This is a genomic window from Geodermatophilus sp. SYSU D01186 (assembly GCF_054050215.1).
Window position 1 is genome coordinate 1 of sequence record NZ_JBJGYW010000037.1, and the last position, 43,201, is coordinate 43,201.

General features: G+C 76.3%; 41 protein-coding genes. 23 read left to right on the forward strand and 18 right to left on the reverse strand.

Annotation, left to right across the window (positions count from 1 at the left end; translation table 11 throughout):
* Window positions 1–157 precede the first annotated feature (157 nt).
* The 12 genes from glgA to lepB all read left to right on the forward strand — a co-directional run bounded on the left by glgA (window position 158) and on the right by lepB (window position 12,667).
* The gene (gene glgA, locus ACI784_RS21425) at window positions 158–1,342 is read left to right on the forward strand and encodes a glycogen synthase (RefSeq protein WP_456923281.1); all 1,185 of its coding nucleotides are present in this window, start codon (window positions 158–160) and stop codon (window positions 1,340–1,342) included.
* A gap of 219 nt (window positions 1,343–1,561) precedes the next feature.
* Window positions 1,562–2,503, forward strand: coding sequence for an ABC transporter substrate-binding protein (locus tag ACI784_RS21430; RefSeq protein WP_457014825.1), 942 nt, complete (start codon window positions 1,562–1,564; stop codon window positions 2,501–2,503).
* A gap of 9 nt (window positions 2,504–2,512) precedes the next feature.
* A complete protein-coding gene (locus ACI784_RS21435; RefSeq protein ID WP_456923279.1) occupies window positions 2,513–3,601 on the forward strand; it encodes a FecCD family ABC transporter permease in 1,089 nt (362 codons plus the stop codon).
* Window positions 3,598–4,407 carry an ABC transporter ATP-binding protein gene (locus ACI784_RS21440; protein ID WP_456923278.1) on the forward strand — a complete coding sequence of 270 codons (810 nt, stop codon included), beginning with the start codon at window positions 3,598–3,600 and terminating at the stop codon, window positions 4,405–4,407. Before ACI784_RS21435 ends, ACI784_RS21440 begins: the two co-directional genes overlap by 4 nt.
* Before the next feature lie 79 nt (window positions 4,408–4,486).
* Window positions 4,487–5,602 (forward strand): hypothetical protein, encoded by a 1,116-nt coding sequence (locus tag ACI784_RS21445; protein WP_457014826.1) that lies wholly within the window; start codon window positions 4,487–4,489, stop codon window positions 5,600–5,602.
* Between the two features lie 7 nt (window positions 5,603–5,609).
* On the forward strand, window positions 5,610–6,353 hold the full coding sequence (locus ACI784_RS21450) for an ANTAR domain-containing protein (RefSeq protein WP_456923276.1): 744 nt from the start codon (window positions 5,610–5,612) through the stop codon (window positions 6,351–6,353).
* Between the two features lie 189 nt (window positions 6,354–6,542).
* Window positions 6,543–6,968, forward strand: coding sequence for a response regulator (locus ACI784_RS21455; RefSeq protein ID WP_456923275.1), 426 nt, complete (start codon window positions 6,543–6,545; stop codon window positions 6,966–6,968).
* A gap of 187 nt (window positions 6,969–7,155) precedes the next feature.
* Window positions 7,156–7,842: a response regulator transcription factor gene (locus ACI784_RS21460; protein WP_457014827.1), complete on the forward strand. Its 687-nt coding sequence runs from the start codon at window positions 7,156–7,158 to the stop codon at window positions 7,840–7,842.
* Between the two features lie 58 nt (window positions 7,843–7,900).
* Window positions 7,901–9,169 carry a sensor histidine kinase gene (locus ACI784_RS21465; RefSeq protein ID WP_457014828.1) on the forward strand — a complete coding sequence of 423 codons (1,269 nt, stop codon included), beginning with the start codon at window positions 7,901–7,903 and terminating at the stop codon, window positions 9,167–9,169.
* Window positions 9,170–9,309: 140 nt separating this feature from the next.
* Entirely contained in the window at window positions 9,310–11,262 is a 1,953-nt protein-coding gene (locus tag ACI784_RS21470; RefSeq protein WP_457014829.1) for a multicopper oxidase family protein, read from the forward strand.
* Entirely contained in the window at window positions 11,259–11,915 is a 657-nt protein-coding gene (locus ACI784_RS21475) for a hypothetical protein (protein ID WP_457014830.1), read from the forward strand. The genes ACI784_RS21470 and ACI784_RS21475 overlap by 4 nt, the downstream gene beginning before the upstream one ends.
* A gap of 110 nt (window positions 11,916–12,025) precedes the next feature.
* Window positions 12,026–12,667, forward strand: a complete 642-nt coding sequence (gene lepB / locus ACI784_RS21480; protein WP_457014831.1) for a signal peptidase I — start codon at window positions 12,026–12,028, stop codon at window positions 12,665–12,667.
* A 103-nt stretch (window positions 12,668–12,770) separates the two neighbouring features.
* On the opposite strand, the gene ACI784_RS21485 is transcribed toward lepB, so the two are convergent.
* The 4 genes from ACI784_RS21485 to ACI784_RS21500 are packed head-to-tail and all read right to left on the reverse strand — an operon-like array spanning window position 12,771 to window position 18,139.
* Window positions 12,771–14,309, reverse strand: a complete 1,539-nt coding sequence (locus tag ACI784_RS21485) for a hypothetical protein (RefSeq protein WP_457014832.1) — start codon at window positions 14,307–14,309, stop codon at window positions 12,771–12,773.
* On the reverse strand, window positions 14,306–15,838 hold the full coding sequence (locus ACI784_RS21490) for an SCO6880 family protein (protein WP_456923268.1): 1,533 nt from the start codon (window positions 15,836–15,838) through the stop codon (window positions 14,306–14,308). The genes ACI784_RS21485 and ACI784_RS21490 overlap by 4 nt, the downstream gene beginning before the upstream one ends.
* Window positions 15,835–17,808 carry a hypothetical protein gene (locus ACI784_RS21495; protein ID WP_457014833.1) on the reverse strand — a complete coding sequence of 658 codons (1,974 nt, stop codon included), beginning with the start codon at window positions 17,806–17,808 and terminating at the stop codon, window positions 15,835–15,837. Before ACI784_RS21495 ends, ACI784_RS21490 begins: the two co-directional genes overlap by 4 nt.
* Before the next feature lie 58 nt (window positions 17,809–17,866).
* Window positions 17,867–18,139, reverse strand: coding sequence for a hypothetical protein (locus ACI784_RS21500; protein WP_456923266.1), 273 nt, complete (start codon window positions 18,137–18,139; stop codon window positions 17,867–17,869).
* Window positions 18,140–18,342: 203 nt separating this feature from the next.
* Here ACI784_RS21500 and ACI784_RS21505 point away from each other — a divergent pair, with 203 nt between their 5' ends.
* The 3 genes from ACI784_RS21505 to ACI784_RS21515 all read left to right on the forward strand — a co-directional run bounded on the left by ACI784_RS21505 (window position 18,343) and on the right by ACI784_RS21515 (window position 21,075).
* Window positions 18,343–18,888 carry a hypothetical protein gene (locus ACI784_RS21505; RefSeq protein WP_457014835.1) on the forward strand — a complete coding sequence of 182 codons (546 nt, stop codon included), beginning with the start codon at window positions 18,343–18,345 and terminating at the stop codon, window positions 18,886–18,888.
* Window positions 18,885–19,916: a M23 family metallopeptidase gene (locus tag ACI784_RS21510; RefSeq protein ID WP_457014837.1), complete on the forward strand. Its 1,032-nt coding sequence runs from the start codon at window positions 18,885–18,887 to the stop codon at window positions 19,914–19,916. Before ACI784_RS21505 ends, ACI784_RS21510 begins: the two co-directional genes overlap by 4 nt.
* Window positions 19,917–19,977: 61 nt before the next feature.
* The gene (locus ACI784_RS21515; protein ID WP_457014838.1) at window positions 19,978–21,075 is read left to right on the forward strand and encodes a spore photoproduct lyase family protein; all 1,098 of its coding nucleotides are present in this window, start codon (window positions 19,978–19,980) and stop codon (window positions 21,073–21,075) included.
* A 79-nt stretch (window positions 21,076–21,154) separates the two neighbouring features.
* Here ACI784_RS21515 and ACI784_RS21520 read toward each other — a convergent pair whose 3' ends face one another.
* Window positions 21,155–21,835: a DUF6766 family protein gene (locus ACI784_RS21520; RefSeq protein WP_456923262.1), complete on the reverse strand. Its 681-nt coding sequence runs from the start codon at window positions 21,833–21,835 to the stop codon at window positions 21,155–21,157.
* Window positions 21,836–21,920: 85 nt separating this feature from the next.
* Window positions 21,921–22,319 (reverse strand): hypothetical protein, encoded by a 399-nt coding sequence (locus ACI784_RS21525; protein WP_456923261.1) that lies wholly within the window; start codon window positions 22,317–22,319, stop codon window positions 21,921–21,923.
* Between the two features lie 141 nt (window positions 22,320–22,460).
* Here ACI784_RS21525 and ACI784_RS21530 point away from each other — a divergent pair, with 141 nt between their 5' ends.
* Window positions 22,461–23,963, forward strand: a complete 1,503-nt coding sequence (locus tag ACI784_RS21530) for a phytoene desaturase family protein (protein ID WP_457014841.1) — start codon at window positions 22,461–22,463, stop codon at window positions 23,961–23,963.
* 40 nt (window positions 23,964–24,003) lie between these two features.
* Here ACI784_RS21530 and ACI784_RS21535 read toward each other — a convergent pair whose 3' ends face one another.
* The 5 genes from ACI784_RS21535 to ACI784_RS21555 form a co-directional block, all read right to left on the reverse strand.
* The gene (locus ACI784_RS21535; protein ID WP_457014842.1) at window positions 24,004–24,786 is read right to left on the reverse strand and encodes a DUF899 family protein; all 783 of its coding nucleotides are present in this window, start codon (window positions 24,784–24,786) and stop codon (window positions 24,004–24,006) included.
* Window positions 24,787–25,107: 321 nt separating this feature from the next.
* Window positions 25,108–26,622, reverse strand: a complete 1,515-nt coding sequence (locus ACI784_RS21540; RefSeq protein ID WP_456923258.1) for a hypothetical protein — start codon at window positions 26,620–26,622, stop codon at window positions 25,108–25,110.
* Complete coding sequence (locus tag ACI784_RS21545) at window positions 26,622–28,133, reverse strand: leucyl aminopeptidase family protein (protein WP_457014843.1); 1,512 nt, start codon at window positions 28,131–28,133, stop codon at window positions 26,622–26,624. Before ACI784_RS21545 ends, ACI784_RS21540 begins: the two co-directional genes overlap by 1 nt.
* 89 nt (window positions 28,134–28,222) lie before the next feature.
* Window positions 28,223–28,390, reverse strand: coding sequence for a DUF3117 domain-containing protein (locus tag ACI784_RS21550; protein ID WP_012947303.1), 168 nt, complete (start codon window positions 28,388–28,390; stop codon window positions 28,223–28,225).
* A gap of 152 nt (window positions 28,391–28,542) precedes the next feature.
* Window positions 28,543–29,091 (reverse strand): DNA-3-methyladenine glycosylase I, encoded by a 549-nt coding sequence (locus ACI784_RS21555; RefSeq protein ID WP_456923255.1) that lies wholly within the window; start codon window positions 29,089–29,091, stop codon window positions 28,543–28,545.
* A gap of 46 nt (window positions 29,092–29,137) precedes the next feature.
* Here ACI784_RS21555 and ACI784_RS21560 point away from each other — a divergent pair, with 46 nt between their 5' ends.
* Complete coding sequence (locus ACI784_RS21560; RefSeq protein WP_457014844.1) at window positions 29,138–30,643, forward strand: glycosyltransferase family 39 protein; 1,506 nt, start codon at window positions 29,138–29,140, stop codon at window positions 30,641–30,643.
* A gap of 14 nt (window positions 30,644–30,657) precedes the next feature.
* Here the strand turns inward: ACI784_RS21560 and ACI784_RS21565 are convergent, their stop codons facing one another.
* Together ACI784_RS21565 and ACI784_RS21570 are read right to left on the reverse strand one after the other, a co-directional pair.
* Entirely contained in the window at window positions 30,658–32,181 is a 1,524-nt protein-coding gene (locus tag ACI784_RS21565; RefSeq protein ID WP_457014845.1) for a carboxylesterase/lipase family protein, read from the reverse strand.
* 16 nt (window positions 32,182–32,197) lie between these two features.
* A complete protein-coding gene (locus ACI784_RS21570) occupies window positions 32,198–33,103 on the reverse strand; it encodes a DMT family transporter (protein WP_457014846.1) in 906 nt (301 codons plus the stop codon).
* 157 nt (window positions 33,104–33,260) lie between these two features.
* On the opposite strand from ACI784_RS21570, the gene ACI784_RS21575 reads away from it, so the two are divergent.
* The 4 genes from ACI784_RS21575 to ACI784_RS21590 are packed head-to-tail and all read left to right on the forward strand — an operon-like array spanning window position 33,261 to window position 36,943.
* Window positions 33,261–35,393, forward strand: a complete 2,133-nt coding sequence (locus ACI784_RS21575; protein ID WP_457014847.1) for a hypothetical protein — start codon at window positions 33,261–33,263, stop codon at window positions 35,391–35,393.
* Window positions 35,394–35,433: 40 nt separating this feature from the next.
* Window positions 35,434–35,883: a DUF2243 domain-containing protein gene (locus ACI784_RS21580; RefSeq protein ID WP_456923250.1), complete on the forward strand. Its 450-nt coding sequence runs from the start codon at window positions 35,434–35,436 to the stop codon at window positions 35,881–35,883.
* On the forward strand, window positions 35,880–36,671 hold the full coding sequence (locus ACI784_RS21585) for a cytochrome c oxidase assembly protein (protein WP_457014848.1): 792 nt from the start codon (window positions 35,880–35,882) through the stop codon (window positions 36,669–36,671). Before ACI784_RS21580 ends, ACI784_RS21585 begins: the two co-directional genes overlap by 4 nt.
* The gene (locus ACI784_RS21590) at window positions 36,611–36,943 is read left to right on the forward strand and encodes a hypothetical protein (RefSeq protein ID WP_457014849.1); all 333 of its coding nucleotides are present in this window, start codon (window positions 36,611–36,613) and stop codon (window positions 36,941–36,943) included. Before ACI784_RS21585 ends, ACI784_RS21590 begins: the two co-directional genes overlap by 61 nt.
* A gap of 6 nt (window positions 36,944–36,949) precedes the next feature.
* Here ACI784_RS21590 and ACI784_RS21595 read toward each other — a convergent pair whose 3' ends face one another.
* From ACI784_RS21595 to dapE, 5 genes are read right to left on the reverse strand one after another with little or no spacing between them, the layout of a single operon-like run.
* A complete protein-coding gene (locus ACI784_RS21595) occupies window positions 36,950–37,645 on the reverse strand; it encodes a DNA alkylation repair protein (protein ID WP_457014850.1) in 696 nt (231 codons plus the stop codon).
* Window positions 37,642–38,103, reverse strand: a complete 462-nt coding sequence (locus ACI784_RS21600) for an SRPBCC family protein (protein ID WP_456923246.1) — start codon at window positions 38,101–38,103, stop codon at window positions 37,642–37,644. The genes ACI784_RS21595 and ACI784_RS21600 overlap by 4 nt, the downstream gene beginning before the upstream one ends.
* Window positions 38,096–38,458: a DivIVA domain-containing protein gene (locus ACI784_RS21605; RefSeq protein ID WP_456923245.1), complete on the reverse strand. Its 363-nt coding sequence runs from the start codon at window positions 38,456–38,458 to the stop codon at window positions 38,096–38,098. Before ACI784_RS21605 ends, ACI784_RS21600 begins: the two co-directional genes overlap by 8 nt.
* A 9-nt stretch (window positions 38,459–38,467) precedes the next feature.
* The gene (locus ACI784_RS21610; protein ID WP_457014851.1) at window positions 38,468–39,307 is read right to left on the reverse strand and encodes an LOG family protein; all 840 of its coding nucleotides are present in this window, start codon (window positions 39,305–39,307) and stop codon (window positions 38,468–38,470) included.
* Window positions 39,308–39,317: 10 nt separating this feature from the next.
* Window positions 39,318–40,424, reverse strand: coding sequence for a succinyl-diaminopimelate desuccinylase (gene dapE / locus ACI784_RS21615; protein ID WP_456923243.1), 1,107 nt, complete (start codon window positions 40,422–40,424; stop codon window positions 39,318–39,320).
* Window positions 40,425–40,560: 136 nt separating this feature from the next.
* Here dapE and dapD point away from each other — a divergent pair, with 136 nt between their 5' ends.
* Together dapD and ACI784_RS21625 are read left to right on the forward strand one after the other, a co-directional pair.
* A complete protein-coding gene (gene dapD / locus ACI784_RS21620; protein WP_456923242.1) occupies window positions 40,561–41,535 on the forward strand; it encodes a 2,3,4,5-tetrahydropyridine-2,6-dicarboxylate N-succinyltransferase in 975 nt (324 codons plus the stop codon).
* A 159-nt stretch (window positions 41,536–41,694) separates the two neighbouring features.
* Window positions 41,695–43,068: a TrpB-like pyridoxal phosphate-dependent enzyme gene (locus ACI784_RS21625; RefSeq protein WP_457014852.1), complete on the forward strand. Its 1,374-nt coding sequence runs from the start codon at window positions 41,695–41,697 to the stop codon at window positions 43,066–43,068.
* Window positions 43,069–43,201 lie beyond the last annotated feature (133 nt).

Genomic DNA, 43,201 nt, shown 5'->3' on the forward strand with positions numbered 1-43,201 from the left:
GGGTCACCCCTCGGCTCCTGGCCCCCTGCAGCTCCCCGCCGCGAGCGTGCGAGCGGCGGGGAACAGCGGGGTCACCCCTCGGCTCCTGGCCCCCTGCAGCTCCCCGCCGCGAGCGTGCGAGCGGTGGGGAGCAGGGGGTCCTTCTAGGGTGAGGCGCGTGCGCATCGGTGTGGTGACCCGTGAGTGGCCGCCGGACGTCTACGGCGGCGCGGGGGTGCACGTCGAGCACCTCGCGGCGGCCCTGCGGACGCTCCCGGCCGGCCCCCAGCTCGACGTCCACTGCTTCGGCGAGCCGCGGGCCGACGCGACCGGGCACGCCGTCCCCGCCGGGCTGGCCGGCGCCAACGGCGCGCTGCAGGCCCTGGGGGTCGACGTGGAGATCGCCGGGGCGCTGGCCGACGTGGACCTGGTGCACAGCCACACCTGGTACGCCAACGCCGCGGGCCTGTTCGCCTCGCTGGTGCACGGCGTGCCGCACGTGGTCACCGCGCACTCCCTCGAGCCGCGGCGGCCGTGGAAGGCCGACCAGCTCGGCGGCGGCTACCGGCTGTCCTCCTGGGTGGAGCGCACCGCCTACCTCGCCGCGGACGCCGTCATCGCGGTCAGCGGCGGGATGAAGGCCGACGTGCTCGCCGTCTACCCCGAGCTCGACCCCGACCGGGTGCACGTGGTCGGCAACGGCGTGGACGCCGAGGCCTACCGGCCGGTGCACGACCCCGACGCGGTGCGCGCCCTCGGCGTGGACCCGGACCGGCCGTACGCGCTGTTCGTCGGGCGGATCACCCGGCAGAAGGGCGTCATGCACCTGCTGGCCGCCGCCGAGCAGCTGCCGCCCGAGGCGGGGCTGGTGCTCTGTGCCGGGGCCGCCGACACCCCCGCGGAGCGACAGCAGGTGGCCGACGCCGTCGCCGAGCTGCAGGCGCGGCGGGACGGCGTGGTGTGGATCGAGGCGATGCTGCCCCGCGAGCAGCTGGTCCCCCTGATCACCGGCGCCACCGTGTTCGTCGTCCCCTCGGTGTACGAGCCGCTGGGCATCGTGAACCTGGAGGCCGCCGCCTGCGGCACCGCCGTCGTGGCCAGCGCCGTGGGCGGGATCCCCGAGGTCGTCGCCGACGGCCGCACCGGGCTGCTGGTGCCCTACGACCCGGACGACACCGCAGCCTTCGAGTCGGGCCTGGCGGCGCGGATCGCCGAGCTGCTCGCCGACCCGGACCGGGCCGCGCGCATGGGAGCGGCCGGCCGGGAGCGGGTGCTGGCCGAGTTCGGCTGGCCGGCGATCGCCCAGCAGACCGTGCAGGTCTACTCCGCCGTCCTGGACGGGCGGGCGCAGCGGCAGGGCTGACCCGCGGCGCTGGGGTACCGTCGCTGCGCCGGCCCGTGCCGGCGGCGCACGTGCAGCGAAGTCCGGTGCGACCCCGGCGCTGTCCCGCAACTGTGATGGCCGTTCCCGGCCGAGCCAGATCGCCTGCCGCGCGTCGTGTACCGACCCGCGCGGCAAGGGTCGCGCACCGGGCGCCCGGCGCTCGTGGGCGGCGCGCGCCGCATCGCAGAGAGACCTCCGTTGCCCCGTACCGCTCCGCGCCGGCGCCCCCCGGCCGCGCTCCTGCTCCCCCTCCTCCTCGCACTGTCGGCGTGCGCCGGCGACGACCCCGCCGCGGGGGACGCCGCCGCCTCCCCCACCGCCGCCGGGGACTTCCCCGTGACCGTGACCGGGGACGCCGGCGAGCTCACCCTCGACCAGCGCCCGGAGAACATCGTCTCGATGTCGGCCTCGGCCACCGAGATGCTCTTCGCGATCGGCGCCGGCGAGCAGGTGGAGGCGGTGGACAGCACGTCGGACTTCCCGGCCGAGGCGCCGACCACCGACCTGTCGTCCTTCACGCCCAGCGCCGAGGCGATCGCCGCGTACTCCCCCGACCTCGTCGTCCTCAGCGACGACCTCAACGGCATCGTCGACGCGCTCGACGCGCTGGCGGTGCCGACCCTCCTGCTCGGCGCCCCCGCCACCCTCGAGGAGAGCTACGAGCAGGTGCAGACCCTCGGCGCGGCCACCGGCCACCCCGACGAGGCCGCCGACGTCGTGGCCGACGTCCAGGACCGGATCGCCGCCGCCGTCGACTCCGTCCCGGCCGGCGTGGAGGGCATGCGCGTCTACCACGAGCTCGACCCGAGCTTCTACTCCGCGACCAGCGAGACCTTCATCGGCAGCGTCTACCGCGCGTTCGGTCTGGAGAACATCGCCGACGGGGCAGCCGACACCGCGGGCGGCTACCCGCAGCTGTCGGCGGAGTACGTCGTCGGCCAGGCGCCGGGCCTCGTGGTGCTCGCCGACACCGTCTGCTGCGGGCAGACCGCCGCCGCCCTCGCCGAGCGGCCCGCCTTCGACACCGTGCCCGCCGTGCAGGAGGGCCGCGTGCTCGAGGCCGGGGACGACGTCGCCTCCCGGTGGGGACCGCGGGTGGCCGACTTCGCCGAGTCGCTGGCCGGCGTCCTGCAGGGCTGAGCGGAGCCCATGACGGCCACCGCGGGCGGCACCCGCAGCCCCGCCGCAGCCCGGCCGGCACGCACCCGGCGCCGGGCGGCGCTGGTGCCGTGGGCGGCCGGGCTGGCGCTGGTGCTGTCGATGCTGGCCGGGGTCTGGGTCGGCGCGCTGCCGCTGCCGCCCGGCGCGGTCGTCGCCACCCTCGCCGACCGGGCGCTGGCGCCCCTGGGCGTCGACGTGGGCGGCGGCCTGGAGGGGACGGGGGCGGCGGTGCTGCTGCAGCTGCGGCTGCCGCGCGTGGTGCTCGCCGCCCTCGTCGGCGCCGGGCTGGCCGTCGCGGGCGCGGCCTACCAGGGGGTCTTCCGCAACCCGCTGGCCGACCCCTACCTGCTCGGGGCGGCCGCCGGGGCCGGGCTCGGCGCCACCCTCGTCATCGCCTACGCGCCGGGCACCTCGCTCGGACCGGTCGGCGTCGTCCCCCTCGCGGCGTTCGCCGGTGCCCTGCTCGGGGTGGGCGCCGCCCTGGCCCTCGGCACCGCGGCCGGCGGCTCGCACGGTCCGACCCTGCTGCTGGCCGGCGTCGCCGTCGCCTCGTTCCTCGCCGCGGCCCAGACGCTGGTCCAGCAGCAGAACACCGACGACCTGCGCGAGGTGTACGGCTGGCTGCTCGGGCAGCTGGGGCGGGCCCAGTGGTCCGACGTCGTCCTCGTGCTCCCCTACCTCGGCCTCGCCTGCCTGGTGCTCCTGCTGTGCGGGCGCGCCCTGGACGTGCTGGCCGTCGGGGACGACGAGGCGCGCTCCCTGGGTGTGCACCCGGGCCGGATGCGGCTGCTGGTCATCGTCGCGGCGTCCCTGGCCACCGCGTCGGCGGTCGCGGTCAGCGGGCTGATCGGTTTCGTCGGGCTCGTGGTCCCGCACATCGCCCGCCGGCTGGTCGGTGGCTCCAACGCCCGCGTGCTGCCCGCGGCGCTGCTGACCGGGGGCGCCTTCCTCGTGGTCGCCGACCTGGTGGCCCGGGTGGTGCTCGCGCCGGCCGAGCTGCCGATCGGCGTGGTCACCGCCTTCGTCGGCGCCCCCTTCTTCGCCGCCCTGCTGTGGCTGGGGGCGAGGCGGCGGTGAGCACCCCGGTTCCCGGCGGGGCCCGCGTGGAGGTCGTCGGGCTGAGCGCCGCGTTCGGCCGCACGCCGGTGCTCGAGGACGTCCGGCTGGCCGTGGCGCCCGGCGGGTGGACGGCGGTCATCGGCCCCAACGGGGCGGGCAAGTCCACCCTGCTGCGGTCGGTGCTCGGGTTCCACCCGCACACCGGCCTGGTCCGCGTCGACGGCGTCCCGACCACGGGCATGCCGCGGCGGGAGCGCGCCCGCCAACTGGCCTACGCGCCGCAGCGGCCCGTCGTCCCGGAGGGGGTGAGCACCGCCGACTACGTGGCGCTGGGCCGCACCCCGCACCGGTCGCTGCTGGCCGCGCCCCGTCCGGGCGACCGCCGGGTGGTGGCCGAGGTGATGGCGCGCCTGGGCCTCTCGGGGCTGGCCGACCGGCCGGTGTCCACGCTCTCCGGGGGCGAGCAGCAGCGCGCCGTCCTCGCCCGGGCCCTGGCCCAGCAGCCGCGGGTGCTGCTGCTCGACGAGCCCACGGCGGCACTGGACCTCGGCCACGCGCAGCAGGTGCTCGACCTCGTCGACCGGCTGCGCCGACAGGACGGCCTCACCGTGCTCAGCACCCTGCACGACCTCAGCCTGGCCGGGCAGTACGCCGACCGGCTGGCGCTGCTGTCGGCCGGCCGGGTGGTGGCCGAGGGGCCGCCGGCCGACGTCCTGACCACCGAGGCGCTGGCCGGCCACTACGGGGCCCGCGCCGAGGTGGTCGCGGGCCCGCACGGCCCCGCCGTCCTGCCGCTGCGCGCGCCCGACGGCGCCCGGGGATGATCGTCGGCCGGACCGCTGCGCGGAACCGGCCCCGGGCGGCGGGCCGGCCGGGCGGTCGCGACCCTCGAGGAGGAACCGCGTGTCGCAGGCTGCCGCGCCGGTGCTGCAGGTCGGCCTGCTCGCCGCCCCCGGTGCACCGGCCGAGCTGGCCGGCTGGCTGGCCGGCGAGCTCGCCACCGAGCTGACGGCGGCGCACCCCGAGGTCCGCTGGGAGCTGCGGGCCGTCGAGGACGGGCTGGTGCAGCCCCCGGCCGACGACGACGAGATCGTCGCCGCCACCCGCCGCCGGCTGCTCGCCGAGGACTGGGACCTCGCCCTCGCCCTCACCGACGTCCCCCTGGAGGTGGGCCGCCGCCCGGTGGTCGGGCACGCCAGCCCGGTGCACGGCGTCGCCCTGCTGTCCCTGCCTGCGCTCGGGGCGGTCGGCCGGCGGCGGCGCGCGCTGCAGGCCGCCGCCGGGCTGGTGCGCACCCTGCTGGGCACGGGGGACGGCGACGAGGACGACCGCGCCGCGATGGGACGACGGCTGCGGGAGCTGGCCACCGATCCGGCCGACGCCACCGCCGGGGTGGCCTTCACCGCGCGGGTCCTGTCGGGCAACCTGCGGCTGCTGCTCGGCATGGTGCGGGCCAACCGGCCGTGGCGGCTGGCGGTGCAGCTGTCGCGGGCCCTGACCGCGGCGATCGCGGCCGGCGTCTTCGCCCTCATCACCGCCGACATCTGGCGGCTGGCCGACGCCTTCGGCTGGCCCCGGCTGACGGTGGTCGCCGTCGGCTCGGTGGTCGCCGTCGTCGTCACGCTGGTCGTCGGCGCGCAGCTGTGGGAGCGGCCGCGGCACCGGCGGGAGCGCAAGCAGGTGCTGCTGTTCAACGTCGCCACCACCGCGACCGTGGTGCTCGGGGTGCTCACCCTCTACGCCGTGCTCTACGTGCTGGCCCTGGCGGGGGCGCTGCTGCTCGTGGTCGGCCCGCTGTTCGCCGAGGGGCTGGGCCACCCGGTCCACTTCTCGAACTACCTGGAGCTGGCCTGGCTGACCTGCTCGCTGGCCACCGTCGGTGGCGCGCTCGGTGCGGGGCTGGAGTCCGACGAGGCCGTGCGGGAGGCCGCGTACACCTACCGTACGGGGTCGCCGCTCGAGGAAGCCGAACCGGCCGGATCCGTTTCGCCAGGTGCCGTCGCCGTCGATGGCGCATGATCTGCCCGTGTCGATCGCCGAGCGCTTCTCCGCCGCGCTGGGCCGCGTCTCCGACGACGACCTCGCCGGGCCGGAGCTGCTCCCTGTCCGGCTGGCCTGCGCCTGCGCCCGGATGCTGGGCGTGGACGGCGCCGGACTGAGCGTCCTGGACGCCGCCGGCCGCCGGCTCCCGCTCGGGGCCAGCTCGGAGGAGGCGGCCCTCGCCGAGCGGCTGCAGTTCACCGCCGGCAGCGGCCCGTGCCACACCGCGCAGGAGCACCGGGAGCCGGTCTTCGCCGCCTTCGCCGACCTGCACCGCCGCTGGCCGACCTTCGCCGAGCTCCTCGCGGAGCGCACGCCGTTCCGCGCCGTGGTCGCCCTGCCCCTCGGCGAGACCCTCGCCGGGCCGGGCGCCGTGGACCTGTTCTTCGTCGACGAGACGACGGTGACCGGCCTCGACGTGTTCGAGGCCGTGGCCGTGGGCGACCTCGTCACCTCCGCGCTGGAGGAGGCGACGGTGTGGTCGCCGTGGTCGGAGGAGGGCGGGCCGTCCTGGCTGCACGGCCCGGCCGCCCGGCGCCGGGCGGTGGTGTGGCAGGCGATCGGCCTCCTCGGCATGGACCTGGACACCGGGAGCGCGGTGGCGCTGGACCTGCTCCGCGCCGCGGCCTGGTCGGAGGGGCGGTCGGTCGACGACCTGGCCGCCGACGTGGTGGCCGGCCGGCTCCACCCGGCCACCCTGCGCCCGGGGGCCGTCGACCCGCCGTCCTGAGTGTCGGGCTCCGCCCGGTCCGGTCACTCCCCCGCGATTGGGGGTCGGCAACCCCCGCCGTTCGGCCCTCGCCGCTCAGCGGAGACGGGGCGACACTGTCCGTACACGGATGCAGTGCCCGTGCGACTGACCGCACCGGGACACGGGTACGGTCCCCGCTCGGCGCAGGGACGAATGGGGAGGTGGCGCGTGATCAAGGTGTTGCTGGCCGACGACCACGCGTTCGTCCGTGACTCGCTGACCGAGCTCCTGTCGGCCAGCGGTGACGTCAGCGTCGTCGCCCAGTGCGAGGACGGCGAGCAGGTGCTCGACGCCGCCCGGCGCACCCAGCCCGACGTCGTCCTGCTCGACCTCGCCATGCCGCGGGTGACGGGGCTCGAGGCCGCCCGCGAGCTGCTGGCGGCGAACCCCGACACGCGGGTCGTGGTGCTCACCGGCTCCCTCACCCCTGCGCTGGTGGCCGAGGCCCAGGAGATCGGCGTCGTGGGGTACCTGCTGAAGGACGACGACCCCGGCGCGCTGCCCGCACACGTCCGCGCCGTGGCCGCCGGCGGGACCGCCTGGAGCGACGCTGCGGCGTCGGCCGCCCCCCGAAAGAGTGACCAGGGGCTGTGAGCGCAGCAACTGAACGGCAGAGTCTCGTGCACGGTGAGTATCGACCCGCTCATGGCGTGTGCGGACCTCCGGGGACTTAGGTCCTGACCTGGGCACAACCCCTGGCCAGAACCCCCCGGCTCCGGTGCTATGTGCGGGCCTCCCCCGCACAGCGGGTGGGAGACTGGCACGACAACGGGGGTACACCATGACGCTCGCACAGCTCGACCGGCGGACCGGCATCGACCAGATCAGGGTCCTGGTCGTCGACGACCACCGCACGTTCGCCGAGCTGCTGTCCGGGGCGTTGGCCTCCGCCGGCATGCAGGCGGTCGGGACGGCGCACTCCGCCGCCCAGGCCGTGGCGATGGCCCAGGACCTCCAGCCCGACGTCGTGGTCATGGACATCGAGATGCCCCGCCAGGACGGTCTGGCCGCGACCCGCCGCGTCCGCGAGGTCGCCCCGCGCGCCGTCGTCGCCGTGGTCACCGCCCACCGCGACCCCGACTGGGTGGTCCGCGCGGCCCAGGCCGGCGCCTCGGCGTTCATCCCGAAGGACGGCTCGCTGGCGGAGATGATCGACGTGCTCTCCCGGGTGCAGGCCGGGCAGATGCTGGTCGCGCCCTCCACCTTCGCCGGCGGTCCGACGTGCGCCCCCGCGGCCTCCCCCGACCGCGTGGCCCCGCCCCAGCTGACCCGCCGCGAGCAGGAGGTGCTCGACTGCCTCGGGCGCGGCATGCAGGTGAAGGCGATCGCCCGGGTCCTCGGCATCACGCTGGAGACCTGCCGCGGCTACGTGAAGTCGCTGCACGCGAAGCTCGGTGTCCGTTCCCAGCTGGAGGCAGTCGTCAAGGCGCAGCAGTTGGGGCTCCTCGGCTCGATGAATGAGCACTGAGGCTCCCCCCTCCGCTCCCCCTCGCACGTCCGGCCAGGTGCGCCGCCGCGGTACGGGCGTGCGGCGTGAGCTGGCCGCCTTCTGCGCCACGGCACTGCTGGCCCTGCTGGTCGTCTCGGCGGGCACCGTCTGGCTGAGTGAGCGCATCGCCCGCACCAACGCGCTGGCCGAGGCCGAGCGTGGCGCCGAACGGCTCGGCAGCCTGCTGGTGGCGCCGGTCCTGACCGACGCGCTCGCGGGTGTGCCCGGCCGGTGGTCGGAGCTGGACCGCGACGTCCGGAACCGGATGAGCGACGGTTCGGTCACCAAGATGGTCGTCTGGCGCGCCGACGGCGAGATCCTCTACGCCAGCGACCCCACGCTGATCGGCAGGGACATCGAGCCCTCCGGCGAGCTGCGCGCGGCCCTCGACGGCGAGACCGTCTCCGACGTCGACGAGTCCCCGGAGACCGGCGGCGAGGGTGCGCTGCTCGAGGTCTACACCCCCCTGCAGGTGCCCGGTGAGCACCTCGCCTTCGAGGCGTACTTCGCCTACGAGGGCATCGACCGGCAGGCCGCCCTGCTGCGCGGGGAGATCATCCCGATGGCGATCGGAGCACTGGTCCTCCTGCAGGTGGTGCAGATCCCCATCGCCGTCTCCCTGGCCCGGCGGGTGCGCCGCCAGCAGGCCGAGCGCGCCGCCCTCATGCAGCGCTCGGTCGAGGCCTCGGACCGCGAGCGCCGGGCGATCGCCGCTGACGTGCACGACGGGCCGGTGCAGGACCTCGCAGGCGTCAGCTACGCCCTCTCCGCGCTGCGCAGCAGCCTGCCCGAGGACCGGCAGCCGACGGTCGACAAGCTGGTGGGCGCCGTCCGGCACGCCGTCCAGTCGCTGCGCCGGCTGATGGTCGACATCTACCCGCCCGACCTCAGCGGCTCCGGGCTGGGCGCGGCGATCTCCGATGCCGCCGAGCCGCTGCGCGCGGAGGGCGTCACGGTCCTGATGGACGCCGCCCCGCTGCCCGACCTGACGTCCGACGCGGCGGCGGCGCTCTACCGCACCGCGAAGGAGGCCCTGGCCAACGTGGCGCACCACGCGGGTGCCACGCACGCCTGGATCACGCTCGAGGAGACCCAGCTCGCCGGGTCGCCGTCCGTGCGGCTGGAGATCGCCGACGACGGGGTCGGCTTCCCCGCCGGCGGCACCGACCGGCGGCACGAGGGCCACCTCGGCCTGTCCCTGCTGCGCGACCGCGTCGTCGACCTGGGCGGCACGGTGGTCCTCGGCGAGCGGGACGGCGGGGGCGCCGTCCTGACCGCAGTGGTACCGGCAAGTCACGATCAGTGACGCAATTGACCCCCTGACCTGCACGAACCCCCCATTTGCGGGTACCCCCGCTCCCCTTCCAACGGCTGTGACGGACGGGCCCAGAACGAGAGAGTTCCACTACCGCAAACCGAGATCGCGGCAGTGAGGAGCTCTAACCGATGGACCTGCCCAGCCTGAACCGCCGTGACGTCCTCAAGGTGTCCCTGGCCGGCACCGCTGTCATGGCACTGCCCTTCCAGGCGGTCCTGTCGGCGAGCAGTGCCTCCGACCTCGACGAGGCGGCGCTGCCGAAGCCGTACGCCGCCGCCTTCCGCGCCCCGCGGGTCGCCACGCCGGTCGCGACCGACGACGTCCCGGGCAACGACTACGGCACCCGGCCCGACAACGGCGCCCCCATCCCGGGTGGCGAGTACAGCGGCACGGACTACTACCGCATCGAGCAGAAGCCCACGACGGTCGAGCTCATCAAGGGCGTCAAGACCACGATGTGGGGCTACAACGGCGAGGTCCCCGGCCCGACCATCCGCACCTACGTGAAGAACGGCAAGCCGCGCCGGGTGGTCATGCAGCAGATCAACCGGCTGCCGGCCGTGCACCCGACGATGAACTACGTCCCGTGGACCTCCACCCACCTGCACGGCTCGCCGTCCAAGCCGCAGTTCGACGGGTACGCCGGCGACCTGACCCAGCCCGGTGAGTGGAAGAACTACGAGTACCCGAACAACTGCACCCCGCGGACGGCCTGGTACCACGACCACGGCGTGCACCACACCGCCCAGAACGTCTACATGGGCCTGGCCGCGCAGTACCACATCGTCGACGAGGACCTCGAGATCTCCCTGGGCATCCCGCGGTACCGGCGGGACCTGGCCGCCGGCGCTCCCCAGTACGAGTTCCCGCTGATCATCGGCGACGTCATGTTCGCCAGCAACGGCCAGCTGATGTTCGACGACGACGGGGAGTCCGGCCTCTACGGCGACGTCATCCTCGTCAACGGGGTGCCGTGGCCGAACATGAAGGTCGAGCCGCGCAAGTACCGCTTCCGCGTGCTCAACGGCTCCCTGGCCCGCGGCTACAAGCTGCGGCTGAGCAACGGCAGGCCGTTCACGGTCATCGCGACCGACGGCGGCTTCATGCACGAGCCGCAGACGGTCACCACGCTCACCATCGGCATGGCCGAGCGCTACGAGATCATCATCGACTTCGCCAGCATGAAGGGCACGAAGGTCCAGCTGCTCAACAGCGGCGTCAAGAACGCCCGGGACTTCGACCACACCGGCAAGGTCATGCAGTTCGAGGTCGGCCAGACCGTCAGCAGCCAGGACGGCAACGGCCCGCTCAACCTCGCCGCCTTCGCCGGCCTCAAGCACACGGCGATGAAGCTGACCACCGGCGAGTCCGTCGCCACCCGGCGCATGCGGCTGGAGCGCACCAACGGCCTGTGGGTGATCAACGACAAGACCTGGGACGACGTCGTCCGCTCCAAGTACGAGGACGTCTTCGCCCAGGTGGCGCCCAACTCGGTGGAGATCTGGGAGATCGAGAACTCCTCAGGCGGCTGGTTCCACCCCCTGCACGTGCACCTGGTCGACTTCCAGGTGCTCGACCGCAACGGGCTTCCGCCCCGCCCGGAGGAGCGCGGCCCCAAGGACGTCGTCTACGTCGGCGAGAACGAGGTCATCCGCGTGCTGATGAAGTTCGAGCACGAGGAGGGGCGGTACATGATCCACTGCCACAACCTCTCGCACGAGGACCACGACATGATGCTCCAGTACCAGGTGGGGCACCACGACATCGACTGCGACTCGATCAACACCTGCCCTCCGAAGGGTGGCGAGCCGCCGGTGCTCACGCCGCGGACCCTGCCGGCCGAGCCCGAGGAGCCGGGTGAGGGCAGCGAGCTGCCGGACGACGAGGTGCCGGAGACCCCGGCGCCGACGACGTCGCCGTCCGCGCCGTCCACGACGTCCGCGCCGTCCACGACGTCGGCGCCGTCCACGACGACCGCACCGACCCGGCGCGGGACGACCACCACGGCACCGACGACCACCACGGCCCCGGCTCCCACGACGTCGGCCGCGCCGACCACGCCCACACGGCGCACGCGGTGACCGCCGTCCACGCCGCCCCGGCGGTGACCGGCGAGGCGACCTCGTCCGGCCGGGTCTCGCGGTGGCAGCTCGTGGCGGCGGCCGGACTGGCCGCCGCCGGCGGGCTGCACGTGGCCGCCGCGGTGGACCACCTGCAGTCCGGTGAGCTGGCCGTCGGGTTCTTCCTGCTCACCGCCCTGGCTCAGGTCGGCCTGGCCGCCTGGATCGCGCTGAGCGCCTGGTCGGGGCGGCGGACCAGCCCGGAGCTGGCCGCCTTCGCCCTCCTGGGCACGGTGGGCCTGCTGGTCCTCTACGTGGTGGCCCACACGACCAACCTGCTCGACGCCTTCGCGGTCCCCCACGCGTCCAGCGGGGGCCACGCGCACGACGTCCCCGGGCGGGAGATCCTGGCGGTCGACCCGATCACCGGCGTCGACTTCACCGACGGCATGCCCACCGCCATCGACGGGCCGGTGGCCATGGACGGCACGACGGACTCGGCCACGGGGCACGGGCCCGAGGCGATGGGCACCGCGACGGTCGCCGTCGAACTGCTGGCCCTCAGCGCGCTCACGGCCCTCCTCCCGCGCACCTGGCGGGGGCTGGCCACGAACGGGCTGCTGGCCCTCGGCGGCCTCGCCTGGGTCCTCTGGTTCACCGGCGTCCTCGGGTGAGGAACGCCCCTCAGACGACCGCCGCGGTCACTGGTGACCCCCGCACCAGTGACCGCGGCGGTGGGCGGCACCGGGCGCCACGCCCGGGTACCGCCGCCCGGTCGGCCGCCGTGGTCACTGGAGACCCCCGCTCCGGTGACCACGGCGGTGCCGTCCCCGACGCGGACGACGGCCCCCGATCGGCCGCCGCGGCTCCCGGTGACCCCCGCACCCGGAGCCGCGGCAGCGTGCTGCGGCGCCGGCTCAGCGGCCTGGCGACGTGGGGAGCGACCGGCCTGGCCATGCTGCTGGTCCTGTCACTGGCCGGCCTGCTGCCGCTGCAGCTCATGCGCGTGGACTCCACGAGCATGACGCCCACCACCGCCTCGGGGGACCTCCTGGTGGTCCGTCACGGGCACGGCCCGGTCGAGCGCGGGGACGTCGTCGCCGTGCACCACCCGCTCGGGGACGGGCTGCTGGTCAAGCGGGCCGTCGCCCTCGGCGGGGACGAGGTCGGCATCGAGGACGGCGTCCTGGTCGTCAACGGGACGCCGGTGTGCGAGCCGGCGATCGACCCGGCCCTCATCGACGGCGTGTACTTCGGGCCGATCACCGTGCCCGAGGACTCGCTGTTCCTGCTCAGCGACCACCGCGACGGGTCGATCGACTCCCGTGCCTTCGGGCCGGTGCCCACCGACGACCTGGTCGGCTCCGTCGTGGGCCGCGCGTGGCCGCACCCGGGCGCGCTGCCCTCGCCGTCCGCCGGCTGCTGACGCCCCGCACCTCCTCCGTCGCACGCGCGAGACCGGCGTTCTCGTGGCCATCAGCCGTTGATGGCCACGAGAACGCCGGTCTCGTGGGTGGGGTGGTGCGCGCTCAGCCGCGGACGGGACCCTCGGTCGTCGGCGAGCCGGCGGGGAAGCCGAGGTCGTCGCCGGCCGAGCGGGACAGCTCGTGCCACAGCTTGTTGGTGTCGTTGAGCTCCCGCTCGACCTCGGTCAGCGCCACGTGCACCGGGATGCCGGGCCGGCCGCCCACCTTGACCAGGAAGTTGCCGCGGCCGGGCGGCTCGGCCTCGACGCCGGTGCCGGGGTTCCAAGCGGGCGGGTCCTGCCAGCCGGCCAGGAGCTCCTGCTCGGCGGCGGTCAGCGGGACGGCGGAGGTGAGCATCGGCATCTCGGCCATGGGCAGGCCGCCGCAGATGACCATGCCGGAGCGCTCGACGAAGCCGCGGGCCTTCATCCGGTCCTCCTCGGTGGGGAGGGCCAGCAGGTCGCTCATGGTGTGGCTGACCATCGCCATGCCGACGCCACGCTGCCGGTTGAGCCGGGTGAGGGCGTCGACCCGGTCGACCATGCCGCGACCGGCCCGCAGCGCCCGCCACAGCTCGTCCAGCACGACGAAGTGGTGCCGGCGGGGCTCCAGGCCGGCGTCGGCCAGGGCGTGCGCCACGCTGATCGCGCCGAACCCGGCCGACCAGCAGGCGAGCAGGACGGCGGCCTGCAGGTCGGTCTGGGCGTCGTCGATGCTCGACACGTCGAAGACCACCGGGCGGTCGCGGCGCATCGGCGTCGTCGTCGGCTCGGCGAAGATGCGGCCCAGCCGCCCGCCGCCGGTGAGGCCGACCAGGGTGGCCTCGAGGTCCTCGGTGACGTCGTCGTAGCGGCTGCGGTCCCCGCGGTCCAGGGCCGCGGCCCGGACGTCCTCGGGGGCGGCGCGCAGCACCGCGAGCAGGTGGTGGAGGGTCGGGGCGCCCAGCCGCGCGCTGTCGTGGGTGTCGTCGAGGACGCGCAGCGCCCGGTCGAGCACCGTCTCCTCGCGGTCGGTGGGCGGGGCGCCGCGCATCACGGTGACGAGGGCGGCGACGATCGCGTGCCGGCGTCCGTGCGCGTCGGCGAGCACCTGGCTGCGGGCGTCGCCGGTGAGCCGGGCGGCGGCGGCCACGGCCTCCCCGGGGTCGAGCACGTTGAGGTGCCCGCGGCCCCGGCCGAGCCGGATGACCTGGCCGCCGATGGCCTCCACGAGGTCCACGTAGTCGGGCTTGAGGTCGCCCAGCACCATCGGCAGGACGCCGTAGCCGGCCAGCCCGAGGGCCATCCGGCGGACGACCGTCGACTTGCCGAGGCCGGGCTTGCCGAGGACGAACGCCGAGGGGTTGCTGATCAGCCGGGCCCGCTGGAACCAGCTGATCGGGTCGCAGCACAGCGTGGCGCCGGTGAGCAGGTTGCGGCCCAGCGGCACCCCGGTCATCGGCGTCCCGGCGCCGGCGGCGAAGGGCCACAGCCCGCACGCCTGCACCGTGGTGGCGCGCCACTCGTCGGGGGCCTGCACGTAGGTCGCCGCGCCGCCGCCGCGGCCCGGCCAGCCGCGCGGCCCCGGTCCGGGCGAGGGCCGGCCGGCCCGCTTGCGGGTCACAGTGCCTCCCGGAACTCGCGGGGGACGGTCAGGTGCGCCGAGGGGACGATGCCCAGCGGCAGCGCGGCGGCGAAGGCCGAGTCCTGGGACCCGTACACCGGGCGCAGCTGGGTGCGGGCGCTCGCCGAGAGGTTGTCGATCGCGGCGCGGGCGGCGTCGAGGGCGGCCCGCGGGTCGTCGAGCAGGTCGGCGTCGGCCACGGTCGCCGTCACGAGCATCGCGAAGTCGACCAGCCCCGCGCCCCGGGCCTCCTCCTCCGCGGTGAGGGTGGCGGCGCGCTGGTCGGCCAGCACGCGGGCCGAGGGCCGGGACGAGGAGGACGCGCGGAAGTCGGCGGTGCGCCGGTCCTGCTCGACGAGGCGGGCGGCGCGGCCGGCGTCCAGCGGCCGGTACAGCAGGGTGACCCGCTTGCGGTCGACGTCCGGGTGGGGCGCGACGAGGTCGGCGAGCACCGAGGAGAACACCTCGCCGCGGGGCGCCTCGGTCATCTCCCAGGTCACCGACACCGCGCCGTCGTGCCGGTACCAGCCCCAGCCCGCCTGGGCGGCGGCCGGGCCGACGTCGGACCAGCGCAGCTCGGGTGCGCCCCCGGTGGCGTGCGCCTCGTCGAGGAGCCGCGCCGCGGAGGGGTCGTAGGCGATCCGGACCGCCTCGCACAGCTCCTGGGCGGTGGCCGGGCGGACCACGCCCGCGCCGGTGGCGGTGAGGCCCGCGGTGAGCCCGGGCAGCCGGGTGCCGATGTCGCGGGCGACGTCGGCGGTCTCCCGGCGGCGGGCACCGGAGCGCCCGGTCGTGGTGAAGGTGAGGGAGACGTAGGCGGTGACGGTCGCCGAGCCGGCCGGGTAGGTCTCCACGACCTCCCGCAGCATCGCGAGGGCCACCTCCGGGGCGCGCGGGTCCAGGGAGCCGCCCACCTCGCGGCGCAGCCGGGTGCCGGAGTCCGGTGCGGTCTCGACGGTCACCGCCGCCGCGACCAGGCCCGGCTCGTTGCCGAGGGCGGCCAGCCAGGCGCCCCAGTGGGCCACCCAGGTGTCCACCTGCTCCTCGTCGACGAGGGAGGCGCCGTCGGGCTCGGTGACGAGCACGACGGTCGCGTGCCGCGTCGCCGGGACCGTGACCAGGGCGAAGGGCCGGCCGTGGGCGTCCTGCCACTCGGAGAGCCGGGACGCCGCGGCCAGCCCCGGCAGCTGGTGGCCGGTCTCCGGGGTGCGGCCCAGGGGTCCGGAGCGGTAGAGGTGGGTGCCGCTGCGCCGGGCGCGCGTCCAGGCGATCCGGGTGGACAGCCGCTGGATCCCCGACCGGTGGTGCCGGTCGCGGACCACCAGCAGGGCGAGCAGCCCGCCGAGGACGCCGCCGGCGGCCAGCGCCCACAGCAGGCCGGCGAACAGCTGGGTGGTGATGACCCCGAGCAGGCCGGCCAGCAGGAGCCCGGTGCCGAGGAGACCGAGGCCACCGAGGCCCGGGGTGGTCGGCCGGCGCCAGTTGCCGTAGGTGCGGGGCGGGGCGGTGGGGGCGGGCGCGGCGGTCACGGGCGCGGGTCCTCAGCATCGGTGGTGGCGGTGGGCAGCGACCGCGTCTCGGCGGCGGCGCGGACGGCGTGGGGTGCCGGCGCGGCCGTGACGGCGTCGCGGGCGGGTCGGCTGGAGCCGAGCCGGTGGGCGCCGACGCGGGCGCCGCCGGAGTCGATCGTCGCGGCCGCCGTCCGGTGGCTGGCGCCCCGCGCGGAGGGCACCCGCAGGGCCGAGGCGGCGGTCGCGCCGGCGGCGCTCCCCGGCGCCACGGCCCGGGCGCCGGACGGCAGGCCGCCGGCCGCCGCCCGCACCCGGTTGCCGCCGGCGGTCACCGTGCGCACCGCCGGCTGGAGCACCCGCAGCAGCGCCGGGAGGGCGGCGATGGCCAGGGCCAGGAAGGTGGTGCCGGTCAGCGCCGCGATCAGCGGGGCGTCCTCGGGGGCGGGGGCGAGCATCAGGCCGGTGGCGTAGATCAGCGCCGCGGCCGGCTGGTAGAGGGCGAAGGCCAGCGTCCAGGTGAGCGTGCGGACGAAGACCATCCGCCCGGTGTCGGTGTTGGTCGCCGAGGCCGACAGCGGGAGCACCCCGGCGAGGACGACGAGGACGACCCCGCGGGCCACCAGCAGCACGATCTGGACGACGGCGCCGAGCAGCGCGGCCGTGCCGAGCAGGACGACGAGCACGGCGGACATGCCGTCGGTCTGTTGCAGCGCGAGCAGGTCGGTCAGGCCCGCCTCGACGTCGCCGGTGGCCTGCTGCAGCACCCAGACGGAGAACGCGTCGGCCGCGGTCACCAGCAGGGTGACGCCGGTGAGGCTCGCGCCGGCCACCAGCACCAGGGTGCCCAGGCCGCGGAGCAGCTCAGCCAGCGGCTGGGTCCGCCGCTGCCACACCATGCGTGCCGCGGCCACCAGCACCGCGACCACCGCCACCGCGCCGGAGTACCAGGCCAGCGACCCGGTCAGCAGGTCGGTGGCCTCCGACGGCACCGCGGCGCCGTCGGCACCGACGGTGCCGAGCCCCGGCGACGGCGGGTCCGCCCACAGGCGCGCGACGGCGGCCAGCGCGTCACCGGCCGCCTCGACGATCTCCTTCGCCAGGTCGCCCACGATGTCGCCGCCTCCACTCTCGTCGAACACACCCACGCCTGCGGCCGGGATGGCCGGGTCGAGGAACACGTCACCGAAGCCGGCCGAGGCCGTGTCCAGGTCGACGACGTCCGCCGACCCGCTGATCGAGTGCCCGGCTCCGAGGCTCGCCAGCCGGTCGAACTCCTCGCCGCCCGGCGCCGCGTCCACGACGAGGGCCGGGATGCGGTCGGTCTCCACCGCCACCTGGTCGGCCGTCGGGGCCAGCGGCACCACGCCGTCGTCCACCACGGCGGCCGGGAGCCGGTCCACCTCGACCGCGACCTGCTCCGGTGTCGGCGTGGCGGGGATCAGCACCTCGCCCGCCGGCGCGATCGGGTCCCCCGGCGTGGTGGGGGCCGGGGTCGTCGGCGTGGGCTCGGCCGGAGTGGTGGGCGCCGGCGTGGTCGGTGCCGGTTCGGCCGGGGTGGTCGGCGCCGGGGTCGTCGGCGTGGGCTCGGCCGGGGCGGTCGGCGCCGGCGTCGTGGGCGCCGGTTCGGCCGGGGTGGTCGGCGCCGGGGTCGTCGGCGTGGGCTCGGCCGGGGTCGTCGGCGCGGGCGTGCTGGGCGCCGGGGTGGTCGGCTCGGCCGGGGTGCTCGGCGCGGGCGTCGTCGGTGCCGGGGTGGTGGGCGCCGGGGGCGTCGGGTCGGCCGGCGGCGGCGTCTCCGCCGGCGGCGGCGTCTCCGCCGGCGGCGGCGTCTCCGCCGGCGGGGTCGTCTGGGCCGGCGGCGTCGTCGTCTGGACCGGCGGCGTGGTCGGCGCCGGGGTCGTCGGGTCAGCGGTCGCGGCGGCCGGCGTGGGCGCGGCCGGCGCCGTGGCGCCCGGGTCCGTGGTCTCCGCGGGCGGGACCGGGCTGGTCACCTCGGCACCCCCGCGGTGCGGTCGTCCCTCACAGCTGTTCCCCCGTGTCCGCTCGTGTTCAGACCAGCGCCGCGACGAGCCCGGACGCCGACCCCGCGAGGACCGCGCCGCCCAGGACGTAGGCCAGGCTCACGGCGTGCTCGGCACCCTCACCGCGCCGGTGGGCCAGCGCCATGCGCGCCCCGACCAGCAGCACCCCGACGACGCAGACGGCGAGCACCGTCCACGCGACCCACTGGACGATCGTCACGATGCCCTCGGAGCCGGGCGGGGCCACGCCCTGGCCGGGGTCCACCACGGCGAGCGCGACGGGCGAGGAGAGCAGGCTCATCGGGGTCCGTCCTCAGGATCGAGAGGGCATCGGTCGTCGTCCTCCACGGTGGATCGACCGTGGAGGAGCGGCAATGCCCGACATTGGGGGTGCCGCAGCTGTCCCCCGTCCGGCTGTACTCCTCGGTGCACCGGTGTGGCGGGGGTCCCGCCGGGGTTGACGGGAGGGTCACGGGCATGCGCAGCTCGCGACGAGGTCTCGCTGTGGCCACCGTGCTGGCCGCCGCGCTCGCGCTCGCCGGCTGCAGCGACGCCCCGGCAGCGGACGAGCCGCAGCCGCAGGCCACCACCGAACCCACCGTCGTGGCCGGCGACGCCGACGCGATGCTGCCCCCCGCACCCCCCGCCCCCACCGACGACGACGCCTCCCGGTCCGCCGCCCTCGACGCCGCGAGCGCCGCGGTCACCGCCTTCGCCCGGCCGACGCTCGACCCCGCGCAGTGGTGGGCCGAGCTGCAGCCCCTGCTCAGCCCCGCCGCGGCGACCGCCTACGAGGGCACCGACCCCGCGGCAGTGCCGGCGTCGGCCGTCACCGGCCCCCCGCAGCCCACCCCGGCGGTGAGCGCGTACCTGTCCACCGTGCTCGTCCCGACCGACGCCGGCGAGTACGCCGTCCTCCTCGTCCGCGAGGGTGACGGCGCCCCGTGGCTGGTCGAGCGGATCACCCCGGTCGAGTCGGCCGGCGCGTCACCCGGGGCCGTGACCCCGCCCGGGGCCGACGCCCTGCCCGCACCGGGGACGACGCCGTGAGGCGGACCGCCGTCGCGGCCGTGCTCGCCCCGGTGCTCGTCGCCGGCGGCCTGCTGACCGCGGCGCTGGTGACGGAGGCCGACCGCCAGGCCGGCGCCTGCGCCCCCGGTGGGGCGCCGGTGAGCGTCACCGGCATCCCGGACGGGTCGGTCGCCGGCTGGGCGGACACCCAGCTGGTCAACGCGGCGCTGATCATGGAGGCGGGCGAGGCGCTCGGCGTCAGCGCCCGCGGCCAGGTCATCGGGGTGATGACGGCCATGGGCGAGTCCTCGCTGACCGTCGTCGACCACGGCGACGCCGTCGGGCCGGACAGCCGCGGGCTGTTCCAGCAGCGTGCCAACGGCGCCTGGGGCAGCTACGAGGACCGGATGGACCCCACCACCTCGGCCACCAACTTCTACCGGGCCCTGCTCGAGGTCGACGGCTGGGAGGCCCTCCCGCCGACGCTCGCCGCCCACCGGACCCAGCGCAACGCCGACCCGTACCACTACGCCCGATGGTGGGACGACGCCCTGGAGGTGGCCACCGCGCTCTCCGAGACCACCGTGACCGGCGTGGCCCCGGGCACCGGCTCGGTGCCCTGCACCAGCACCGGCCCACTGCTGCGCGCCGTCAGCGGCGACTGGACCTCGCCCACCAGCGGACCCCTCACCAGCGGCTTCGGCCAGCGCGAGAGCCCGACCGGCGGTGGCGTCCGGCTGCACGCGGGGCTGGACCTCGCCCCGGGTTGCGACGCCCCGATCGTCGCGGCGGCGGCCGGCGTCGTCGTCCGCGCGGGGGTCTCCGACGGGTACGGCAACCTGGTCGTCGTCGACCACGGCAACGGGGTGGTCACCCGGTACGCCCACATGGAGGACGACGACCTGCTCGTGGTGGTCGGCCAGCCCGTGGCCGCGGGCCAGCAGGTCGCGCGGGTCGGCACGAAGGGCGACTCGACGGGCTGCCACCTGCACTTCGAGGTGCTGGTGGACGGCGTCCCGACCGACCCGGTGGCCTTCCTCGCCGAGCGGGGACTCCCCCTCGCCTGACTGTGGGCCGCAGCGCACCGGCGCCCGGAACAGCGGGTCGCCCGGGACTGCTGGACACGGTGTGGGAGCCGAGCCGACCCCGACCGCCGTCCACCCCGACCTCGCCCGGCTGCTGCCGGTGCGCGAGATCCACGCCGAGCCCGCCGCCCTCGCCTCCCCGCGTGGCCGCGAGGTGCTCGCCCGCTTCCCGGACGCCGAGGTCGTCGAGGTGGCCTCGCACTGGCAGATCCCCGAGCTGCACGGCAACGCCGGCAACGTCGAGCGCTGGGTGCGGGTGAAGTCCGAGACGCTGGTGATGGGCGTCAAGAAGTCGCTGTCAGCCCGCCCGAACGGCCGCTCGGCCAACTGGATCGCCCCCTCGACCGCGAACGGCTGCGCGATGGCGTGCGCGTACTGCTACGTCCCCCGGCGCAAGGGCTACGCCAACCCGATCACCGTCTTCACCAACATCGAGCAGATCACCGGGTACCTGCGCCGGCACGTGGCCCGGCAGGGCGTGAAGCCGGAGCCCGACGAGTGCGACCCGGTCAGCTGGGTCTACGACATCGGCGAGAACAGCGACTGCTCGGTCGACGCGCTGGTCAGCGACAACGTCGCCGACCTGGTCGCCACGTTCTGCGACCTGCCGACGGCGAAGGCCTCGTTCGCCACCAAGTACGTCAACCGGCAGCTGCTCGACCTGGACCCGCGGGGACGCACCCGCATCCGGTTCTCGCTGATGCCCGAGCCGGACGCCAAGGTGCTCGACGTGCGCACCAGCCGGGTGGCCGAGCGCATCGCCGCGGTCGACGACTTCGTCGAGGCCGGCTACGAGGTGCACCTCAACCTCTCCCCAGTCGTCCTGCGCGAGGGGTGGGAGGCCGACTGGACCGAGCTGCTGCAGCGGCTGGACGGCGAGCTCTCGCCGGCGGCCAAGGCGCAGGCCGCCGCCGAGGTGATCATGCTGACCCACAACCGCGAGCTGCACGAGGTCAACCTCGGGTGGCACCCGAAGGCCGAGGAGCTCCTCTGGCGGCCGGACCTGCAGCAGCCCAAGCGCAGCCAGAACGGCCAGTGGAACGTGCGCTACCGCAACGACGTCAAGCGCGCCGGCCTGGAGCGCCTCCGGGGGCTGATCGCCGCCGCGGCGCCCTGGCTGCGGGTGCGGTACGCCTTCTGACAGCGGACCCCGTGCGCCCAGCGCTCGCAGGCTCGCGCCGGGCCCCTGCACGAGGCCGCACAGACGCCGGCAACCTCGCTCAGCCGGTCTGACCGGTGTCCGCGTGGGCGGTGCCCACCGGCTTGGACTCCGGCGACCCCCGCTGGCGCAGGTAGACCGAGAAGATCGCCATCGAGCCGACGGCCAGCATCTCCGACTGCCAGTTCTGGAACGACCGGTTCCAGAAGTCGGCCTCCCCGAGGTAGCCGACCCAGCCGACCGGGTCCTCCTTGTCCGCCAGCTGCTCGGAGTTGTAGGCCGACCAGCCGGCGATCGAGGAGGCTGCCCAGGTCAGCAGGAACAGCGCCCCCATGAGCAGGCCCAGCGAACGGGAGAACACCGTCGTCCGCCAGCCGCCGGCGCGCGCCCAGGCCGGCGACTCCTCGTCGGCGTGCCGGCCCACCTTCTGCTCCTCGTCGGACTCGGGCCCCTCCTGCCCCGGCTCCTTGGACTCGGTCGACCCGCGCTGGATGAGCCACACGGTGGCGAACACGTAGAGGAAGAACTGCAGGTACTCCGACTGCCAGTTCTCCATGACGTCGACCCCGAAGGACGACGAGGTGACGTAGTCCAGGAAGGAGACGGTGGGCAGCCCGTCGGTGACCTGCTGGGCGTTGAAGTCGGCGGTCCCCGAGATCGCCTGGCCGACCAGGGTGACCAGGAAGAGGGCGCCGAAGACGAGGCTGAGCGCGTTGGCACGCAGCGGCCCGTACCGGCTCATCGCCCCATCAACCCCAGCGCCGTGACGTAGACGATGCCGGCCAGCAGCACGACCAGGTAGACGGTGAAGACCGCCCGGACACTCCTCACGGCCCCTCCACCTCACAGTCGTAGGGCGCGTCGGCGCGGGGTTCGCACGCGGCGGCGACCACCTTCCAGCCGGCGACGGTCTCGGCGAGGAAGACGGTGTCGCCGCCGAGCAGGACCTGGGCGTTGCCGCCCCAGACCTCCACCGACTCCACTCCGCCGCCCGGCAGCGGGATCTGCTCGATCGCGTCGGCGCACGGCGAGGACTCCTCGGACTCGAGCGCCGCCAACGTGGCAGGGGCGAGCAACGCGCACCGCTGCGCGGGGTCGCCGGCCGGGTCCTCGAACGCGGCGGCGACCTCCCCGACGTCCTCCTCCTGCAGGTCCGCGCACCCGGCCAGCACCGCGACGGCCGCCAGCGCGCCCCCGGCCAGGTACCTCCTCGTCGAGGTCCTCACGTGCCCTCCCGCTCGTCCCCCTCACGTCCCGGCGGTGCTGGCCGGGTGCATCGCCTACCCCACCGGGGACAGCGGGCAAACGATCTTCATCCGGCCGGGGGAACGGGGAGTTGCGGGGCGGGCCACGGTTACCGTGGCCGCGTGGCGCGGGTGGTGGTCGTCGGCGCCGGGATGGGTGGCCTGGCGGCGGCGGCCCGGCTGGCGGCCCTGGGGCACGGCGTGACCGTGCTGGAGCAGGCGCCGGACGTCGGCGGCAAGCTCGGCTGGTCCGCACGCGACGGCCACGGCTTCGACACCGGGCCGAGCCTGGTCACCCTCCCCCAGGTCTACCGCGACCTGTTCGACGCGACCGGTGGGCCGCTGGACGAGGCGGTCGACCTGGTCCACCTCGACCCCGCCGTCACCTACCGGTTCGCCGACGGCACCCGGCTGGCCGTGCCCGGCCGCCGCGAGGAGGTCCCGGACGCCGTCGACGCCGCGCTGGGCCCGGGGACCGGCGCCCAGTGGGCCGCGCTGATGGACCGGGCCGAGGCGATGTGGCGGGTGACCGAGCGGCCGTTCCTGCGCTCGCCGCTGGCCGGTGCCGCCACCCTGGCGCGGCTGGCCCGCAGCGCCTCCGACGTCGCCACCGTGGCGCCGTGGCAGTCGCTGCGCGGCCTGGGGACGGCGCACCTGCGTGACCCGCGGCTGCGGACCCTGCTCGACCGGTACGCCACCTACTCCGGTTCGGACCCACGGCGGGCACCGGCGGTGCTGGCCACCGTCCCGTACGTGGAGCAGGCGTTCGGCTCCTGGTACGTGCGCGGCGGGCTGCGCCGGCTGGCCGAGGCGGTCGCGGCACGGGCGGTCGAGCGGGGCGCCGTCGTCCGCACCGGCAGCGCGGTCGAGCGGCTTCTGGTGGCCGGCGGGCGGGTGTCCGGGGTGCGGCTCACCGGCGGCGAGGTGCTGCCGGCCGACGTGGTGGTCTCCGGCGCGGACGCCGCCGTGCTCTACGCCGACCTGCTGCCGGCGTCCCGCGCGACGCGGCGGGTGCGCCGGGACCTCGCGCGCAGCACGCCCTCGCTGTCGGGCTTCGTGCTGCTGCTGGCGCTGCGCGGACGGACCCCGCGGCCGGCCCACCACACCGTGCTGTTCCCCGCCGACTACGACGCCGAGTTCGACGCGGTCTTCGGCACCGGCCGGCACCGTGGCGCCCCGCAGCCGGTCGAGGACCCGACCGTCTACGTCAGCGCGCCCGACGACCCGGCGACCCGGCCCGACGACGACAGCGAGTCGTGGTTCGTGCTGGTCAACGCCCCCCGGCACGATCCCGCCGGCGGGGTCGACTGGGACACCCCCGGGCTGGCCGACCGGTACGCCGCCCGTGTGCTGGAGGTGATGGCCCGGCGGGGCCTCGACGTCCGCGACCGGGTGCGCTGGTGCGTCGTCCGGACGCCTGCGGACCTCGAGCGGGACACCCGCAGCGCCGGCGGCTCGATCTACGGGACGTCGAGCAACGGGGCGAGGGCGGCGTTCCTGCGCCCCGCCAACGCCGCGCCCGTGCCGGGACTGTTCCTGGTGGGCGGGTCGGCGCACCCCGGCGGCGGGCTGCCGCTCGTGGCGCTGTCGGCCGAGATCGTCGCGGGCCTGGTCGGACCGGCCTGAGCTCGCACCCGGGATGGCCGAGGGGCCCCTGCCGCGGGCGTCAGTGGTGGGGGCCGTGCCGGCCGAGGGTCTGCTCCGGCGTCGCGCCGGGGCGGGTCCACTGCGGCGCAGGGCGGCTGGTCGGGCCCCAGGTGGGGTTGCCGTCGGCGTCCGAGCGCCAGTACCAGCACGCGTGGCGCCCCTCGGGCCACCCCTCGGGCTTGTCCTCCCACGTCTCGCCGCGGCCGTCGGGCGTCATGTCGAGCAGGCCGAGGGACCCGTCGGCCGGCTCGTTGCCACGGCCCGTCGTGGAGTAGGTGAGGAACACGCGGTCGCCGTCGCGCAGGTAGCACTCGATGTGCCCCTCCTCCGTGGCGATCCGCGCCTCCACACCGCGCACCGAGTACCAGGGCTGGGTGTAGCCCATGAACGCGACGTAGTCGGCCACCTCGCCCCACCGGCCCGACGTCAGGACGGCGAAGGACACGCCGCGGGCGTGGAGGTAGACGGTGTCCCTCATCTGCCAGATGTTGAAGGTGCAGCCCTCGCACTGCCCCTGGTGCGGCGCGCCGTCGTACCACATCGAGTGGTAGACCACGAGCTCGTCGCGGCCCTGGAACAGGTCGCGGAACGGAACCGCGCCGTCGGGTCCGACGACCTCGGCCGTCCCGTCGACCTCCACCATCGGCAACCGGCGGCGGGCCGCGGCGATGGCGTCGCCCTCGCGGGTGTGGGCCTTCTCGCGGACCAGGAGCTCGTCCCGGGCGACCTGCCAGGTGGCCCGGTCGACGACGGGCGGGCGGCCGGGCAGCGCGGTGGTCGGGTCGGTCGGCGTGGTGGTCATGGTGAGCTCCGTGGTGTCTCGGGCCGGGAAGCGTCGTCCGACCTCCTACGGCGGTCACCAGTTCGGACTCGCGGCCCGGCCGGAACTCATCGCGGCAGGGACGCTCTCGGCCCAGCCCCTCACGGGCCGCGTCGGGCCGGCGAGCCGACCGACGCGGTCCCCACTCGCCCTCCTGCTCGAACTCAGGGCGCGGAGTCGCGAGTCAGCTTCGGCAACGGCCGAGCCACTCGCCCCCGCCGGTGCGCTGAACGACGATGGGAGACGCCACCGACCGCCGCGCACACGGCATCGACGTGGCCGCACTCGGCGGACGGCCGGGCGTCAGCCGCGGGCGGCGCCGTACCCGAGCAGGGCGGCCAGGCCGAGTGCGCTGCGAGGTGCGTAGGCGCTGCGCCACAGCCCGCCGTGCGCGGCGGCGTGTGCCTCGTCCTGCCACGGGTGCTCGTGTGCCGGGCCCCCGCCGGTGTGCAGGTCGTGCACCAGCAGGGCGGCCATGAGCACGTTCGAGGTGGCCGGCTCGAACACCTCGACGCCGAACCGGTGCGCTCCGGCGTAGGCCGCGGCGAGGGCGCGGTTCTTCACGACCGAGCGGGTCCGGGTCGGCGGCGCCACGTTCATCGAGACCGTGCGCCCCGCCGCCCGCGCGGTCGTCGCCCGCCACCGCTGCAGCCGCTTGGCCAGCGCGTAGTTGGGACCCTGCTGCGCCACCAGGCTGTCGGCGATGCCGGGGTCGCTGCCGGGCACGTAGGCCCGCTGCAGCAGCCGCCCGGCCGAGAGCGTCCGCAGCGGGCGGCCGAGGAGCTTGCCCGTCCGCGACCGCGCCGCGTACGCCCGCACCGACTGCTCGACCGCCTCGGCCGGGACGGCGAAGACGTCGGTCGGCGTGGCGAGGAACGCCAGCGCGAGGTCGTCGCGGGCCGCGGACAGCCGCACCGTCAGCGCGTCGACCGCCACCGAGACCCGCACGTTGGTCGCGCCGTCGGCGTAGACGTAGTTGCCGAGCACCAGGCGGCCGGGCAGCGCGGCCACCCAGTCGGCGACGGCCGGCACCTCGGCGATGAGGTCGGCACCGGCCACGGCGGCGACGCCCCCGGCCGCGGCGACGTCCCCGGTCCCGGCCACGTCCCCGGTCCCGGCCACGTCCCCGGCGTCGCGCACCGGCACCAGGAGCGTGCCGGCGCCGCGGCGGGCGGTGTCGAGCACCCGCTCCCACAGGGGCGCGCGCGGCAGGTCGACCCCGGCCACCCGGACGCCCCAGCGCAGCAGGGCGGGCAGCGGCCCCATCTCCGCGCCGGCGCCCAGCACGACCACGGTGGTGCCGGGCAGCGCCAGCCACTCCGGGTGGGCGGCGACGGTGCGGACCGCCTCGGCGCACGAGGGCTCCACCACCCCCGCCTCGACCCACGCGTCCAGCCGGCGCAGCAGGGCGTCGCCGCGCAGCCGCCCGCCGTGGAAGGGCAGGGACAGCTCCCGCTCCGGCTCCGCGGTGCCCCGCACCTCGGCCGTGGCCAGCACCCGCCCGGCCGGCGCGGTGGCCAGGACGTCGAGCCCCGCCTCACCGCCCCCGCCGGCGACCCGCATCCGCGTGTGCAGGGCGGTCAGCCCGGCGTCGGCGACGTCCCGCGCCGCCTGCGGCGTGGCCAGCCCCGCCTCCACCAGCCGGCGGAAGTGGGTGATGTACCCGGCCCGCCAGTTGGTCTCGCGCTCCGCGGCGCCGGCCCCGGTCGGGTCGACCGGGCGCAGCGCGTCGGCGACGACGGCCCGCCCGAGCGCCGCGGTGCTGCGCCGGCCGTCGGGGCCGGCCGGGAAGACGACGCCGCTCTCCTCGCCGGCCATCAGCCGGCGGTCATGGGGGCGTCGGCCGGCGCACCGGCCTCCAGCCAGCGCAGCAGCGTGCGCGCCCCGAAGCCGGTGCCGCCCTTCACCACCTCGGCCTCGTCGGCCGCGGCGCGGGCCGGCCCGGCGACGTCCAGGTGCGCCCACGGCAGGTCACCGGCGAACGGCCGGAGGAACAGCGCGGCGGTGGTGCCCCCGGGGTTGCCGGGCGCGTTGTTGGCGTCGGCGACCGCGCTCTCCAGCAGGTCGGCGTGCTCCTCGGCCAGCGGCATGCGCCAGACCGGCTCGCCGGCGTGACCGGCGGCGGTGCGCAGCGCGTCGGCGAGGCCGTCGGTGGTGGCGTACAGGCCGGCGGTGCGGGTGCCGAGCGCGACCTTCATCGCCCCGGTCAGCGTGGCGACGTCGACCAGCACGGTGGCGCCCAGGTGCAGCCGGGCGTGGGCCAGCCCGTCGGCGAGCACCATGCGGCCCTCGGCGTCGGTGTTGAGCACCTCCGTCGTGCGGCCCCCGACGTGCCGGACGACGTCGGCCGGCCGGTACGAGGAGCCGGAGACGGCGTTCTCCGCGGCCGGGACGACGGCGGTGACCGCGACCGGCAGCCGCAGCCGGGCGGCGGCGTCGACCGCGGCGAGGACGGCGGCGCCGCCGGCCATGTCGGTCTTCATCTCGCGCATGCCGGCGTTGGGCTTGATCGAGATGCCGCCGGTGTCGAAGGTGATGCCCTTGCCGACGAGCACGGGGTGCGCGGCGCCCGCGCCCGGCGGGCGGTAGGACGCCACGATCACGCACGGCGGCGTGGCCGAGCCGCCGCCGACGGCGAGCACCCCGCCGAAGCCGCCGGCCCGCAGGTCGTCGACGTCGAGGACGTGCACGGTGACGTGGTCGAGGCCGGCCAGCCGCTCCCCCGCCTCGGCGGCGAGCCACGCCGGGTTCTTGGTGTTGCTGGGGGTGTTGACCAGGTCGCGGGCCCAGGCGACGGCCCGGGCGGCGGCCTCACCCGCGCGGGCGGCGGCAGTGACGGCGGGGTCGCCGGCGTCGGTGGCCACGACGGTGACCGTGGCCAGCCGCGACGGGTGCGGCTTGGAGGTCTCCCGGAAGCGGTACCCGGCCAGCAGCGCGGTCTCGACGGCGGCGCGCACCTCCTCCGCACCGGCGGGCGCGGCGGCGTCGTCCACCGGCAGCACCAGCCGGCGGGCGCCGTGCTCGGCGAGGGTCTGGGCCCGTCGGACGGCGACGCCCACGCCGCGGCGCAGGTCGGGCAGGGTGGCGTCGCCGACCCCCACCGCGACGACGCTGCGCGGGCGCCGGCCCGGGATCGGCACGTTGGTGACGACCCCCGGCCCGCCGGTGTTGCCCGTGTCGCGCAGGGCGCCGGCGACCAGGTCGGCGTCGACCGGCGCACCCGGCGCGGTCAGCCACGACGGCAGCGCGGTGCCCGACCCGACCGGCACGGCCAGGACGTCGTCCTCGCCGAGGGCGGGGAGGGTGGTGGCGAGCTCGATCCGCGGCAACGGCGCGGCCCCGGTCGCCGGCGTGCTGCCGGCGGCCGGGGCCGTGTCGTCCTGCGCGGTGCTGCCCGGGGGCAGGTGCGCTGCGGTGTTCAGCTGGTCGCGCCCTTCAGTGCCTCGGACAGCGCTGCGGCCTCGTCCGGCGACAGCTCGACGACCAGGCGACCGCCGCCTTCGAGCGGTACGCGCATGACCAGGCCGCGCCCCTCCTTGGTGACTTCCAGGGGACCTTCACCCGTGCGCGGCTTCATGGCCGCCATGCGTGCCTCCTTCATCGGCCACCCGCGAGCCTGGTGAGCTGCGGTGCGGCTGCTCGTCGATGCTGTGAGCTCTACCGTCCATGATCCCGTATCCGGCGCTCAGGACCAACACGAGGCCCCCTCGTGGCCGTGTCCCCGCCCACCGGGCCCCCTCAGGGAGCAGCGCGGAAGCAGTCGGCGACGTGGTCGTCGACCATGCCGGTCGCCTGCATGAGGGCGTAGGCGGTGGTCGGGCCGACGAAGACGAAACCCCGGCGTTTGAGCTCCTTGGCCATCGCGGTCGACTCCGGGCTCGTGGCCGGGACGTCGGCCAGCGTGGCCGGGCGGGCCCGCGGGCCGGCCGGCGCGAACGACCACAGCAACGCGTCGAGCCCCTCGGGGACCTGCTGCGCCGCCCGGGCGTTCGTGATCGCGGCCCGGATCTTGGCCCGGTTGCGGACGATGCCGGCGTCGGCCATCAGCCGGGCCTCGTCGTCCTCGGTGAACTCCGCGACGGCGTCGACGGCGAACCCGGCGAAGGCCGCCCGGAACGCCGGCCGCTTGCGCAGGATGGTGATCCACGACAGCCCCGACTGGAACGCCTCGAGGCACAGCCGCTCGAAGAGGGCGTCGTCCCCGTGCAGCGGCGTGCCCCACTCCTCGTCGTGGTAGGCGACGTACTCCGGGGTGCTCTCGCCCCATGCGCAACGGATGAGCTCCACGGCGCGGAACGCTAACCGCAGGCACCGACAGCCCTACGGTCGTCCGGTGGCCGCGCCGGTGACCCTCCCCTCCCCGGTCGCACCCCGGCCCGCCGTGGCCCGGGCGCCGCTGGTCGCGCTGGCCGCCGGCGTCGCGCTCATGCTCCTCGCGGTCTCCGGCCGGTACGGGTACCACCGCGACGAGCTGTACTTCCTGCGCGCCGGACGCGAGGCGGCGTTCGGGTACGTCGACCAGCCCCCGCTCACCCCGCTGCTGGCCGCCGCCGTCGACGCGCTGGCGCCCGGGTCGCTGGTGACGCTGCGGGTGCCGTCGGCCCTGGCCGCCGGGCTGGTCGTGGTGCTGACCGGGCTGCTCGCGCGGGAGTTCGGCGGCGGGCGCGCCGCCCAGCTCCTGGCCGCCGCCGCGATCGGCGTCTCCGCGTTCCTGCTGGCGGTCGGCCACCTGCTGTCGACCTCGACGGTCGACCTGCTGGCCTGGGCGGCACTGTCCTGGCTGCTGGTGCGGGCGCTGCGCGACGGGGGCGCGGTCTGGGCGGCCGCGGGTGCGGTCGCCGGGGTGGCGCTGCAGAACAAGGTGCAGCCGGCGTTCCTCGTGGCCGCCGTCCTGCTCGGGGTCCTGGTCGCCGGGCCGCGCGCGGTGTTCCGGTCGCCGTGGCCGTGGCTGGGCGGCGCGCTGGCGCTGCTGCTGTGGTCGCCCAACCTCGTGTGGCAGGCGGCCAACGGCTGGCCGCAGCTGGCGCTGGCCGAGGCGATCGCCGCCGGCAGCTCGGGCACCAGCGAGCCGTGGTACCTCTTCCTGCCCTTCCAGCTGGTGCTGGTCAGCCCGCTGCTGGTGCCCGTCTGGGTCGCCGGCTGGGTGCGCCTGGCCCGCGACCCGGGGCTGCGCCCGTGGCGGGCGTTCGCGGTGGCCTACGTCGTCCTCGCGGGGGTGTTCCTGCTGACCGGCGGCAAGCCGTACTACCTGGCCGGCCTCTACCCGGTGCTGCTGGCCGCCGGCGCCGAACCGGTGCTGGCATGGGTCCGGCGCGGGGCCGGCCGGCTGCGGGGTCGGCTGGTCGCGGCCGCGCTGGTGCTCAGCCTGGCCGTCGACGCGCTGCTGATGCTGCCGCTGCTCCCCGTCGGCGCGCTGGCCGGCAGCCCGGTGCCTGCGGTCAACTACGACGCCGGGGAGACCGTCGGCTGGCCGGCGTTCGCGGCGGCCGTCGAGCGGGTCCGGGAGCGGCTGCCGGCCGGCGAGCCGGTCGCCGTCCTCACCCGCAACTACGGCGAGGCCGGCGCCGTCGACCGCTTCGCGCCCGAGCTGTCCCCCGCGTACAGCGGGCACAACGCCTACTGGTCGTGGGGACCGCCCGGGGACGAGGTGACCGCGGTCGTGGCCGTCGGCTTCCCGGAGGAGCAGCTGCGCCGCTGGTTCGCCCGGGTCGAGCTCGCCGGGCGGGTGGACAACGGCGTGGGCCTGGACAACGACGAGCAGGGCGTGCCGGTCCGCATCGCCACCGACCGGCTGGTGCCCTGGTCGCAGATCTGGCCACAGCTGCGCCGGCTCGGCTGAGAACGGGGACCGCCTCAGCCCTCCAGGTCCAGCACCCCGATCGGGACCTCGGCCCACAGCTGCCGGGAGGCCTGCTCGGGGTACCGGCGCACCCCGCCGCGCTCGCCGGCGTCGAACACCCGGGTCAGCTGCTGCCGGTCGTCGTGGGCGGCCCAGCCGGGGTCGCCGTCGCGGGCGAACGCGGTCCACGCCGCCTGCAGCTGCGCGGAGACCTCGGCCGCCTCCGGAGGGGCCGTGGGGCCCAGCAGCTGCAGGGCCAGCCCCTGGTCGAGGACGCCGAACACCAGCGGGACGTCGAGCGCGTGGCAGGCGCCCAGGACGCCGCCCGCCGCCGGAGCCGGCCAGGTGAGCTCGTAGAGGTGGCTGCGTCCGCCGCCGGCGGTGTGCGCGCGGGCCAGCTGCAGGCTCGGCACGCGGAACATGCGGTCGGAGCGGGCCAGCACGTACAGCTCCTCGGCACCGGCCCCCGGGAACGCCGCCCGCATCCGACCCGGGGCGTCCGGGCCGGGCCCGAACACGGCCATCGCCTCGTCGGCCATCTCGTCGGTCACCCGCCCGGCCAGCCCGTCGAGGGCGAGGAACAGCCGCCACTCGTCCCGGTTGTGCCCGACCACCAGCGGGACGTCGCGGCCGGCGCCGGCGGCCAGGCCGGTCCACGGATCGGTGGGCAGCACCTCGCCGTCCACCACCGGGGAGTACGGCGTGGGCGTGTGCGAGACCAGGCCCCAGCGGTCGAGGGAGGACATCCGCCGGTCCAGCGCGGACAGCGCCGCCACGAGGTCGGCGGGCGGGACGTCGGCGAGCGCGGCGGCCGACGGGGCCAGCCCGAGCGGCGCGGTGAGCTCGGCGCTCACGTCGCGGGCCAGGGCGGAGGAGAGGTAGGTCCCCGGCACGCTCTGCGCGATCGCCTGCGCGAACAGGCCCTCGGCGGCCGGCACGACCAGCAGGGCGGCGATCGCCCCGGCGCCGGCGGACTCGCCGAAGACGGTCACCCGCGCGGGGTCGCCGCCGAACGCGGCGATCTCCTCCTGCACCCAGCGGAGGGTGGCCACGACGTCGAGCAGGGCCCGGTTGGCCGGCGCGCCCTCCAGCTCGGCGTAGCCCTCGACCCCCACCCGGTGGTTGGCGGTGACCACGACGGCTCCCGAGCGGGCCAGCGCCGCGCCGTCGTACCCCGGCTCGGCGGAGCTGCCCATCCGGTACGCCCCGCCGTACACCCAGACCAGCACCGGCAGCCCGGTCGCGCCCGGGTCCGGCGTCCAGACGTTGAGGGTCAGCCAGTCGTCCGGGTCGTGCCGCACGGGCCCGGAGGCGGCGGGGGCCGGCGGCGGCGGGCCCATCCACGCCTGGGGCGGCGGGGGCCCGAAGACGTCGGCCTCCCGGACGCCGTCCCACGGCTGCGCCGGGCGCGGTGCCTGGAACCGCAGCGGGCCGACCGGGGGTGCGGCGAACGGGATGCCGCGGAACACCGCGGTCCCGCGCTCGGTGCGGCCACGGACGGCGCCCGCGCGGGTGCGGACGACCGGCTGTTCGGTCATGCGGTTCCTCCGGGGGTCAGGGGACGGCGGCGTCGACGTCGGACAGCTCGCTCCGGTCACGGCGCACGGGACCGCGGCGGGTGGCGAGCACGCAGCCCAGCACGATGACCGGCAGCCCGAGGGCGAGGCCGAGGGTGAACGGCTCGTCGAGCAGCAGCACGCCCAGCAGGACCGCCACCGCCGGGTTGAGGAAGGTGATGACCAGCGCGCGCTGCGGACCGACCTCGCGGATCAGTGCGAAGAACAGCGCGAGGGCGATCGCGGTGCACAGCACGCCGAGGGCGGCCACCGACAGCAGGGCGTCGGCGGGCGCCCGCACCACGTCGTCCAGCTGCGGCGCGGCGAAAGGCGCGTAGACGACGGCGGTGACGGTGAGCGCGATCGCGCTGGCCGCCACCCCGGGGACGTCGGGCAGCTCGCGGCTGACGATCAGCGGTGCGGTGGCGTAGCCGGCCACCACCAGCGCCACCGCCAGCAGCGGCAGCAGCGCCAGGCCCTCGACGTCCAGGCCGAGCAGGACGGCGATGCCGACGACGCCCAGGCCCATCCCGGCCAGCCGCACCGGCGTCAGCCGCTCCTCCTCCCCCGCCAGCCGGCCCGCGAGCGCGGCGACGAACGGCACGCCGGCGACCAGCAGCCCGGTCAGCGAGCTCGACAGCGTCTGCTCGGCGTAGGACAGCAGCAGCCAGGGACCGGTCATCTCCAGCACGGTGAACGCCAGCAGCGGCCGCCAGCGCCGCAGCGCCGGGCGCACCTGGCCGCGGGCGATCGTCCAGGGCAGCAGGAGTGCCGCGCCGAGCACGCAGCGGGCGAACACCACGACCACCGGGGAGAGCTCGCCGACCGCCACCTTGATCAGCAGGTACGGCACGCCCCAGATGAGCGACATCGCCAGGAACAGCGCCCAGCCCCGCCGGCTCACGCCGGCACCTCCCGGCTCCCCGTCACACGCACCGGCCCATCCTGGCCCACGCACGGGTCCCCACCCACGCGGACATCCGGAACGGATCTGTCTTGTGGCGCGCCGAGCGGCTCCGGGACCCTGGCGGCACCCCGTCCCGCCCACGCGAGGGGTGCACATGGACGCGACGGTCACCGGGCCCTCGAGCCGGGACGCCGACGCGGCGGCACCGCACCGGATCCGGCTGATCACCGTGCACGGCATCGGCGGGCAGGAGGCCGGCGGGACGGCGGCACGGTGGGCCGACGCCCTGATCCGCTTCGCCGAGGCCGCGGAGCACCGGGTCACCGTGCTGAGCGCGGACCTGCGGCGGGACCCCTGCATCCGTGTCCGGCTCGACCCGCCCGTCCGGCCCGGTCTCCCCCACCCACCCACCACCGAGGTGACCGTGGTGGAGGCCCACTGGGCCGACGCGTTCGCCGAGCCGTCGCTGAGCCGGGTCCTGCGCTTCCTCGCCACGATCGCGCCGACGCTGGCCGTGACCCAGTCGATCCTGGTCCTGCGGCAGCGCACGGGGCTCTGGCCGCAGCACGCCGCCGGCGGGTTCGTGCCGGCGGCCGGCCGCGTCGCCACCCTGGTCCTGCCGCTGGCCGCGGGGATCGTCGCGCTCGGCGTCGCGGCACCGGTGCTCGCCGTCGTCCTGCTGGCGGCCGCCGTCGTGGCGCTCGTCCCCGTCCCGACGGTCCGGAAGGCGCTCGGCCGCGGGCTTGGGTGGATGAGCACCACCATCGGCGACGCCTACCTGTTCGTCGCCGACCCGGTCAGCCGCGCCGCCATGGAGAGCAGGCTGGAGGCTCGCCTCACCGAGAAGGCCGCGCAGGGAGACCCCGGGACGACCGTCGTGCTGGCCCACTCGCAGGGCGCCGCGGTCGCCTACCGGACCCTGAGCCGCATGCCGCCCGAGCGGCGACCACCCCTCCTGGTCACCGTCGGGTCCGGCCTCGGCCGGCTGGACGACGTGAGCCTGCTCCGGCGCTTCCCCTGGTACCTGACGCCGCTGTACCTGCTCATCGTGGTCACCGGCGCGTGGGCCGTCCGGCGGTGGGACTCCTGGTCGTGGCTGCTCCTGGCGGTCTCCGTGGCGCTGACCGCGGTGGTCTGGTGGCGCTGCCTGGTCGCGCTGGACCGGCTGACCGCCGGCCCCCTCGAGGGCCTCGACGGCGTGGCGTGGCTGGACATCCAGGCGGTCTTCGACCCGGTGCCCAACGGTCCGGCGGCGCTGGAGGGCGGCGGGGAGTACCGGTACGTGCGGGTGGCGGGCGAGCAGTCGGTCGTGCGCGACCACGTCCGGTACGAGCGCGACTTCGCCCGGACCCTGCCCCTGCTCGCCGGCCGGCTGGGCATGGGCCGCCCGGCGGGACCCGTCGACCCGGGCACCGGTGCGCGTGCGGCGCCGACGGCCCCGGGCACGGACGACGGCCGGCCGCCCCTCGCGCTGCGGGACTGGGTCGGGCTGGGGCTGCGCCTCCTCCCGCCCGTGGCCGCCGTGGTCGCCGCGGTGCAGACCGACCTGTTCGTGCTGGGGCTGTGGGCCGGGGTGGCCGGGCCGGACCCGCTGGACTCCCTCGTCGGCCTCGTCATGGTCCCGCTGGGGTGGATCGCCGGCCTGCTGGCGGCCACGTGGCCCCACTCGCCGGCGCCCGAGACGATGCTCGGCGTCCTGCTCCTGGCGCTGCTGGGCCTGGCCGGCGCCGACCTCACGCGGCGGGTCCTGACCTGGCTCCGGGACCGGGAGACCCGCCGGTGGTTGCGCGGGGGCGGGCTGCTCGGCGAGGACGGTGGCCGGTGGCGGCCGTGGCGCTGGGTGGTGGCGTTCGTGCCGGTCGTGCTCGTCGCGGCCGCCGTCCCGGCCCTGCTGCTCTGGCGGGCCGAGGGGCCGCCGTGGACACCGCAGGAGGCCGTCGACGCCTACCTCACCGCCGTCGCCGACGGGAACGCCGGCGCTCTCTGCGCGGTCACCACGGGCACCATCGAGCAGCTGGGCCGGTCGGACGCGGCGTGCGCGCGCAGCGGGTTCCCCGGGGTCCACCGGTCCTGCGCCGACGCCCGCGAGGCGGTGGGCGAGCTGCCCTCCGGTGCGGTGTCCCTATCCGGGACGGGGGGCGAGCGCACGGTGACGGTGACGTGGGCGCCGGAGCCCTGGCCCACCTGCTCCGCCACGGTCCCCGAGCCGGTCCCCGTGCCGGCCCGCGTCGTGCGCGCCGGCGACGCGTGGCTGGTGAGCGCCGTCGGCGGGCCGCCGGGGTCCTGACGCCCCGTTTCCGGCCCCTCCCCGGGGGCACCGCTCGGCCGTGACCGATGCCCGCGTCGTGCCCGGCCGCCGCCTGCTCGTCTCCGGGCTGCTGCTGGGCGCCGGCCTCATGGGGGCGGTCGACGAGATCGTCTTCCACCAGCTGCTGCACTGGCACCACTTCTACGACCGGGCCGGTGGCGCCGCCGGCCTGGTCTCCGACGGGGTGCTGCACGCGGCCACCCTCTCGGCCGTGGTCGCCGGGCTGGCGCTGCTGGCCGACGTCCGGCGCCGCGGGACGTTCGACCGGCTGCGCTGGTGGGCAGCGGTGCTGCTGGGCGCCGGCGCCTTCCAGCTGTGGGACGGCGTGGTCGACCACAAGCTGCTGCGGGTGCACCAGGTGCGCTACGGCGTCGACCTCGCCGCGTACGACGCCGCGTGGATCGGCGGCGCCGTCGTGCTGCTGGCCGCCGGCACCCTGCTGGGGCTGCGCGCCCGCCGCCGGCCGTGACCGCGCTCGCCGTCCTCGTCGCCGCCACGCTGTACGTCGCGGCGACCTGGCGGTGCGGGGCGCCGTGGTCCCTGGTGCGGACGGCGTGCTGGCTGGCGGGCCTGGTCGCGGTCGGTGCGGGCTGGGCGCTGGCCGGCGCGCACGGCGACCTGCGGACGCACATGGCCGGCCACCTGCTGCTCGGCATGGTCGGGCCGCTGCTGCTGGTGCTGGCCGCACCGGTGACCCTGGCGCTGCGGGTCCTGCCGGTGGACACGGCGCGGCGGCTGGCCCGGGTGCTGCGGACACCGCCGGTCCGCTGGGCGAGCGACCCGCTGGTCGCCGTCCCCCTCAACGCCGCGGGCCTGTGGGCGCTGTACGGCACGGGCCTGCACACGGCGGCCGCGCACCGCCCGGGGCTCGGCGCGCTGATCTCCCTGCTCGTGCTGGTCAGCGGGTACCTGGCCACCGCGGCGGTGCTGGCCGTGGACCCGGCACCGCACCGGCGCGGGGTGGGCGTGCGGGCCGCTGCGCTGGCGGCCGGCATGGCGGCGCACGACGTCCTCGCGAAGGCCCTCTACGCCGGCCCGCCGGCCGGGGTCGTGGCCGCGCAGGAGGGCGCGCGGCTGATGTACGACGGCGGCACGGTCGTCTCGCTGCTCACCGCCGCGGTGCTCTGGCGACGCTGGTACGTCAGCCGCGCCGCCGTCCGCCCCGCAGCCGCCGCGGCTGCCCGACCATGGGCGGCGTGGACGCCCCGGACCGCTTCGCCGCGCTCGTCGACGCCCTCGCCGCCGAGCCCGGCGTGACCCTGCCGGACGGCGACGGCGGGCGCCGGTTCGGCTCGGAGACCCTGCGCGCGGGCGGGGCGGTCTTCGCGATGGTCACCGGGGACGCGGTGGTGCTGAAGCTGCCCGCCGACCGGGTGGCCGCGCTGCTGGCCGACGGCGGCGGGCGCCCGTTCGGCGCCGGGAAGGGCCGGCCCTACCGCGAGTGGGTCGCCCTCCCGGACGGGGAACCGGCGAGCGACCTCGCGCTGGCCCGCGAGGCGCTGGCGTTCGTCCGCTCCCGCCGGGGCTGAGAGCTCTCAGACGTCCCCGCGCAGGTAGGCCCGCCGCCGGTCGGGCGGGTACTTCTCGATCGCGTGGCGCAGCATGGTCCGCGGCATGCGCCGGTAGCGCGGGGCGAGGAACTGCTCGGCGAGCGCCCGGTCGCGGTTGCCGACCTCGCGCAGCATCCAGCCCACCGCCTTCTGCACGAGGTCGTGTGGGTCCTCCAGCAGGCGGTCGGCCAGGGCGAGGGTCGGCCCGAAGCGCCCCGCGCGGATCGTCGCGAACGTCGCCATGACGGCGATCCGCCGGTCCCACACCGACGAGGAGGCGGCCAGCTCGTCCAGCACGGCCGGGTCGACGTCGCCGAGCAGGTGGGGCGCCGAGGCGTCCACCAGGTCCCAGTTGGACACGTGCTCGCGGCAGCGCAGGTACAGCTCGACGATCCGCTGCCGCTCCGCCTCGTCGGCCCGCTCGAAGCGCCGCACCAGCACGAACAGCGCGGTGAGCCGCTCCTCGTGCACCGGGCTGGTGAGCAGCTCGCCGGCGTCCGCCAGGGACGTGCCGGCCGCGTGCACCCGGGCGATCCGGCGCTGCTCGGGCACGCCGATGCCCAGGAAGCGGTCGCCCTCGCCGTAGCCCCCGGGCCGGGCCTGGAAGTACCGCGCCATGCCGTCGGCCCGCTCCGGGTCGGCAGCCGCGGCGAGGTCGGCCCGGATCGCCGCCGCGGTCACGGCCCGGGGTGGGCGGCGGCGAAGGCGGCGAACCGGCGCAGCGACCGCCGGACCCCCAGCACCACGAACGGGCGCACCAGCGGCCAGCCCACCACGCCCAGCAGGCCGAAGGGCAGGTACAGCCGCTCGGTCCAGGTGAACGCCGTCCGCCCGCCGTCGGGCACCAGCTCGAAGATGCCGGGGCCGCGCACGATCCGGCCGGTGTGCTGGACGACGACGCGCCGCGGCGGGTCCCACTCGGTGATCACCATCGTGTCAAGGACGCCGAGGTGCCGCCCGCGCCGCCACGGGATGCCGGTGCGGGCGGCCAGCCGCCCGCCGAAGCCCTGCGCGTCCCCGCCGACGGTCTCCACGTCGGTGAGCAGCATCCACTCGCCCTGCCGGGTCCAGTCGGTGAGCGCCGCCCACACCCGCTCCGGCGGGGCGTCGACGGTGGTCGTCTCGACGAGCTCAGGCATCGGCGTGGGTCCCGTCCTCGGTGGCGGGCGGGACGTCGTCCCGCGCGGGGGCTCCCCGGTCGTCCAGCCGGCCGCGCAGCTCGGCCAGCTGCGCGTCGCGCTCCTCCAGCGTCTGGGCCATCTGCTCGACCAGCCAGTCCACCTCGGTCATCCGGTAGCCGCGCACGGTCACGCTGATCCGCGCCGCCCGGAGGTCGTCGGCGGTCACCGGCCGGTCCTCCGGCAGCTCCAGCGGGGAGCGGTCCGGATCGGCCGGCGGCCGGGTCTCCCCGCGGCCGAGCAGCAGCGAGCCGCCGAGGAACACCAGCGCCCCGACCACCAGGACGACGACGACGAAGACGACGGCGGAGAGCACGTGGGGACCTCAGGCGTCGCTCGGGTCGGCCTCGACCGGCACCGACCGCATGCCGCCGCCGTTGTCGCCGGCCTGCCGGGCCGCCTCGGCCTCCTGGATCACCCGGACGACCTCGTCGACGTCGTCGGTGACGGTGAACAGGTCCAGGTCGGACTCCCTGATGGTGGCCGCCGGGACCATCGTGCTGCGGATCCAGTCGACCAGCCCCGACCAGTACTCCGACCCGTACAGCACCACCGGGAAGCGGGTGACCTTGCGGGTCTGCACCAGGGTCAGGGCCTCGAACAGCTCGTCGAGGGTGCCGAAGCCGCCGGGGAGGATGACGAAGGCCTGCGCGTACTTCACGAACATCGTCTTGCGGACGAAGAAGTAGCGGAAGGCGATGCCGACGTCGACCCACTCGTTGAGCTCCTGCTCGAACGGCAGCTCGATGCCCAGGCCGACCGACAGCCCGCCGGACTCCGACGCCCCACGGTTGGCCGCCTCCATCGCCCCTGGGCCGCCGCCGGTGATGACCGCGTACCCGGCGCGGGACAGCGCCGCCCCGATCTCGACGCCGGCGGCGTAGTGCGGGGAGTCCCGCGGGGTGCGGGCGCTGCCGAAGACGCTCACCGCACGGGGCAGCTCGGACAGCAGCCCGAAGCCCTCCACGAACTCGCTCTGGATGCGGAGCACGCGCCAGGGGTCGGTGTGCACCCAGTCGGTGGGACCGCGCCGGTCCAGCAGCCGCTGGTCGGTCGTCGTCCCGACGGTGCGGGCGTCGGGCTCGCCGCCGCGCAGCATCACCGGGCCGCGGTGCCGGGTCGGGCGGGGCCTGCGGCCGTCGGCGGGCTGCGGGGTGGTCGTCATGCGCGGCTCCTCAGGCGGAGGGGGTCGACAGGTAGGCGACGAGCGCGTCCTCGGCCGGCTGCAGCCGCTCGACGACGACGTGCTCCTCACGGGTGTGGGCCAGCTGCGGGTCGCCGGGGCCGTAGTTGACCGCGGGGATGCCGAAGGCGGCGAAGCGGGCGACGTCGGTCCAGCCGAGCTTGGCCCGGGCCGGGCGCCCGACGGCGGCCACGAACGCGGCGGCGGCGGGCTCGGCCAGCCCCGGCAGTGCCCCGCCGGCGTTGTCCACGAACGTGAGCGTGGCGCCGGCCTCGACCGCCTCGGCGAAGACCTCGCGGACGTGCGCCTCGGCGGCGTCCTCGTCGCGGTCCGGCGCGTAGCGGAAGTTGACCGTCACCGCGCAGCGGTCGGGGATGACGTTGCCGGCGACCCCGCCCTCGACCCGGACGGCGTTGAGCCCCTCGCGGTAGGTGCAGCCGTCGATCTCCACCTCGCGCGCCTCGTAGGCGGCGAGGGTGGCGAGGATGCCGGCGGCTCCGTGGATCGCGTTGACCCCCAGCCAGCTGCGGGCGCTGTGCGCCCGCCGGCCCGGCACCTCGAGCACCGCCCGCAGGGTGCCCTGGCAGCCGGCCTCGATCTCGCCGTCGGTCGGCTCGAGCAGGATCGCGAGGTCGCCGTAGAGCCAGCCGCGGCGCTCGCGGGCGACCCTGCCGAGGCCGTTCTTGACCGCCTCGACCTCCTCGTTGTCGTAGAAGACGAAGGTGAGGTCGTGCGCGGGCGCGGCACCCGGGACGCCGAAGCGGGCGGCCAGCCGCAGCATCACCGCGTCGCCGGCCTTCATGTCGCTGGTGCCGCAGCCGTAGAGCCGGCCGTCCTCGACCCGGCTGGGCACGTTGTCGGCGATGGGCACGGTGTCCAGGTGGCCGGCGAGGACCACGCGGGTGGGGCGGCCGAGGTCGGTGCGGGCGAGGACCGCGTCCCCCACGCGCTCGACCTCCAGCCCGCCCAAGGACCGCAGCGCCGCCTCCACCGCGTCGGCCAGCGCCGCCTCGTCGCCCGACACGGACGGGGTGTCGACCAGCGCGCGGGTGAGGGCGAGGACGTCGGCGGAGAGGTCCAGGTGCGGTGCGGAGCTCACGGTGGACGACCCTACGGGCGCCGCCGGACACCGGCCGCCGCACCGCGCCAGGTCACCGGTTGGTCGCGCACCGTTCACCCGGCGGGGCGTCCGCCTCCTGACCGGACCCCGCCCCGCGCTGGGTAGCGTCGTCCCCGTGACGAACGCCGCCCCGCACTCCGCCGTCGCCGCCGGCCTGGCCACCGTGACCCCCTCGGGGACGGTGCTCGACACCTGGTACCCCGAGCCCCGCCTGGGCGCTCCCGAGGGCTCCGCCGCCGGGACGACGCGCCTCGGCGCGCTCGAGCTCTCCGGGGAACTGGGCCCCGACTACGGCGGCCTGGTGCGGCGCGACGAGGCCCGGGGGGTGGAGGTGATCGCCGTCCGCACGGTGATCCCGGACCTCTCCGCCCCGCCGGTCGACACCCACGACGTCTGGCTGCGGCTGCACCTGCTCTCCCACCGGCTGATCCGCCCGCACGGCGCCGACCTGACCGGCGTGTTCGGCCTGCTCACCAACGTCGCCTGGACCAGCGCCGGCCCGGTCGAGGCGGCCGCCTTCAACGCCCACCGGCTGCGCGCCGCCCACGGGCAGGTCACCGTGTACGGCGTCGACAAGTTCCCGCGGATGGTCGACTACGTCATCCCCTCCGGCGTCCGCATCGCCGACGGCGACCGCGTGCGGCTGGGCGCGCACCTCGCCGAGGGGACGACGGTCATGCACGAGGGCTTCGTGAACTTCAACGCCGGTACCCTGGGCCCGTCGATGGTCGAGGGCCGGATCAGCGCCGGCGTCGTCGTCGGCGCCGACAGCGACGTCGGTGGCGGCGCCTCGATCATGGGCACCCTCTCCGGCGGCGGGAAGCAGGTCATCTCCATCGGCTCGGGCTGCCTGCTGGGCGCCAACGCCGGCATCGGCATCTCCCTCGGCGACCGGTGCGTCGTCGAGGCCGGCTGCTACGTGACCGCCGGCTCGCGGGTCACCCTGCCCGACGGTTCGACGGTCAAGGCCGCGGAGCTCTCCGGCCGCGACGGGCTGCTGTTCCGGCGCAACTCGGTCACCGGCGCCCTCGAGGCGCTGCCCCGGGACGGCGACTGGGGCGCCCTGAACGCGGAGCTGCACAAGAACTGACGGGAAGGGCCCCCGCGCCCCCACCGCTCGCAGGCTCGCGGCGGGTCCCTGCACGGGGGCCGTTCCGGTACGTTCCCAGGCTCGCGGCGGGTCCTGCAGGGGTCCTCCGGCGCTACGCTCCGCCGCACTCGTGCGCGGACCGAGCCGGAGGAGACGACGGTGGCCGACCAGCGGACCAAGATCCTGCTCGAGGAGTCGCAGCTCCCGACGCAGTGGTACAACGTCGTGCCCGACCTGCCGAGCCCGCCCCCGCCGCCGCTGCACCCCGGCACGATGCAGCCGGTCGGCCCCGACGACCTGGCCCCGCTGTTCCCCCCGGACCTCATCGCGCAGGAGGTCACCGGCGAACGGTTCGTCGACATCCCCGGCGCGGTGCTCGACGTCTACCGCCTGTGGCGGCCCTCGCCGCTGTACCGCGCGCACCGGCTGGAGAAGGCCCTCGGGACGCCGGCCCGGATCTACTACAAGTACGAGGGCGTCTCCCCCGCCGGCTCGCACAAGCCCAACACCGCCGTCCCCCAGGCGTACTACAACGCGCAGGCCGGCGTCCGGAAGCTGACGACGGAGACCGGCGCCGGGCAGTGGGGCACCGCGCTGGCGTTCGCCAGTGCCCTGTTCGACCTCGACTGCGAGGTCTGGATGGTCGGCGCCTCCTACGACCAGAAGCCCTACCGCCGGATCGCGATGGAGACCTTCGGCGCCCGCGTGCACCGCTCACCGTCCGACCTGACCGCGGCCGGCCGCGCCGTCTCCGCCGAGGACCCGCGGCACCCCGGGTCGCTGGGCATCGCCATCAGCGAGGCGGTGGAGGTCGCCGCGCAGGAGCCGCAGACCCGGTACGCCCTGGGCAGCGTCCTCAACCACGTGCTGCTGCACCAGACGGTCATCGGCGAGGAGGCGCTCCTGCAGCTCGCCGCCGTCGGGGACACCCCGGACGTGATCATCGGCTGCACCGGCGGCGGGTCGAACTTCGGCGGGCTGGCGTTCCCCTTCCTCCGGGAGAAGCTGGCCGGCCGGATGTCGCCGACGATCCGGGCGGTCGAGCCGGAGTCCTGCCCGTCGCTGACCCGCGGCGTGTACGCCTACGACTTCGGCGACACCGCCGGGATGACGCCGCTGCTCAAGATGCACACCCTCGGCCACCGGTTCATCCCCGACCCGATCCACGCAGGTGGGCTGCGCTACCACGGGATGTCGCCGTTGCTCTCCCACGTCTTCGAGCTGGGGTTGATCGAGGCGCTGGCGCTGCCGCAGAGCGAGTGCTTCACCGCGGCGGTGCGCTTCGCCCGCACCGAGGGGATCATCCCGGCGCCCGAGCCGTCCCACGCGCTCGCCGCCTGCATCCGCGAGGCGGTGGCCTGCCGGGAGTCCGGCGAGGAGCGGGTCATCCTCACGGCGCTGTGCGGGCACGGGCACTTCGACCTGGCGGCCTACGACGCGTTCCTGTCCGGCCGGATGTCCGACGAGGACGTCACCGATGAGCGCCTGGCGCCCGGCCTGGCGGATCTGCCGGCCGTGCCGGCCGGGGCCTGAGGGCGGCGGGGCCTGGGGCCGGCGGGGACCGGGGGGGGCGGGGGGGGCCCCCCCCACCCCCCCCCACCACCCGACCACCACCCACCCCCCCCCCCCCCACTCTGCAATCGAGACCCCCAGCGCGTCGGAAGCG

Bases quoted from the DNA above. Each gene is read 5' to 3' on its own strand.
- ACI784_RS21500 (WP_456923266.1), bottom strand. From the start codon at position 18,139: ATGAGCCTGCTCTCCTCGCCCGTCGCGCTCGCCGTGGTGGACCCCGGC.
- ACI784_RS21540 (WP_456923258.1), bottom strand. From the start codon at position 26,622: ATGGCCGGCGAGGAGAGCGGCGTCGTCTTCCCGGCCGGCCCCGACGGC.
- ACI784_RS21565 (WP_457014845.1), bottom strand. From the start codon at position 32,181: ATGACCGAACAGCCGGTCGTCCGCACCCGCGCGGGCGCCGTCCGTGGC.
- ACI784_RS21520 (WP_456923262.1), bottom strand. From the start codon at position 21,835: ATGAGCCGGTACGGGCCGCTGCGTGCCAACGCGCTCAGCCTCGTCTTC.
- ACI784_RS21600 (WP_456923246.1), bottom strand. From the start codon at position 38,103: ATGCCTGAGCTCGTCGAGACGACCACCGTCGACGCCCCGCCGGAGCGG.
- ACI784_RS21575 (WP_457014847.1), top strand. From the start codon at position 33,261: ATGGACGCGACGGTCACCGGGCCCTCGAGCCGGGACGCCGACGCGGCG.
- ACI784_RS21535 (WP_457014842.1), bottom strand. From the start codon at position 24,786: ATGACCACCACGCCGACCGACCCGACCACCGCGCTGCCCGGCCGCCCG.
- ACI784_RS21610 (WP_457014851.1), bottom strand. From the start codon at position 39,307: ATGACGACCACCCCGCAGCCCGCCGACGGCCGCAGGCCCCGCCCGACC.
- ACI784_RS21470 (WP_457014829.1), top strand. From the start codon at position 9,310: ATGGACCTGCCCAGCCTGAACCGCCGTGACGTCCTCAAGGTGTCCCTG.
- ACI784_RS21550 (WP_012947303.1), bottom strand. From the start codon at position 28,390: ATGGCGGCCATGAAGCCGCGCACGGGTGAAGGTCCCCTGGAAGTCACC.
- ACI784_RS21435 (WP_456923279.1), top strand. From the start codon at position 2,513: ATGACGGCCACCGCGGGCGGCACCCGCAGCCCCGCCGCAGCCCGGCCG.
- ACI784_RS21460 (WP_457014827.1), top strand. From the start codon at position 7,156: ATGACGCTCGCACAGCTCGACCGGCGGACCGGCATCGACCAGATCAGG.